The organism is Flavobacterium circumlabens, assembly GCF_004345565.1.
GTDB lineage: Bacteria > Bacteroidota > Bacteroidia > Flavobacteriales > Flavobacteriaceae > Flavobacterium > Flavobacterium circumlabens.
This window is the reverse complement of record NZ_SLWA01000001.1, coordinates 268905-326575: the sequence shown is the minus strand read 5'-3', so window position 1 is coordinate 326575 and position 57671 is coordinate 268905. Positions and strand designations below refer to the sequence as shown.

Sequence of the window (57671 nt, the reverse complement as noted above, 5' to 3'; positions counted from 1 at the left end):
TCTGATTTTGCTCTGAATAAAAAAGAAAAATCAAAAGGAGTTTACGGTAAGCGAACGACACTGTTCAGAAATCATAAATTTAATATCCCGAAACCGGAAAAATTTTATAAAGAAGAAGTCAATTTTATTGATAACGCAGTCTATGACCGACCGCCTGAATTTTGGGAGGAGAACCGTTTCGAAAAACTAAACAAAGACGAAGCAGGCATTTACAAGATGCTTGATACGCTGCAAACGGTAAAAAAGTTTAAGCAGCTGTACAGTCTGGTTTCTATTTTGGGAAGTGGTTATGTCGAATTTAAAAACTTTGATTACGGGCCTATTTTTTCCACATTTGGTTATAATGAGGTAGAAGGTTTGCGTTTGCGCGTAGGCGGTCGTACGTATTTTGGTCCAAATGATCCGTGGCGTTTACAAGCCTACACCGCTTATGGGTTTGATGATCATAAATTCAAATACGGAGCATCCGGAAAATGGATGGTCGATAAGCAAAAACGCGTTATTATCTCCGGAGGAAACAGGCGTGACATTGAACAGATTGGCGCGAGTTTAACGACAACAAATGATATTTTAGGGCGAAGTTTTGCTTCTTCTGCCTTATTTACAACGGGAAGTAACGGAAAACTAACCAATATTAATCTGAGCAATGTTTCTGTAGAAATGGAGCCAATTAAAAACTTTGTTGTGCAGGCTGGTATTTCCTACCGTACACTGGCATCGGCATCGCCAACGTTTAGTTTAGATTATTATACAACGCTGCCAACTACAGCAAACCCTTCAGGAGTCGTAGCAAGTGAGGTAAAACAGTTTGAAGCCAATGTTCAGTTTGAACTTATGCCGAAACGAAAAACAATTGGTTTTGGAGTAGAACGCGATTTGGTAGACAGTCCGTTCAGTCATTTCTTCGTTAATTTCAGTTATGGTCTTAAAGGAGTTATGGACAGCGATTTTGCTTACGAAAAAATACAGTTGTTTTATAAACAGCCTATTGTTATCGGACCACTAGGAAGATCAAATATTATTCTTGAAACAGGAAAAACTTTTGGGACTATTCCGTTAGGGTTAATGAGCGTAATTCCGGGAAACCAGACTTATTTTACGATAGAAAATACCTTTAGTAACCTAAATTTCTACGAGTTCATTACAGATCAATATACTACCTTACAATGGAACCATGATTTTGGAGGAAGATTATTCGCCAGAATTCCATTTATGAGAAAACTAAACTGGAGAGAGTTTGTGGGGGTAAAAGGAGTTTATGGAACCATTTCTAATGCCAACAGAGCAATAAATGCATCAGACCAGCCTTATGTGGCACCGGAAAATGTATACTGGGAATATAACGCAGGAATCGGAAATATCTTCAAAGTATTCCGAATTGATTTCTCCTGGAGAGGCAGTTATTTAAATAATCCTGATGCGAATAAATTTGCAGTAAAAGGATCTTTCGGGTTCTATTTTTAATATTTAGATTAAAATAATCTCACAAAAAAACGCCAGGTTGCCAGGTTTTATTTCTTGCATCCTGGCGTTTTTTGTTTATTTCTAATTAACGATAGGAGTTTAGATTATTTTACAAGGATTTGGCGGATTACACGGATTAACGCAGGTTATATATTTTAAGATAGAATTCGTTAAATCTGCGTACAAAAAACTTGGCGTCTTTGCGTCCTTACGCGATTAATTTAAAAACAGATTAATTTCTCGCAGATTGGGCAGATCTTTTTTATTGCTGTTTCTAATTTTTTTTATTTTTATTTTAAGCATTAAGTAATTAAAAATCTGCGTCATCTGCCCAATCTGCGAGCAAAAAAACTTTCCGTTTCTGCGTGATTTTTATTTAATTTTGGAGAAGATTTACACAACTTATGCAGGAAGCCATCGATTTTCTTTCCGGTAAAAATCCAATATTTCAGGAAATCATAACGAAATACGGATTACCACAAATTCCAAAACGTCCACAGGGTTTTGAAACTTTGGTGTTGCTAATACTCGAGCAGCAGGTTTCCATTGATTCGGCGAAAGCCACATTCTTAAAAATAAAAGCTTACACAACCTGCAATCCGGAAAACATGGCAATTCTTTCAGACGAAGCATTTAGAAGCCTTGGTGTAAGCCGTCAAAAAACAAAATATATTAAAATCTTAGCTGATGCCGTTCTGAACAAAGAACTGGATATTGAAAGCTTAGCGACAAAATCAGCACAACAAGTCAGGGAAGAACTCATTAAATTAAAGGGAATAGGCAACTGGACGATTGATATTTACCTGATGTTTTGTCTTCAGGAGCCGGATTTGATTCCGCTTGGGGATATTGCAGTCATCAATACCATCAAAGAATTACTGGATATTCACGACAAAGCAGAAATGGAAATTCATGCAGAACAATGGAGTCCGTATCGCTCTTATGCAACCTATTTGCTTTGGCATTATTACTTAAATAAGCGAAATCGTAAAATTACCTATTAAATGCTTGTTTTTTAAAAGGTAATGCAGATAATTTAACCTGTTTTTTTATTGTAAAAATAGATTCTTTAGTTACTTTTGCAACCGAAATTAAAGATATAATAAAAAACAAAAATGACCGCAGACAAACTAACAACTTTCGATGTATTAATCGAAATACCAAGAGGAAGCAGAAATAAATACGAGTACGATTTTGAAATTAAAAGAATGCGTTTTGACAGAATGTTATTCTCCTCAATGATGTACCCGGCTGATTACGGATTTATTCCGGAAACTTTAGCTCTTGACGGTGACCCTCTTGATGTATTGGTTTTGGTAAATGAACCAACTTTTCCAGGATGTGTTATGGAAGTAAAACCAATTGGTGTTTTCCACATGGCAGATGATAAAGGACCGGACGAAAAAATTATTTGTGTACCAGTTTCAGATCCAATCTGGAATTCATTGACTGATTTGTCAGATATGAATCCACACTTGGTAAAAGAAATCGAGCACTTCTTTCAGGTTTACAAAGATCTTGAAAACAAAAAAGTTGATGTTGAAGGTTGGGGAGACGTAAACGAAGCATTTGCGATTATTGCTGAATGTACAAAGCGTTTTAACGATATTGAAAACAAACCAGAGGGATTATTTAGTATTAAATAATTTTAAGCCTCTTATTTTATAAAAAAAGCAATACTCCGTCAGGAGTATTGCTTTTTTGTTTAAATTCGTTTTAGTTAGTTTATTGACTATTAACCAAAACCATTAAAATATTATGAATGCATTTATGATTTACTTGCCAATTGTTATGGCAATTATAGGATTACTTTTCATGGGAATAAAAAGGACTTGGGTTTTAAAACAAGATGCCGGAGACGGCAAAATGAAGGAGATTTCAGATCACATTTACGAAGGGGCTCTCGCCTTTCTAAAAGCAGAATATCGATTGTTGACTTTTTTCGTAATTGCGGCCAGTGTAGTTTTAGCAGGAATTTCCTTTATTGTTCCCACCACACATATTTTAATAGTAGTAGCGTTCATCTTTGGCGCTTTTTTTTCGGCGTTAGCGGGAAATATGGGAATGAAAATTGCGACAAAAACGAATGTCAGAACAACGCAGGCAGCCCGCACCAGTTTACCACAAGCTTTAAAAGTTTCTTTTGGAGGCGGAACAGTTATGGGTCTTGGTGTTGCAGGTTTAGCTGTTTTAGGATTGACGGGTTTCTTTATTGTTTTCTATCAAATCTTCATGAATGGTGTCTGGACTTCATCTGAAGATATGACTAAAGTTCTGGAAACATTAGCCGGATTTTCTCTTGGCGCGGAATCAATCGCTTTGTTTGCGAGAGTTGGCGGTGGGATTTATACGAAAGCTGCCGATGTTGGAGCTGATTTAGTGGGTAAAGTTGAAGCCGGAATTCCTGAAGATGATCCCCGTAATCCGGCAACAATTGCAGATAACGTTGGAGATAATGTTGGAGACGTTGCAGGTATGGGAGCCGATTTGTTTGGGTCGTATGTAGCAACAGTTTTAGCTGCGATGGTTTTAGGAAACTATGTCATTAAAGATATGGGAGGAAATATCCAGGATGCTTTTGGAGGAATTGGTCCCATTTTATTGCCAATGGCAATTGCCGGTTTCGGAATTTTATTTTCGATTATCGGAACTACACTGGTAAAAATATCAGATGACAATGCCAAAGAAGCACAAGTGCAAAAAGCATTAAATATAGGAAACTGGGTTTCGATTGTTTTAACAGCAATTGCCTGTTTCTTTTTGGTCAGACATATGCTGCCTGAAGTAATGACAATGGAATTTTTTGGAGAAGGAGCACAACAAATTTCTTCAATGCGTGTTTTTTACGCGACATTGGTAGGTTTGGTAGTGGGCGGAGCAATTTCATCAGTTACGGAATATTATACAGGATTGGGGACAAAACCGGTTATGGCTATTGTTCAGAAATCCTCAACAGGAGCAGGGACCAATGTTATTGCAGGTTTAGCGACCGGAATGATTTCCACTTTTCCAACCGTATTACTATTCGCAGCGGCAATCTGGATTTCTTATGCTTTAGCAGGTTTTTATGGTGTGGCTTTAGCAGCTTCGGCAATGATGGCCACTACGGCAATGCAGTTAGCGATTGATGCTTTCGGACCAATTTCAGATAATGCGGGAGGAATTGCAGAAATGAGCGAATTACCAAAAGAAGTTCGTACCAGAACAGATATTTTAGATTCAGTAGGAAATACAACAGCAGCAACCGGAAAAGGATTTGCGATTGCCTCTGCAGCGTTAACTTCCCTGGCCTTATTTGCTGCGTATGTAACCTTTACAGGAATTGACGGAATCAATATTTTCAAAGCGCCTGTTTTAGCCATGTTATTTGTCGGTGGAATGATTCCTGTAGTTTTCTCCGCTTTGGCGATGAATTCTGTAGGGAAAGCAGCGATGGATATGGTGTACGAAGTTCGTCGTCAGTTTAAGGAGATTCCGGGAATTATGGAAGGAACCGGCAAACCGGAATACGGAAAATGTGTTGAAATTTCAACAAAAGCAGCTTTACGCGAAATGATGCTGCCGGGAATTCTGACAATTGGTTTTCCGATTGCAATTGTATTGTTAGGAAAATTGGTTTACGCAGACAATAATCAGTTAATCGCTGAAATGTTAGGAGGATATATGGCCGGAGTTACCGTTTCCGGTGTACTTTGGGCCGTTTTTCAGAACAATGCCGGAGGTGCCTGGGACAATGCTAAAAAATCTTTTGAAGCAGGTGTCCTGATCAATGGTGAAATGACGTACAAAGGTTCAGATGCACACAAAGCAGCTGTAACGGGTGATACTGTTGGAGATCCGTTTAAAGATACATCAGGACCGTCAATGAACATTTTGATCAAATTGACGTGTTTGATTGGTTTGGTAATTGCACCTATTTTAGGGGAAGGTCATTCTGCTTCGGCTATGACTGAAAAAGCTTCCTGCTGTGCCAAAACCGAAATGCATGCAGGTGGTGTTTCCAAATGTGGAGATTTGTCCGGAATGACAAAGGAAGAGTGTATTAAAATGTGCAAAGAAAAAGGCTGTACCGCTGAAGAAACGGCAAAATGCCTGGCGCATTACAATGCAAACGGGAAATACATACACCAAAAAACAGATTGTTTCGACACCACGAAATATGAAAAAAACCGTCTTGAGGTTAATCTATCTACGGTAAATGGCGTTACGGTCGGAACCGTAACCAAAACGGAAAACGGTAAAACAACAACTGAAGTGTTTGAAGGTACTGAAGCTGAAGTAAAAGCAAAAATAGAAGCTGCAAAATAAATTGCTGCTAATTTTCAATAAAAAAATGCCTCTAAGTTTTAGAGGCATTTTTTTATTGATCTTGATTGGGTTCTGGAATTGGATAATGAATTTCCTCATATTTTTCGATGAGAGTTACTAATTCTTCTAATTCCTTTGATTCATTAGTGTCAGGCTTAGCATCAAAAATAGCATTCACTCTTTCTAATGCCAGATCATACTCTTTTTCTGTTCTAATGGCGTTGATCTTCATTTTACCAATTTTTAAAATTAGGCATAAATATAAGAAATTCGTTACAATTTAAGAACTTTGTCAAAATTAAAATTTTTAGATAATGTCCTTAAAAACAAGAATGCCCCTTAAAATTTTTAAGGGGCATTCTTTATTTCGTATAAACTGGTGTTTCTAAAACAATCCGTTCAATTCGGCATCAATTCTGTTAATGATGTTTCCTAAGTCTTCCGGATTATCCACAAAATTGATATTGTCAACATCAATAATCAGGAGTTTTCCTTTGGCATACGTCTGAATCCAGGCTTCGTATCTTTCGTTCAGTCGGCTCAGATATTCGATTGAAATGGAATTTTCGTACTCACGTCCGCGTTTATGAATCTGACCCACCAGATTCGGAATGGAGCTTCTTAAATAAATTAATAAATCCGGAGCTTTCACCAAAGATTCCATCAATTCGAATAAAGAAGTATAATTTTCGAAATCACGACTTGTCATCAATCCCATCGAATATAAGTTGGGAGCAAAAATATGGGCGTCTTCGTAAATGGTTCTGTCCTGAACGATTTTCTTTCCGCTTTCACGAATCTGCAGCACCTGACGGAAACGACTATTCAGGAAATAAATCTGTAAATTAAAGGACCAACGCTCCATTTGATGATAGAAATCGTCCAGATATGGGTTATCAACTACATCTTCATAATGAGGTTCCCATTTAAAATGCTTCGCTAATAATTTAGTTAAAGTTGTTTTTCCTGCGCCTATATTTCCTGCTATTGCTATGTGCATTACGGTGTTACGATTTTATAATTTGTGATTTCTTTAGATGTAAAAATAGATAAAATTTGGTCTTTGTAACAGAATTTATCAAAGGTTTTTTCTAAAATTTCTATTTGAGAAATTGTATTTGAATTTGTATCAGAAATGTCTTTAAAAAACAAAAAATCACCTTTGCTGAAAATATATTGATGGGTGTTCATAATTTCTATTGTGTCAAAATCAGGTATTTTCCCTAAAGCGGTTGTTTTTCCAAAAATGTCACACGCGAACCAGTTGTTTTTCCTGTCAATCCAATAAAAAGTATTAAAATCGGTTTGATAATATTTAATGGTTTCTGTGAGAGGAGTAGATACTGTTTTGTATTCATTTTTCAGATAATCAAAAAGCCCAATCTGCTGGTTTAAGGAATTATAAATCCACAGTTGATTTTGTGTCGACATACCAATAAACGTAACGACGATTGGGATATTGTTTTGAGAAAAATTAATCTCTGTAATTTTATTCAATTGATTGTCTAGTAAGACAACGCTATTAAAGTCTTCATAAAATAATACGATTTTAAGCGGGTTTTGCAAATCGACTTTAGTGATATTTCCGAGGGAAACACTTTTATATTCAAATGTTTCATTTTCTTTGACTTTACTGAAAACATTGTTTTTGATCAGATAGCAATATCCAAAAGAATCATATCCCAAAAAAACATCTGCATCAGTCTTAAGATGAGAAATAATGTCAGTTTTTGTTTTTTGATTTTGTGCAAAAGCAACCAGGGAGCAACAGGCAATAAAAAGAATAAATAAAAAATGTCGCACCGTTCTGCTCATGATATTTGGATTTGTAAACAGCCAAATTACAAAAACTATAATAGAAATCGTTAAAGCAGACAGGATTTTGCCTTTAAACCTTTATGATTTCTAACGGTCTAATTAATAGTTCATTCTGTAGACAGCTTACAGGTGTTTATATATTTAATTTTCACCTTTTTAAAATTAATGATACATTTGAATGTACGTTTGTAATATTATCTAACTTTATATAAAAACCAATGAAAAATATATCCTATTATTTATTTTTGATGCTTGCTTTTACCCAATTGCACGCACAGAAAGATTTTCAGGGAATGGCTGTTTACGAGTCAAAAACCCAGGCACCTAAAATTGAAGGAATGAGAGGAGGAAACCGGGATATTACACCCGAAATGCAAAAAAACATAGAAGAGCGAATGAAAAAAATGCTCGAAAAAACCTTTATCTTAAACTTTGATAAATCAGCTTCTGTTTATAAAGAAGAAGAAAAGCTGGAAGCTCCCGGACAGCAAGGCGGCGGAATGCGTGTCATGATGAATTCTTTCATGGGAGGCGGAGGAACTTTTTATAAGGATGTAAAAACAAAATCCTATACAGTTGATAAAGAGTTTATGGGGAAAGAATTCCTGGTAATAGATTCTTTACCCAAGTTAAACTGGAAACTGGAACCTGAAACCAAACAAATTGGCGGTTATACCTGTTATAGAGCAACGGCTGTGAAAGAAGCCAGTAAAACGGATTTTAGAAATTTCAGGCCTAAAAATAACGACGAAAAAAAGCCTGAAGATAAAAAGGACGACGTAAAAAAGACTTCCGGAGAAACGAAAACCAATTTCGAAGATAATTTCGAAATGCCAAAAGAAATTATAGTAACAGCCTGGTATTCGCCGGAAATTCCCGTAAACCAGGGGCCGGAAAATTACTGGGGATTACCAGGTCTGATTTTGGAAGTAAATGATGGAAGAACAACCATTTTATGTTCTAAAATTGTTTTGAACGCTAAAGACAAAGTAACCATAAAAGCATCCACAAAAGGTAAAGTAGTTTCTCAAAAAGAATATGATGAAACAGTAATTAAAAAAATGGAGGAATTCAGGGAGATGAACCGCGGACGCGCCGGAGGACCTCCAATGATGGGAGGAAGATAAAAATATTCTTTCCGTAAATTACTTATTCTAATTTTATCTTAATGAACAAAATACTTTGTTTCTGCGCCTTTTTATTTACCAGTATTTCATTTTCTCAAAGCGTTCGTCTTGATGGTTTTATTCAGGACGAGCAGAAAAATCCGTTGGAAATGGCCAATATTATGGCTGTCAATTCGGTAACAAAAGCAATGGATTCCTACGGGATTACCAACGATAAAGGCAAGTTTCAGTTAACGCTGAAACCCAATAGTTCTTATGTTATTAAGGTAAGTTACCTTGGAATGAAATCGAAGGAAATTGCCATTGCGACACAAACCGTAAATATGGTGCAGAATATTGTAATGGATGGCTCCGGAATTGAACTCGAAGGCGTTGAAATTGTGCGCGAAATGCCCGTTTCCATAAAAGGAGATACCATTGTATACAATGCCGATTCTTTTAAATCCGGAACAGAAAAGAAACTGGAAGATATTCTTAAAAAACTGCCGGGTGTTGAGGTAAATGCCGACGGAGAAATAGAAGTAGAAGGCAAGAAAGTCACGAAATTAATGGTGGAAGGCAAAGATTTTTTTGACGGAGATACCAAATTGGGCGTCAAAAATATTCCTGCGGATGCCATTGATAAAGTGCAGGTTTTACGAAATTATAACGAAGTCGGAGCTTTGAAAGGCCTGGAAAATGATCAGGACAATGTTGCGATGAATATTAAACTGAAAGAAGGTAAAAAGAACTTTTGGTTTGGTGATATGACAGCAGGAACCGGCGTTGGAGAACTGGACAGCCGGTATATTATTAATCCGAAATTGTTTTATTACAGTCCGAAATACAGCATTAACGTAATCACCAATTTTAATAATATCGGAGAATTACCACTTACGGCCCAGGACTATTTTAAGTTCAGCGGAGGGTTTAAGAATATGATGAAAAAAGGCGGCAGTAATTTTAATGTTTCATCAAATGATTTGGGTATTTCGATTTTAAGAAACAATCGCGCTAAAGAAATTGAAACGAAATTTGGTGCTACCAATTTTGCCTATTCCGTTACCAAAGAATGGAATATCAGCGGCTTTGGAATACTTTCTTCCTCAAAAACAGATCTGGAAACGAAATCACAGACTACGATTTTAGACTCCAGAGATCAGCAAAAGCGAGACGAAGTAACCCATCAGAAAAATGATTTGGGACTTTTTAAATTAACTTCCAGTTATAAACCCAATACAAAACTCCAGTTTGATTATGATATCCTGACTAAATTATCTAAACAGGATGAAGATACTGACCTGCTGCGCGAATCGGTTGTAAATACTATTGCTGCGACAGAAACAATTTTAACCCGTAAAAAACAGGATCCAACTTCAGTCAATCAGAATTTGAGTTTGTATTATACGCAAAGCGATAAAAATATTTTTGCCTTTGAAATGCAGCATTTGTATCAGGAAGAAAATCCATTCTATAACGCGAACCTGCAATCCCGCCCCTTTGTTTTGTCAGGTTATGATCCAAATCAGACCAGAAATGATCTGAATCAGGATCGTTTTGTGAAAACCAACAAAATAGATGCTAAGCTGGATTATTACTATATGGTTACGCCCAAAAGTAATGTCAATATTACTTTCGGGAATACCTATTCGTATCAGGATTTTAACTCCCATATTTTTCAAATGTTAGATAACGGAGCTAAAAATGACCTGAACAATGCCGAAAATAACAATCAGGTAAACTACAATTTTAATGATGTATTCCTTGGATTCCACTATAAAATTTTAGCCGGAAAATTCACCCTGACACCCGGTGTTAGTGTGCATTCGTACGGAATGAAAAATACGCAGTCAGGGACCGGTTATTCGCAAAATTTCACAAAAGTACTGCCGGACTTTTTTGCTTTATACCAAATCAAAAAATCAGAATCGTTAACGTACAATTTTTCATTATCCAATGATTTTACCGATATTAACCAATTGGCTGCGGGTTATGTAATATCCGACTACAGCAGTTTGTTTCGCGGAGATCGTTCCTTGGAAAATGCGACTTCGCAGGTACATTCCCTGCGGTATTTTAAATACAATATGTTCAATTTTGAAAATATTTTTGCAAACGCCACCTACACTAAAAAAATAGATGCCATAAAAACGAAAGCAGATTTTACAGGAATCAATCAGTCTTCTACGCCTTATAATTCTAACCTTGCCGATGAAACTTTTTCAGGGATGGGAAATTACGGGCGATCCTTTTTAAAGAATTATAAAGCTTCTGTAAATGCCAGTTTAAATTGGTCTAAATTCAATAATATCCAAAATAATCAATCGGCTACGACGGAGAGTTTTAGTCAAAGTTATACCATAAAAGCTTCAACAAATTATAAGAACCTGCCGAACATCGAATTTGGATATAATGCCTTAATCAATCAATACAGCGGTTCGACATTCTATACAGACAAACCTTTTGCACGATTAGATTATTACTTTTTGGAAAGCTTTTCATTTGTTTCCGAATATGAGTTTTATCATTATTATAATTCAGGCAAAACGGTCGATAATGAATATGATTTTTTAAGTGCCAGTTTAATTTATCAGAAAAAAGACAGCAAGTGGGAATATAAAATTGCGGCGACAAATCTCTTAAATACAAGGTATCTTAACGATGACAGCTTTTCTCAGTTTTCTACAAGAGTGTCACAATACACTGTACAGCCACGTTACATCATTTTTTCGATGAAATACAACTTATAGTATTTTGATTACTAAAAATTAAAAATTAGTTGCTTCATTTGTGATCAGAATCAAATATCTTTGTGCTTAGTATTAACAACCAAAAAAGGTAAGCATGCGCAATTTTATATGGAGTTTCTTCGCGTTTTTTTGTTTAATATCTGTTTCTTTTTCTCAAACAAATAGTATTGAAAAAGGGACTTATATCTCAACAAACAAAGGACAAAAAATCAAGTTAAATTTATTGGACAATAATAAGTACGAGCTGGTGTTTTATTCCGGTGAATACAAGATCAAAGGAGATTCGTTATTGTTTTCTCAGGAGGTAAAAACAGATGATTCTTTTAACCTTGAGTTTAAGAATGATAAAAAAGCAAAAAAAATTAAGATTAAATTTTTAGAACCGTCTTATTATTCATTTTATATAGGTACCCAAAAAGGTTCTGAGCCAGTTCAGTATCAGAAAGTTTCAGACATTAAAACAAAAGTAGATCCCGATTGGATAAATCCGGATTTAGAATTCGAAATTGACCGAACTGATTATTTGTATTTGGTTTATGAAGGATATGATACAGAATCTAAGCTTTATAAATATGCTTTGCCAAAAGATGTTTCAGAGGTGACTATTAAATATGAGCTTGATGTTTTAGGGGATTTAAACATTACAGGGATCTTTGATAAGAAAACCAATGAACTTAAAATTTCAGAACAGAAAGGAAAAAATCCATTGGTGTTTTTAAATGAAAAAGAAACTCCGGCGGTTACAGCTTCAAAAGTTGCAGCAATTGAAAAACAAACTATTTCAAACTGGACTTATCCAGGGAAAGAAGTTGTAGTAGCAGATGATTACGGTGTAGCAGTTGACAGCTCAGTAGTTACTGTTGACAGTGCTTATGCTTCTCCTAAAATTAATTTTAAATTTAAAATTGAGAACAGCTTAAAAGAAGCAATTGCTGCAACTAAAAATGCAAAGACAAAATTTCTTGTGGTTTATACGGATAGTAAAAATCCATCTGCAAAAGCTGATTTTGATGCTTTTGTAAAAGAGCAGGAAGTACAGGTGGGTTACAATATGTTTGATGTTTATGATCCTCAGTATGATATCTTTAATTATTATCTGGCTACTGCCGATGATAAAAAATGGCTTAAGGCAAATAAAATTAATGACAACCCGAGTGTCATTGTTTTAAATGGAGAAGGAGATGTACTGACAAGTGCAAAATCTACTTTAAACGATCAAAAAGCCAAATTCAATTACTATGATGATTTTTGTAAAAAAGTACAGCGTGTGAATGCTTTTAATACTTTTAATAAAGTAGTGAAAAATAAAAAAGCAACAGATGCAGATCTGATTGCTGCATTTAACAGGGCTGCAGTCCTTGAATTGCCATATGATTACGAAGCCGATTATGAGGTGGCTGTTGCGGCAGAAAATAATACAGCCGATTTTAAACTGCCAAAAGCGGCTTTAGATAAAAAGGAAGTTTTGCAGACCTGGAAAAAATTGATAGAAGCCCATCAGAAAGATACAAAACCTAACATGCTTCTGGTAGAAACAATTTTGAAAGAAATTAAAAACCAGGGCTTTTCTAAACAGTTTTTCAAAGAAGACAGAGTGTTAAATGATACCGATTTTCTTTCTATAGATTATTTGATCAAACATTATGATGCTATTGAAAAAGCCAGATCAGAAGTTGTTGATGCAGCTGCACCGGCTGTAAGCGTTACGAACTTAAGCGGTGATATTTCATCTGCCTTGCAAATAAACAGTTATGTTTCGCAGGAAGGTGTTGAAGGAACGGCAAATCAGGATAAGATAATTTCAATCTATAAAAAGTTAATTGCAATCGGAAAAGGCGGGTTTGAATGTTATAAAAATTATTTTGCTTACCTGAGTCAGGATAGTGATGAAAGTGCAGATAATACTGCTTTCTTAAAAGAATTCAATACTTATTTTAATACCTATTTATCTACGGAGAAAGGAAATGTAATCGAGACCTTAGATCAGTTGTTTGCAACAATCGATGCTAATTCCGAGTATTCTTATAACGGATGGAATTCATTTAAAGAATACCATTCTAATTTAGCCAATACAGCAGCCTGGTCTGTGGTAGAGAAACCTGCAAATGCAGCTTTTATGAAATCGGCCATTGTATGGTCAGAATACAGCCTGGCTGTGACGAAAAACAATCCGTATTATTTAGATACGCTGGCACAGCTGTATTACAAAGACGGACAAAAAGAGAAAGCAATCGAATTACAGAAAAAAGCATTGCAATATTCCGCTACGGTTTATGAGCCGGAAACATTAAACGACATGAAAGCAGTACTGGAAAAAATGCAAAACGGAACGTATTAAAAACAGAACCGATTAAAAATAAAAGCCCGATTTCTAATTTCTAGAAATCGGGCTTTTTTATGTTTAAAAGTAAAAAAATGTCAAACAATCTAACAATCCAATAATCTAAGACAGTCTAAAAATCTAAGACAGCCTTATTTATTCTGACTTATTAGCTCTTTTACTTCTGTAGAGTTGTTATTTTTAATTTCGCTTTATTTATTTAATCGTAACTTCGAATAACTTCCTGGACACTTTCTGGTAAGGAATTAATGCTTGGAAAGTCTCCCCAATGATTGTGTTTCCTTAAGATTTTTGCTGCCATTTCTGCCGATATAAATTTTGTGGGAATGTATTTCAAATCATAAGGATTATTTTTAAAAACAGCATCTGCAATGGCCTGAGTGTATTTTTTTTCAGGAATATCGTCACCAGAAATTTCGCTAAATTTTTTCGAAAGTTCGTTCAATATTAATTTTTCATCCCAGAATATTTCCCAACAATCCTCTTTTAATGTTGGGCGATCGAAATGTTCCCTAAAATTCACACCATGTTTATGGGCTAATGGAGCAAATACATCAGAATCAATATTTTTATTAGCATGATTAAATACAATTTCATCAATGTATTTACCAGGAAGAGTATCGATAGCCATAGGATTAATATCGATAGCTTTGCATATCATTTCGGGACCGTAATATAGTGATGGAATATTATAGTTTCTATCACGAGAATAGGCCACTGCTGTAAGGTACATTTGTTCATCACGATAGCAGTCCGGAACATGACGTATAGCAAAGGAATTATATTTAACGGCTCTGAGGCATAAATCATAATCCAGTAAACCTTGTGGCAATTCGTTCAAACTGCCGGTAGCAGAGACCGCCCAATTACACAATTCATAATCCCATAGTTTTTTCGGAATGTATTGAGGGTTAGAAAACCTGCCTTTTGATTTTAATAAAACTTCTTTGGTGATGCAATTTTTGGGAATATAACCAATGTTATGAATACCCTGTTCCAGCAATGCTTCGATAATCTCGGTTGTTCTAAGTAAGTCTTTAGGGAAATATTTGGCATCTCCAACATAGCTTTGAGGGGAAGTCTCTTTTATTACCTTAAGACAAATATCCAGAGTTCTAAACTCTTCAGGTACTTTGTTAAGTTGGCCATAACCTGTTTCTTCTAAAAAATGTGCCCAATAGTCGGCATCTTTAATAACCTCTCCTGTTTCAATCTCCTCATCAAGCCAGTCTAGTTTAGTAGCTGTCGGGTAATAAAAATCGATGTTACGGTGTGTTTGATAATTTGCTTCTAAAGTTTTGTTTGCTTTTTTAGCCAATTCATGGTATTTGTGTTCATTTTGGGTATCTCCAAAATGGTGGTATACCAGGCCCATGAGCCAATTAGAAGTAGGGTGATCATGTTTTAATTTCAATGCAATATCAAGATCAGCTTTTGCTTTATCCCAATCTTCTTTCAGAATATAAGCTTCTGCACGTACACGATGAGAAAAGTGTAGCATATCATTTCCATTGTTTATAGAATAATCAGCCCATTTTAAGGCTTCGTCTACTTGGCGGAGACGTACTCTTGCAAGAGCAGTAAAATCTGCCGCGTCATTTTTGAAAATTCCAAATTCTTCCGGAAAGAGATTGGCTGCTTTGTCATAATAAGGGATGGCTTGCTCATAAGCTCCAAGATTAAAAAGTAATCTTCCTGCGTCATACCAGAAAGTATAGTAGGCTGGCGATAATTTTAACTGTTGTTTGAGTATCGCAAAAGCTTCTTTGTAGCGCTCTAAGCGTTCATATTCTACGGCTTGTTGTTCAAGAAGTAAGGAATTAGCATCAAAGCCCTCTATAAATATGCTTTCGCCTTTTTGCAGGGTTTCATCCAGGCGATCAAAATTAAATATTTCACTGTCATCGTCACTGTCATAAATTGGATTTAATAATTCAGGTTTTACGGCAAAAATTACACTAAAGCTGAAAAAACAAAAGTTTTTTAAAGTCATCTCTTCATAATCGTCTTCGTCACATACAATAAAAACAATGGCGTCACGATTTAATGTAATATTAGATAAATCATAATACCAGGAAAAGATATAGGGGGTTTCAATCTTTAATTTAGAGGTGCTCCTTAATGCTTCATCATCATCGGCTGAAAAAGTAACATAATAACGGGCGATAATTTTTCCTTTCACTCTAAAAGATTCAGCACTAGAGAGCGAGTCGCAATAAAGGTTACCGCTCACCCATAATTTATTATAGCCGGTGTAAAAATGTCCTTCAAGAGTAAGATTGCCTTTTACTGCAATGTTAAAATTATAGTTTTCTTTTTTTAAGGCTTTAAGCTGACTTTCAGAAAGAGTGATATCCCCTTCAAAATACAGCATATCAGGATCTTCTGTATCATCTTCATCTTCGTCATCTTCATCGTCATAAAGATAATATCGGGATTCTGGCGGAAGTTTAGGCATTTTTTTTTCTATCTCACTTGCAGAGAGAATTTGGTGCAGAGGTAATTCTATATCACTCATTTTAAATCAATTACATTGGTTTTTTCTTTTGCGAATGTAATTCTACAGTACAAGAGAATTTGTAACGTTGAAATAAGCGGCACAACGCTGAAATAATTGGTGTAGTGGTGAGATAATTGGTCGTTGGCAGTGAAGCTAAAAGGGTACTGTTTATAGCGATTCGACCTTTCTTTTTAGGCAAAATAAAAGCCCGATTTCTAATTTCCAGAAATCGGGCCTTTTTATGTTTAAGAGTAAAGATTGTCAAAAAATTGTCAAAAAATCCAACAATCTAAAATCTAAAAATCTAAGACAGTCTAAGAATATAAGACAGTCTAATAATCTAAATTTACAATCCAAATTCAGCTTTTACTTTATCTACGAAATCAAGTTTTTCCCAGGTAAATAATTCAACAGTAACTGTTTTTACATGTCCTCCCGGAGCAGAAAAAGTTTTAGTTACCACTTCCGGTTGACGTCCCATGTGTCCGTAAGCAGCAGTTTCGCTATAAATAGGGTTTCTTAATTTCAAACGCTGCTCAATAAAGTAAGGGCGCATATCAAAGATAGCCTCTACTTTTTTAGCGATTTCACCGTTTGTTAGGTTTACTTTAGAAGTTCCGTAAGTATCAATAAAGATTCCCATTGGTTCAGCCACACCAATTGCATAAGAAACCTGTACTAAGATTTCGTCAGCAACACCTGCAGCCACTAAGTTTTTAGCGATATGACGTGTAGCATAAGCAGCACTTCTGTCTACTTTACTCGGGTCTTTTCCGGAGAAAGCACCACCACCGTGAGCACCTTTTCCACCGTATGTATCAACAATGATTTTTCTTCCTGTTAAACCAGTATCTCCGTGAGGTCCTCCAATTACGAATTTTCCTGTCGGGTTAATGTGATACTGAATTTTATCATTGAATAAATGAGCGTGAGCCGGATTTTTGGCAATGATTCTCGGAATCAAAATCTCGATAATATCTTTTTTGATTTTAGCCAGCATGGTAGCTTCTTCCTCAAAATCATCGTGTTGAGTTGAAATTACAATCGCATCAATACGAGTTGGTTTATTGTCATCACTATATTCTAGAGTAACCTGAGATTTTGCATCAGGACGTAAATAAGTGATTTCTTTGTTTTCGCGTCTTAAGATCGCAAGTTCCTGTAATAGTTTATGAGATAAATCAAGTGCCAGTGGCATGTAATTTTCTGTTTCGTTAGTTGCGTAACCAAACATCATTCCCTGATCTCCTGCACCTTGTTCTTCTGGCTTCGCTCTGTCAACACCCTGATTAATATCGGCAGATTGTTCGTGAATGGCCGAAAGAATTCCACAAGAATTCGCTTCAAACATGTATTCACTTTTAGTGTAACCGATTTTACGGATTACATCACGAGCAATTTGCTGAACATCAAGATAGGTATTCGATTTTACCTCACCGGCCAAAATTACCTGACCCGTTGTCACTAAAGTTTCACATGCTACTTTTGAATTAGCATCAAATGCCAGAAAGTTGTCAATTAATGCATCCGAAATTTGATCTGCAACTTTGTCTGGATGCCCTTCACTAACAGATTCTGACGTAAATAAATAAGCCATAATAATTTATTAAATTAAAATTAAGCGAGGTAAAATTGCTAAAAAAGGCTAAAGGAGAGTTTCTGCTTTAGCATTTTTTACTACTGAAATAAAAACATTTCAGTATTCATAACGAACCATTTCATTATGAAGAGGTTGCAATCAGTTCAAATTTTTCCTCTGTATTCGAGTGCAAAGTTATAAAACCATTTTGATTTGCAAATTAAAGTTATGTTTTTTTTATTTTATTAAATATAAATTTAACATATCATACTAATTTGATAGGGTAATAGAAATATTTTTGATTTTTCTTTGGCGGTTCCAAAAAAAGTTATCAAATTTGCCCAATCAAAAGAAAAGAAAATATGAAATCAATCTCTAAAAACATGTCTTGTATGATGCCGGAAGCTTCCGCAGAGATACTATTGTAGATTATTTTTAAGATATAAAACAAGAACCTCTGCCAGCTGCAGAGGTTTTTTTTGCTCTAAACTGAAATAAATTAACAATTAAATCCAATTATAAATCAGAATAATTATATCCAAATTAAATAAGATGAAAAATAAATTACTAGTACTTTTTGGCTTAGCTACCTTCTCCGGATTGTACGCTCAGGACAGTAAAACAGAAACGGATAGTTTGCAGAACAACGAATTGTCTGAAGTGACAATCGTAGGTTCCAGAAGTAAAAACAGGGTAAAAACAGATGTGCCTGTTCCTGTTGATATATTCAACATTTCAGAAATAACCAAAGGTGCCCCGCAAACAAGCGTGACGCAAATATTAAATTATGTAGCACCCTCTTTCACCAGTAATCCAACTTCTACTGCAGATGGAACAGATCACGTTGATCCGGCACAATTAAGAGGTTTGGGACCGGATCAGGTTTTAATTCTGGTCAACGGGAAAAGAAGGCATACCAGTGCTTTGGTAAATATAAACGGATCTCCGGGAAGAGGTTCCGTGGGTACGGATTTAAATGAAATTCCATCGTATGCGATCGAGCGAATTGAAGTTTTAAGAGACGGGGCTGCCGCACAATATGGTTCAGATGCCATTGCCGGAGTCATCAATATTGTACTGAAAAAGAATGCAAAATATGTTTCAGGCGATATCCAGTACGGAGCTAATCTGTCCTCCGGTTCCAACAATTTTGAAGGCGGAAGTGACGGGCAATCTTTGCAATTGGATTTAAATTACGGAACCTCTTTGGGTAAAGCAGGAAGTTACCTGAATTTTACGGGAAGTGCCGTTACCAGACAGGCAACAAGCCGCGCCGGAATCAGGAATAATGCTATTTTTAATGCGTACAATGCTGTTGAAAACAGAGCGGCTCAGAACGGAGTTCAGGTGAATTCCTTGTTCAGCAATATTAATACGACGCCCAATTCGGCTCAGATTATAAGTACTTTGCAGCAATATGCCCCACAGGTTAGCTATTTTACACCGGCACAGCAAACGGCTATTGCTTCTGCATCTACAATTGCTCAGATTCAGACGGCTTTAAATTTTGATGTTACCAATAACGAACTTAATTACAGAGGTCAGCAAAGAAGCGATTATAATATGAGCGTTGGTCAGTCAGAACTGGCTACAGGACAATTGTATTATAATGGAAAATATCCTTTAACAGATCTGACATCCCTTTATTCTTTTGGGGGAGTTTCCTATAGAAACGGAAAATCGTATGCTTTCAACAGGCTTCCAAACGGTTCCGGAACTTTCACGCAAGTGTATTCCAACGGATTTTTGCCGGAAATAGAATCAGACATTTTAGACGCTTCTGCGGCAGTAGGAATCACTACTCAGTTATTCGGATTTGATACGGATATCAGTTCAAACCTTGGAACAAACTCTTTTAAATATGGTGTAAACAATACCATAAATGCAACGTTAGGAACGGCATCACCCACTAGTTTTGATGCCGGTAAGGTTTCGTTTTTGCAAAGTACCACTAACCTGGATTTTACCAAAAAACTGGATGTACTGAAGGGTTTAAATGTTGCTTTTGGAGGCGAATTCAGATACGAAAATTATCAGATAAAAGCCGGAGAACAAGCCTCTTACGGATTGTACGACGTAAACGGAAATTTTGTTTCCGGAGCATTGCCAACGACTTCACCCTTAATTGTGACCGATTTTTTTGGAAACAAGCGTGGCGCAGGAGCACAGGGATTTTCAGGTTTTCAGCCCGCGGATGCTAAAGAAAAAGACAGGAAAAGTGTTGCCGCTTATGTCGATTTAGAACTAAACCCGACAGAAAACTGGCTTTTAAACGGAGCAGTACGTTTTGAGAACTATTCAGATTTTGGAAATACGGTGATTTTTAAATTAGCGTCTCTTTTAAAATTAAATGATTTTATCAATTGGAGAGTTTCAGGCCAAACCGGATTCAGAGCGCCATCGCTGCAGCAAAAATATTTCGAAACCAGTTCTACTCAGTTTATTAATGGTTCCCCTTATCAGGTAGGTTATTTTACAAATGACTCTGATGCGGCAAAAAGTATCGGTGTGGAAAATTTAAAACCGGAAAAATCCAAAAGCGTCAGTACAGGATTTACATTCAAAATTCCATCGGCCAATATTACGATTGCTACTGATGCTTATTTCACAAGAATCGACGACAGAGTAGTTTTAACGGGTCAGTATTCAAGACCAACAGACGCACAAATCGGAGGGGCAACATCACCAGAGCAGGCAGAAGCCTTAACATTATTTCAGGAAGCCTTTGATTTAAAAGGTGTGGAAAGAGCTTCTTTCTGGACCAACGGAATCAACTCTGAAACAAAGGGAGTAGATGTCGTGATTTCTCAGAAATATGATGTAATTCAGGATTTCACTATTAGAAACGATTTTGCAATCAGTTATAATGAAACCAAAAGAGTAGGCGATTTAAATGTTCCGCAATCTATCATTAATGCCGGCGGAGAACCTTTTAAATATTCCTTTTTTCCGGAGTCCAGCAGAGTGTATCTGGAAGAAGCAATTCCGAAATTGAAAGCCAATTTAACAACGACTTTCAATATTAAAAAACTGGATATTTATTTAAGAAACAGTTATTTCGGAAAAGTAACAGATCCGGGAGCGACAGATGCGAACTTAGATGGGTTTTCTTCCGTGTACGAGCATCCGGAATACAGCGCAAAAATTGTAACTGATTTATCTTTCGGATATCAGATCAGTGAAAAATTCAGAGTGACGCTTGGTGTTAATAATATAGGTGATGTTTATCCGGACAGAAATAATCCGTCAACACCGGCCTTTACAAACACAACCCCAACATTGTCACCGGCTCCGAGTACAGATTTAACGAATGCCAATCAGTTTGCATACTCCAGAGCGGTCTCACAATTCGGATTAAATGGAAGATTTGGTTTCGCGCGTTTGAGTTTTAAATTTTAAATGAAAAAAAACCTTTCAGATCAAAATCAGCGAAAGCCTGATCTGAAAAGGGTTTGCAAAGAATTTCAGAAGAATTTTCAACGCTGATTTCTTTTTTAAATGTTAAATTATATATTTCTGCTTGGTAGTTACAAAATAGTTATTATATTTACTCTATCAAATTAGTAGAACTAAAAAAATTAAGTGTTTTTAAATTAATACAATTTTACAAGATGAAAACAATTGCAGACAAAAGAATGATATGTTGTATGATGCGTAAATGCGCCCCGATCTGCTGTTGCCAAAAGTGAAAGATAAATCTTTGTTATAGTTAAAACTATAAACCCTTTTGGTCAGCCAGCCAAAAGGGTTTTTTATTTCAACATTTTTTAAAAAAAAATATAATCATGAAAACAACAAATAAATATTCAGGAACTATACAGTGGTTGTCTGATGCAGAGTCTCAAAGCAGCATCATTTCGATAGCAGGTACACAAACAGAAAAAAAGCCACGCAGGCAAGATTCTTCTTTAAGAAGCCCGAAGTCAGTACTGTTTCAAATTTATGAACTTGGAGAAAAAAAACTTTCCAATTAAAATAAGCCAATCACAATTCAACATACTATTTAACAATATAAAAAATAAGAAATCATGAGCACACCAAAATTTGCAACAAACGCACTACACGCAGGACACGATGTTACTAAAAACGGGGGAACAAGAGCAGTGCCCATTTATCAGACATCTTCTTATGTCTTTAACAATTCAGATCATGCAGCCAATTTATTTGGTCTTGCCGAAGCCGGATTTATCTACACCCGATTAAACAATCCGACAAATGATATTCTGGAACAACGACTGGCAGCGCTAGAAGGTGGAATTGCAGCTGTTGTTACCGCTTCCGGCGCATCGGCAATTGCAACCACTTTCCTGACTTTGCTGAAAGCAGGCGATCATATTGTAGCATCAAATAGCTTGTATGGCGGAACATATAACTTATTGAAAGTGACTTTGCCGAGATTAGGAATCACAACAACTTTTGTGGATCCGTCTGATGCAAAAAACTTCACCAGAGCAGCAAAAGAAAACACAAGAGCTTTCTTTGTAGAATCCTTAGGGAATCCAAAATTAGATGTATTGGATCTTAAATCGATTTCGGCAGAAGCCAAAGCCTTCAAAGTGCCTTTTATTGTAGACAATACAGTTGCTACTCCTTATTTATTGAAACCAATCGAATACGGAGCAAATATCGTAATTCACTCCTTAACCAAATATATTTCAGGAAACGGAACTTCATTAGGAGGTGCTATCATTGATGCCGGAACTTTTGACTGGTCCAACGGAAAATTTCCTGAATTTACGGAACCTTCAGCAGGATATCATGGTTTGGTGTACCATGAAGCTCTGGGAAATGCAGCTTTCATTGCAAAAGCAAGAATAGAAGGTTTACGTGATTTTGGTTCTGCTTTGAGTCCGTTCAATGCCTTTCAGATCATTCAGGGATTAGAAACATTGCCAATCCGAATTAAGAAACACAGCGAAAATGCTTTGGCTCTGGCCGAATGGCTAGAGAAACAGGAAGAAGTAGTCTGGGTAAATTATCCGGGTCTGAAATCAAACAAATATTTTGATCTGGCCCAGAAATATCTTCCTGAGGGACAAAGCGGAATTATCACTTTCGGATTAAAAGGCGGTTTTGATGCCGCTAAAAAAGTGGTGGACGAAACTAAATTATTCTCTCTTCTGGCGAATATCGGCGATACCAAATCACTGATTATTCATCCGGCAAGCACCACACATCAGCAATTGACAGATGCGGAACAACTGGAAACAGGAGTTTATAAAGATTTGGTTCGTCTTTCTGTCGGAATCGAGGATATCGAGGATTTAATTGCCGATCTGCAAACTGTTTTCGCAAGCGTTACGCAATCGCAATACAGCATTAAAAATTAGGTTTTTTTGTTTTTTGTTTGAAAAATTGCCTTTAGCAATGTGAGTTTTGCTAGAGGTGATTTTTTATGAAAAACGTTCATTATAAAGGTTTTAAAAATAAAATTTTAAACCATAAGTATTATAAGTTCATTTAAAATTGGGCTTGCTTTACTTAACTGAACTTATAATAGTTATGTAGTTTACTTAACCTAAAAATGGTTTTTAAAAATTAAAATTATGTCAAAGCTTAGAATAAATATTATCCTTTTTGGAATTGGTAATATCGGGAGCACTTTAATCAATCAGATTATCGAAAGTCAGGAGTTTTTTCTTCAGAACAGAAACATTGATTTTCATTTTCCGATTATCACCAATTCAACCGTTGCTTTTTTCGAGAAAGAAGGCGTAGGATATGCATGGGAAACCAATTTTGTTCAACTGGCAGTGCCTTTTAGAGTCGAGGATATTGTTGAATTTGCCAAAGAAAATGAATTCGAAAACTTAATTGCCGTTGATGCCACAGCGAGTGATGAATTGATCAGTCATTATAACACCTTAATTCAGAACGGTTTTAATATTGTTGCGGTAAATAAAAAAGCCAATACTTTACCAATCGAACTTTATAAAGAAATAAGGCAGAATCTGAAAAAGTACGATAAAGAGTTTTTGTATGAAACTTCGGTTGATACCGGATTTCCGGTTTTACAGACGCTAAGGGACTTGTATTCTTCAGGAGAAAAAATCACTAAGATAAGAGGCGTTTTTTCAGACAACCTGAGTTATGTCTTTAATCGGTTTTCGTCAGATGAAACATCTTTTTCTTCAATCTTAAAAGATGCCACTCTTTTAGGTTTCATGCGTTCTACTTTCAAGGAAGATTTATCGGGAAATGATACGGCAAGAAAATTATTGATCTTAACGAGGGAAATTGGAAAAGATTTTGAGCTTTCTGACATTAAAATCAATTCATTGATAAAAGAAGAATACCTGGAGAAAAACGGTACGCTGAATAAAGAAGCGATTGACAGATCCTTCAAGATTGCCAAAATTACCCAGGCTGATAATCATGTGCTTCGATATGTGGGGGAATTTGATGTTCAGAAAAACACGCTTGAAGTGAAATTGGTCTCCGAACCGGTCACATCGGCCATAGGACAATTAAAAGGTTCTGACACGATTTTTGAAATCTTCACACAGTCTTACGCGGACGTCCCGATTGTAATCAAAAGTGCATCAGCTTGTAAGCAGGCAATCTCCCGCGGAATTATTAGTGACATTTTGAAAGTAGCAGAGAAGATTAAAAATAAAGAAGCAGTTTGGCTGTAAAGTATTCTTAATGAGTAAATAAGAAAAAAAAGTTCTTTGATAAACTGATTTGAGAAGATAAATTAGAAAGACAAAAGTGTTTAATTGTAGGTTTTAACTTAGTTATATTAAAATTATTTTTTTGTAAGATGTTTTTTAACGTTAAAAGAGTGTTTTTTAACGTTTTTTGTAATTAAATTCTTCATTTTTATTTGTGTAGTCAAAATAATATTTGCATATTTGTTAAACCCAAAAGCTACTAAATCAAATGAATTTAAATGTCTACAAAATGTTTTGTGCCATTTCGGTTAAAACCGTTGGGAAGTCTATTGCTTAAAATTGTAAAACAATAAAAATATAGCAAAGCCTCCCGAAATTTTTGAGAGGCTTTTTAAATTTATACAGATGCAGAAATTTTTTAAAATAACAAATAATTCACAGATGAATAAGTCCCTACAGATGAACAAGATGTTTAGCGTCGCACGTATTTGTGCATGCGTCTGTTGATACTAAAAGAATATACAAGTTGTAAAAAACTTAAACCCTTTTGGTATTGTGACCCAAAAGGGTTTTTTTATTCCTTTTGGCGGGGTAACAATTAAATAAACAAATAATAAAGATAAAACGATAACTTACTTAAACTTAAATACTATGAGCACATTAAACTACCTGACAAAGAAATTTTCTGCATTGAAAAACCTGAGAGAAAAAAGAAACAATCCGCCGCCGCCGGTAAATGAATTGGCTCATCCAAGCTTCGGAATTACGGAAACAGATAAAAACGCAGAAAAAAAAGCACCAAATTCATTATTGTTTTTGATGTATTCTAAAGAAAATGAAACACTTTTCATTTAAATCGAAAAGCATCATCAGATAGGGGTAATCCTGCTTAATTTTACTGGGCGCAACGTTCGGTGATTTTTTGCGTACCATAATTTTAGATTGAATTATATTCAGGAATTTGAAGAATCAATTCAGATAAATTTGCTTGTTTAAGAAAATAGTAGTTAATTTGCACCGTTAAGTTCAGACACGTATTGAAATGTTATAAAGAAAGGACGAGGGATTAGACCCGATGAATCCTTAGCAACCCTTCGTTAATTCGAAGAAGGTGCTGCATTCTACCACGCCCAAACGTGGAAAGATAACAACAAGAATTTGTCTGGTTCCGTCCAGACTTTCTTTCTAATATTTCCTCATACAAATCAATAATACAACAGATTTGAAATTGGAAAATATACCAAACCCTATAGACATTCAAAATTTCACCACAGAAAATGGTGCGGTTTACCATTCGTTACCCTTAAGTTTTACCATTGCCGGCTTGTCTTTACACAGCGCACCCGTTGTTTTGGTTAATCATGCCCTGACAGGAAATGCTGAGGTTACCGGTGAAAATGGATGGTGGAATGACTTAATCGGACCTGATAAAACCATAGATACTAATCTTTACACGGTATTAGCATTTAATGTTCCGGGTAATGGAGCTGATTCCTTTATCGTTGAAAAGTATCAGGATTTTACCACCAGGGATGTTGCCGCAATTTTTATAAAAGGACTTGAATTTCTAAAAATAGAGCAGGTGCATACCATCATCGGAGGTTCCGTGGGAGGTGGAATTGCCTGGGAAATGCTGGCACTTGAACCTGACATTACTCAAAATTTAATACCGATTGCAACAGACTGGAAATCGACAGACTGGATGATTGCGAATTGTTATTTACAGGAACAAATCCTGAACAATTCCTCAAGACCCATAGAAGATGCCCGAATTCATGCGATGCTGTGTTACAGGTCTCCGGAATCCTTCAAAGAAAAATTTCAACGCACTGTCAATACCAGCCTTTCAATCTTTAATATAGAAAGCTGGCTGGCACATCACGGAGAAAAATTGCAAAAGAGATACCAATTATCATCCTATAAACTGATGAATCAATTGCTCAAAACCATAGATATTACCAGAAACAGTGCCGATTTTGAGACATTGTTGTCTAAAACAAATGCTGATATTCATATTATCGGAATCAATTCAGATTTGTTTTTTACGGCAAAAGAAAATCGGGAAACGTATCAGGAATTAAAAAAAATCAAAGACAATGTTTATTACAGCGAAATAGATTCCGTACACGGACATGACGCTTTCTTAATCGAGTACAAACAATTAGACCATTTACTTGCCGATATTTTTAAGGCAGAAACAATAAAAAGATAAAATGAAAATATTAAAATTTGGCGGCAAATCACTATCAAACGGAGAAGGACTTAACAAAGTTGTTTCGATTATTACAGATAAAATAAATCAGGGCGAGAAAATTGCCGTTGTGGTTTCTGCCCGCGGAAATGCTACTGATGAATTAGAAGATATTTTAACAATTGCCTCTAAAAACGGAAATTACAAGCCGTTATTAGAAAGTTTTAAAACCTATCAGATTTCAGATTATCCACAGGTTGATTTTTCGGAAGAATTTAATGTGCTGGATAAACTTTTTGAAGGAGTCAGCCTAATTGGTGATTACAGTAACAAAATCAAAGATCAGATTTTATCTAAAGGTGAATTGCTTTCGGCTAAATTACTGACTGCAATTCTGATTGAAAAAGGGATTCCTGCCAATTTTGTAGACACCAGGGAATTGCTGAAAACAGATTCCAAATTTGGTGATGCACAGCCTTTAGAACAGCTTTCCAAGAAAAATGTGGTCAATTATTTCAAACAGCATAACGGAGAAACCGTAAATATTGTAACTGGATTTATTGGTTCAAACAACAATAACGATACCACCACTTTAGGAAGAAACGGAAGTAATTATACGGCTTCGTTAATTGCTAATTATTTAAATGCCGAAGAGCTTCAGAACTTCACACACGTTGACGGAATTTACACCGCAAACCCGGATTTGGTTGCCGATGCAAAAAAAATCGAATATTTGTCTTTCAACGAAGCAAACGAGCTCGCTAATTTCGGAGCAACAATTCTTCATGCAAAAACGATAATTCCGTTACTGGAGAAAAATATTCCGCTACGAATTTTAAATACGTTTAATCACGAAAACAGAGGTACATTAATCACTTCTGATGCTACGAAAGAAGGAATTAAAACACTTTCTGTTCTTGAAAATGTTTCGCTGGTAAATCTTGAAGGCCGCGGATTATTGGGGAAAGCAGGTGTTGATGCCCGAATTTTTAAAGTAATGGGCGATCATAATATCAGTGTAAGTATCATTTCTCAGGGTTCTTCAGAAAGAGGAATCGGTCTGGTTGTGGCCACTGATAAAGCTACATTGGCAATGGTTGAATTAGAAAAAGAGTTCGAAAATGACTTTTATTCCAAAGACGTAAATCAAATTACGGTAACTGACAACGTTTCGGTTATTTCGATTATCGGACAGGATTTAAGTACTTTTCATAAACCGTATACCGCTTTAATCAAAAATAAAATTGTTCCAATCCTCTTCAACAACACCGTTACCGGTAAAAACGTGAGTTTGGTGGTTAAGAAATCAGAATTGAACAGAGCGCTAAGTGTAATTCACGGAGAAATTTTCGGAGTTTCCAAAAAAATAAATATTGCGATTTTTGGTCATGGATTAGTGGGTGGAACTTTAATCAATCAGATATTAGAATCAACCACAGCGATTGAAAAACGAAAAGGAATTAAACTTAATGTTTTCGCCATTGCCAATTCCAAAAAAGTAATTTTAAACAAAAAAGGCGTAACTTCAGATTGGAAAAATGAGATTCAGAATAACGGAATTGCTTACACTATAAAAGATGTGATTGCCTTTGCAGATGAGCACCATTTAGAAAACTTAATTGCAATTGATAATACGGCAAGTGCCACTTTTGTAGAAAATTATATTTCACTGATTGAAAGCAGTTTTGACCTGATTTCATCCAATAAAGTGGCGAATACACTAAGCTATGGTTTCTATAAGGAACTGAGAAAATCTTTGTCGGAAAATCAAAAAAATTATCTCTATGAAACCAATGTTGGCGCAGGATTGCCTTTAATTGATACCATAAAACTATTACACCTTTCCGGTGAAAATATTACGAAAATAAAAGGAGTTTTCTCCGGAACCCTGAGTTACTTATTCAATAATTTCTCTGCAAAAGACGCTTCGTTTAGCCAGATTTTACAGGAAGCAATTGATAATGGTTATACAGAACCGGATCCGCGTGAAGATTTATGCGGAAATGACGTAGGAAGAAAATTATTGATTTTGGCAAGGGAACTGGATTTACAAAATGAGTTTGAAGAAATCTCAATTCAGAACCTGATTCCGGAACATTTAAGAGACGGAAATGTTTCCGATTTCCTGACTAAACTAAAAGAATTCGATCCAATTTACGAAAAGATAAAAGCGGATCAAAAACCAAATCACGTATTACGATATATCGGAGAATTGTCAGGTGATTTACAAAATGACAAAGGAATTCTGGAGGTAAAATTAGTTTCAGTTCCTTCAGATACCGCTTTAGGCGGATTGAAAGGTTCTGATTCGTTTTTCGAAATCTACACAGAATCGTACGGAGACCGACCAATCGTAATTCAGGGAGCCGGTGCAGGTTCTGCGGTTACAGCGAGAGGTGTTTTCGGAGATATTTTGAGATTATCGGACAAGGAGTAGTGATTTTAGATTTCTACAGTTGAGAAGTTAAAGTAAATTTTAAAAATTAAAAAAATAAAGAATTTGAAATTTTCAAATTCTCCATGCCCCAAATAAATAAACCTAAAAAAATAATGAAAAAAATCTATCTCCTTTTATGTCTGATATCTTTTACGATGCAGGCAAAATATTATGAAGCTGTTTTAACTTTTGAAAACGGAACGGTTAAAAAAGGATTTGCAGAGCTCGTTGAAATAAATAGTTCTAAAGTTAAATTCAGGCTTACTGAAAAGGGAGATACAGAGAAAATTTTGAGTGAAGAGCTTAAAAAAGTCGAGTATGTGGATAAGGATGGGAATAAATATCAGGCAGAAAGATTATTTGTTCTTCAGGACAAAGGAGAGAAAGGCGTTAAGAAAAGCAGTGATAAATCCTGGTTGTACGTAATTTATGCTAATGGCATTAAACTTACGGTAGACGCACTTCAATCCACTTTCAGGTATAATGCCGTTAACGGTACTTCAACGGGATCCGGAGGAGGTACAATGCTTTATATGGGAAAGGAAAAAGAGGATGGTGTTTATTTTGTCTATATGTTGTCGGCAATGATGTCTGTAAATGTAGGAATGGATAAAGCGGTAAGAAATATTTCAAGCCTTCAGTTTAAAGATTGTCCGGCTTTTTTAGAAGCTGTAAATGCTGAAAATTTCAAAAAAAATACTTTAGCCAATCGTATTATTGAGCTTTATGAAAAAAGCAATTGTAATAAAAAAGAAGTAGTTAAAGCTAAACCGCAGGAAACAAAAGTAAAAGCTAAAACAAAAGCTAAAACAAAAGCTAAAAAGAAATAGCACATTTCCAAAGTTAAAATATTCCTGAGTTCCCATTTTGGAATTCAAAAAACAAAAACACAACAAAAAACAAAAAAATGAAAGTAACCTTAAACAGAGTAAATGATGCATTTCATTTTAAATTAAAAAATGAACGGGGTCATGTAGTTGATGTGGACAGCAGAGCCGAATTTGGAGGAAGCGATTTAGGCGCAAGTCCTATGGAGCTTGTTTTAATGGGCGTTGCAGGATGCAGTGCTATCGATATGATTTCGATTTTAAAAAAACAACGTCAGGAAATAACTTCTTTTAATGCTGAGGTAGAAGGACTTCGTGTTCAGATCGACGAAGCAAAACCTTTTAAGGAAATCAATGTGGTTTTCTACTTAGAAGGTGACATCAATCCGGAAAAGGCACATCGTGCTGCACAGCTTTCTTTTGAGAGATACTGTTCGGTAGCCAAAACGGTTGAACCTACAGCTACAATAAAATACAAAGTTGTACTGAATGATACAGAATTAGGGAATTAGTCAATTAGAGAATTAGATAATTCTCAAATAATGAAAATTCGCATCAAATTCCTTAGTGAATCTTTGTGAAATTTAAAAAGTGATGATTTGTGCTGCTTAGTGCAATTCGTGTTAAACAAAAAAAAAATGAACGAACAAGAATTTGGTTTTGAAACACAGGCCATAAGAACACAATTAGAAAGATCTCAGTATCTGGAGCATTCGGTGCCCTTATACTTATCGTCAAGCTTTGTATTTGAAGATGCAGAAGATATGAGAGCTTCTTTTACAGAAGAAAAAGAAAGAAATATTTACAGCCGTTTCAGCAACCCGAATACGACTGAATTTGTAGATAAAATATGCAAAATGGAAGGTGCCGAAGCCGGATATGCCTTTGCTACCGGAATGGCAGCCGTTTATTCCACTTTTGCAGCCTTGCTAAATGCAGGCGATCATATTGTATCTGCGAGCAGTGTTTTTGGTTCGACTCATGCGTTGTTTATGACGTATTTCCCAAAATGGAATATCGAAACTTCGTATTTTGAGATCAACAAACCGGAAACGATAGAGAGTTTCATTAAGCCTAATACTAAAATATTATACGCGGAGTCCCCTACAAATCCCGGTGTAGATATAATTGATCTGCAATTGTTGGGAGACATTGCCAAAAAACACAATCTGATTTTAATTATTGATAACTGTTTTGCAACACCTTATCTGCAGCAGCCAATTAAGTTTGGAGCGCATTTGGTAGTGCATTCAGCAACCAAATTAATTGACGGTCAGGGTCGTGTTTTAGGCGGAGTGACAGTAGGAAGCGAAGATTTGATCCGACAGATTTATTTATTTTCAAGAAATACAGGTCCGGCTTTGTCTCCGTTTAATGCGTGGATTTTATCTAAAAGTTTGGAAACGCTCGCCATTCGCGTAGAAAAACACTGCGAGAACGCCTTAAAAGTCGCTGAATTTTTAGAAGCACATCCGAATGTGAACAGCGTAAAATATCCGTTTTTGAAATCGCATCCCCAATATGAAATCGCCAAAAAACAGATGCTTTTAGGTGGAAATATCATTGCGTTTGAAATCAAAGGCGGCATAGAAGCAGGACGAAAGTTTTTAGATAAAATAAAACTCTGCTCGCTTTCTGCTAATATTGGAGATACCCGATCAATTGTTACGCACCCGGCTTCAACAACACACAGTAAGTTGTCAGAAGAAGATCAGCTGGCAGTTGGGATTACACAAGGTCTGGTGCGTGTTTCCGTAGGTTTGGAAACCGTAAAAGATGTAATTGCCGATTTAAAACAGGCGCTTTCTTAAATAAATTTTAGACTTTAGATTTCTGATTTTAGATTGTTGGAAACCCATAAAGCAAATTATAAATAACGATTTTTGACTGTAATTTTATTACTGTTAAAAATCGTTATTCTATTTTGTAATTGTTTGGCTAAAAAGTATATTTTTGTTTGGACTAAAATTTAAATACTATTAATAATCATAAACTTAAAACCAAACATGAGTAACTCTACCTACATTCTTGATGACAAATTATTAGTTTCAGGCGGGCAAAGATTTCTTAATTATCTCTTGGATAATATTTTTATTTTAGCGTTAATCTTTCTTCTAGCTGCTTTTTTAGGATTTTTCGGAAGTCTTTTAGGGTTGAACGGATTAGTTGACTGGATGGGTAATATTGGTGATTTAGAAGGAAGAATACTTTTTATTCTTTTCACGATTATTTATTACACCGTTACCGAAGGTTTGTTTGGAAGATCTTTGGCTAAACTAATCACAGGTACAATTGTAGTTGATGAAAATGGTGAAAAACCTGATTTTGGGACTATTCTTAAAAGAAGTTTATGCAGAATAATTCCTTTTGACGGGCTTTCGTTTTTAGGAAGTTCAGGAAGAGGATGGCATGATTCAATGTCTGATACTTATGTAGTGAATAAAAAAGCTTTAGATGAAGAAGTGAAAATATTTCATGAATTTAACTTAATTGGAGTTCAGGAAATAGAATCATAAATCAAAAATAAAGAAGTAATTTGATAGGTAAAGTAGAATTTAAATTCATTTTGTTAGTATTCTCATATAAAAAGCATATTTTTGTTATTTAAAAATATATCGTGTGATTGATTTAGATAAAATCTAAAATCAACACTCTAAAATCTAAAATATTTAAAAGTGCTTTCAAAGAAAACAAAATACGGAATCAAAGCTTTAACTTATTTGGCAAGACGCGAGAATAACGAACCTGTGCAAATTGCTGAAATTGCAAAAAGCGAACATATTTCAATTAAATTCCTGGAAAGTATTTTGTTATTGCTTAGAAACTCTGGTTTTCTGGGTGCTAAAAAAGGAAAAGGCGGTGGTTATTACTTAATCAAAGATCCGAAAGAGATCAGTATGGCCAAAGTGTACCGTATTCTGGAAGGTCCGATTGCATTGCTTCCGTGTGCAAGCCACAATTTTTATGAAAAATGCGATGATTGCGATGATGAGTCAACCTGCGCAGCAAGACGTTTAATGACTGAGGTTAGGGATAATACACTTAAAATACTGGAAAGTAATTCGTTGGCAGATATTGCTTTCTAAGATTCATAAAGCTTTTCTAAGAAATAAAAATAAAAAGATTTAAAAAATCAATTTATAGCCTACCATAAACAACATTACTGCAATAGCGTTTCTGAGGAATAAATCAGGAACTTTTCCACTTAGCATGCTTCCGATGTAAATTCCGGGCAGAGAACCCAATAATAATTGTCCAAGTAAAAGTAAATCCAGATTTCCCATTGAGGCATGCCCTATTCCTGCCACAAGTGTTAAGGGTACAGCGTGCGCGATTTCAGTTCCTACTAATTTAGGAGTAGGCAGCAGCGGATACAGGAAAAATAAAGTCACTGTTCCTAATGCACCCGCACCAATCGAAGTCAGCGTTACCGTAGCGCCTAATAGTACACCAATGGCAACAGTCAGTACATTCTGAGTAGTACTCTCTTTGTGAAATCTGTCGCCGGCATGTTTTTTAGAAAACTTCATAATTCTATTCTTAAACAAAATCGCCACAGAAGTAAAAAGCAATGCCCAGCCTAAACTGTATTTAATCAAAGCATTTAGGGTTGTAATATCAGTCTTGATACTTTCTAATATCCATAAAGTAATTAAGGCAGCCGGAACACTTCCGAGAGAAAGCCAGCCTGTGATCTTCCAGTTAATATTGCTTTTTTTATTATGGACATATACACCGCCCATTTTGGTAAAAGCGGCATACAATAAATCAGTGCCAACTGCGGTCGTAGGAGGAATGTTGAACCACAATAAAATCGGAGTCATCAGAGAACCGCCGCCCACACCAGTCAATCCTACTATAAAACCCACGAATAAACCCGCGATTACAAGTCCTATTTGAAAATCCATAAATAAAAATTTTGCCAAAAATAACAACTAATTCACTATAATCCTATCGATTTTATAGACATTATATGAAGTATTACGTAAATATTTTGCTAAGCCTGTGTTTTTTAGTTCGTTAATAGGCTATGTGATTCTGAATGGTTATCAAATTTATAAAGAAAAGTAAGTTTTATTTTAAATGTTTGAGATTCAGCTCTTTTTTGAATTAAAAAATCCAAATATTATTTTGTTATTTACAAATAAATACTATTTTTGCATAGTAATCTACTAAGCCGATAGGGTAATAGATTAAAAAAAGACATTTCAAAAAAAATATGGAGAAAGGATTGGAAATAAACGCAGTTGAAGTAAAGTCTGAAGTTTCTTTAAAAGAGAGATTATGGATTATCATTCCGGTTGTATTATTAATTGGTTTATTGATAACACTGGGTTATAATCATTATTCGGAATTTACCTGGAATGGATTTGTAGCAGGATTTAATCAGGAGCTTTTGGTTTTTTTCTTAATTGGTGTTTTTGCCCAATTGGTAGACGGTACTTTAGGAATGGGTTACGGAGCAACTTCCACTTCATTTTTACTGGCTTACGGAGTTCCGCCGGTTGTGAGCAGCACTGCGGTTCACGTGTCTGAAATGTTTACAACGGGAGCATCAGCACTTTCACATCACCGATTTGGGAACATCAATAAAAAGCTGGTAAAACATTTGTTGATTCCGGGAGTTTTAGGTTCCATAACAGGAGCGTATTTATTGGCAGATGTCATTAATGGTGATGTTATCAAGCCTTTTATTGCCGTTTACATGATTATTTTGGCTGTTATCATTATCAAAAAGGCCCTGAAAAAAAACATTATAAAAAAGAAAACTAAAAAATTAAGTGTTTTAGCTGTTTTTGGAGGTTTTATGGATTCGGTTGGCGGTGGTGGCTGGGGGCCAATTGTGACTTCAACATTATTAGGAAGAGGAAGAAATCCGAGATACACCATTGGTTCGGTAAATGCAGCAGAGTTTGCGATTTCATTTGCAAGTGGTATCACTTTCATGCTCTTTGGCGGAATCCACGGATGGCAGGTGATTATCGGTTTGATTTTGGGAGGCGTAATTTCGGCACCATTAGCCGCATTTTTAGTAAATAAAATCAAAAGAAAACCAATGATGATTGCGGTTGGAATACTAATCATTTTATTGAGTTTAAAAACATTATCTAAATTATTATAAAATAAGTTTAGAAGGGAAAGAAAATATGAGTGCGACAGTTACAGAATCATTATTAGAAAAAACAAAAGACTTTACACTGGAAGAAACATTGGCTTTTTTGGCTGATGAATATCCGGGGAAAGTAATTTTTTCAACTTCATTTGGACAGGAAGATCAGGTAATTACTGATTTTATCTTTAAAAATGATTTGGCAATCACGGTTTTTACCTTGGATACCGGAAGATTATTTCAGGAAACATATGATGTTTTTCACAGAACATTAAAAAAGTATAAAAAACAGATTGAGGTTTATTTTCCGGAAGCAGCAGCGGTAGAAAATTTACTTCAGACCAAAGGCCCGAACAGTTTTTATGATTCGGTTGAAAACAGAAAAGAATGCTGCTTTATCCGAAAAGTCGTTCCGCTAAGAAAAGCTTTATCCGGAAATGCAGTCTGGATTACGGGTTTAAGAGCCGAGCAATCCGAAAACAGACATGATTTAAATCTGTTTGAATATGACGGAGGTTTTGAAATCATAAAATTCAATCCGCTATTAAAATGGAGTTTAGAAGAAGTAGAAAATCATCTGAAAGAATTTAATGTTCCGCAGAATGCTTTGCACAAAGAAGGTTTTGTAAGCATTGGATGTGCGCCTTGTACAAGAGCAATTTTTCCCGGAGAAGATATCAGAGCCGGAAGATGGTGGTGGGAATCCAGTCATAAGGAATGTGGTTTGCATGGGGCTAAGAAAGACTAGGTAGAAGCAAGAAGCTAGAGGTAAGACTTGGTTCTGGAGAATAGAACAAAGAGTAAAGAATCAAGAATTAAGATTGGAGCAACGGATTTTTAACCTGTTGAACAAAAAGAAACAAAAAAACAGAATAACGAGAGTTTAAGATTTTAGACAAGGTAAAATAACCTGAAACCTGAAACCTGAAACCTGAAACAAAAAAACACAATGAGTTCAGTATTAAAAACAAACGCTTTAGAGAGTGAAGCCATATACATTTTCAGAGAAGTAATTTCACAGTTTGACAAACCGGTTTTACTTTTTTCGGGAGGAAAAGATTCTATAACATTAGTTCGTTTGGCGCAAAAAGCTTTTTTTCCTGCAAAGATTCCGTTTCCTCTTTTACACGTTGATACGGGACACAATTTTCCTGAAACTATTGCTTTCAGAGATAAATTGGTAGAAGAATTAGGGCTAGAGCTGATCGTTCGTAATGTTCAGGATGCTATTGATGAAGGAAAAGTAGTGGAAGAAACCGGAAAATATTCCAGTAGAAACAGCTTACAGACGATCACACTTTTAGATGCCATCGAAGAATTTAAGTTTGATGCCTGTATCGGTGGTGCGCGTCGTGATGAAGAAAAAGCAAGAGCAAAAGAGCGTATTTTTTCAGTTCGTGATGATTTCGGTCAGTGGGACGAAAAAAATCAACGTCCGGAGTTATTTGATATTTTGAATGGAAAAATAGAAAATGGTCAGAACGTTCGTGTTTTTCCAATTTCAAACTGGACAGAGTTAGACGTCTGGAGCTATATTGAGAAAGAGCACATCGAAATTCCATCCATCTATTTTTCACATAAAAGAAAGGTTTTTTTGAGAGACGGTTTAATCTGGTCACATTCTCCTTTTGTGTACCAGGAAGAAGACGAACAAATCGAAGAACGAATTGTTCGCTTCAGAACCGTTGGAGATATGACTTGTACTGCCGCAGTAGATTCTTATGCCGCAACCATTCAGGAAGTAGTAGGGGAAATCAGAACTTCAACCATTTCTGAAAGAGGTGCCAGAATTGATGATAAGCGTTCTGAAGCCGCAATGGAAAAGAGAAAACAACAAGGATACTTTTAATTCAATTAAAAATTTAGAATTAAAAATTAAAATCAAAAACATACAGCTTTAAAATTTGTTAGAGTATTTCAAAAACTTGAAACATTAAACTTGAAACATATTTTTTAAACCTGAAACAAAATACAAGAATGGAAGTTTTAAAAATAGCAACAGCAGGAAGTGTAGATGACGGAAAAAGTACTTTGATCGGAAGATTATTGTACGATACAAAATCATTGACTACGGATAAGATTGAAGCAATCGAAAAAAGCAGCAAACAAAAAGGATACGATTATCTTGATTTCTCATTGGCAACAGATGGTTTGGTAGCCGAAAGGGAACAGGGAATCACGATTGATGTAGCGCATATTTATTTTTCGACTGCAAAGAAAAGTTACATCATTGCCGATACTCCGGGTCATGTGGAATATACCAGAAACATGGTTACGGGAGCTTCAACTTCTCAGGTTTCTATTATTTTGATCGATGCCAGAAAAGGGGTAATTGAGCAAACTTACCGTCACTTTTTTATCAATAATTTATTGAGAGTAAAAGAGGTGATTGTAGCGATCAACAAAATGGATTTAGTGGATTATTCGGAAGAAGTTTTCAATAAAATCAAAGCCGATTTCCAGGCATTAAACGCTAAAAGTACTTTCAAAGAACAAAACGTAAGTTACATTCCGTTAAGTGCGATTAACGGTGGAAATGTAGTCGATAAATCAGAAAACATGACCTGGTACGACGGTCAGACGGTTCTGGAACATTTAGAAGGATTGCATTCTTCGGATGTTTTTGAAGCCGGAAAAGCCCGTTTCCCGGTTCAGACTGTAATTCGTCCTAAAACACAGGAATATCATGATTTTAGAGGATATGCCGGAAAACTGTACGGTAATTCAATAAAAGTAGGAGATGCGGTTACAGTTTTACCTTCTTTAACAGAATCGAAAGTATCTAAAATTCACTTTTTCGATAAAACATTTGATGAAGCCGTTGCAGGTTCTTCCATCACCATCGAATTAGAAAATGATATCAATGTGACAAGAGGCGATATGATTGTAAAGTCATCAGAGCTTCCAAAAATTGACAAAGAAATCAGCACAACCGTCTGTTGGATGGACAGTAAAAAACTGGTTGCCGGTACCAAATATATTGTACAGCACAATACCAACTCCGTTTTGGCGAAAGTGGAAAGTATCAAGAATACGATCTCAACGGACTATTCCGGAACCAAAGAAGCAACACAATTAGCGATCAACGAAATTGGAGAAGTAACGATCAAATTAAGCAAGCCTTTATATTTTGATGCCTACAACGACAATAAATCAAACGGAGCGTTTATCTTAATTGACACCGCAACAAACACCACAGCAGGAGTGGGATTTATTAGATAGTTTCACTGCTGTAAGCAATAAGCTTTAGGCGGTAAGCTTTTAGCAAAAAATGTATAACACGGTACGCAAGAAAGCCTACAGCTTATTGCTTAAAGCCTAAAGCATTAAAAAGAAATGGAAAGTTTTAGAACAGAAATAGAAAATCCGATAGTTCAGAAAGAGATTATCGATCTTGAAAAAAAGATTCACTTATTCCGTGGAGGAAAAATTGATGATGAGCGTTTTCGTAGTCTTCGTTTAGCGCGAGGCATTTACGGTCAGCGTCAGGAAGGTGTACAAATGATTCGTATTAAATTGCCATACGGTAAAGTGACGAGCGAACAATTGGTGCGTATTACCAAAGTTTCTGATGAATATTCAACAGGACGTTTGCACATTACAACCCGTCAGGACATTCAGATTCACTACGTAAGTTTAGACAGAACTCCGGAACTTTGGGCAAATCTGGCTAAAGACGATATTACGTTACGTGAAGCATGCGGAAACACCGTTAGAAATATTACAGGAAGCGAACTGGCAGGTGTAGACGTAAACGAACCGTTTGACGTTTCGCCTTATGCACACGGACTTTTTCAATACCTATTGAGAAATCCAATTTGTCAGGAAATGGGACGTAAGTTTAAAATTTCGTTCTCATCATCAGAAGAAGATACCGCTTTGAGTTATTTACACGATTTAGGATTTATTCCTAAAATTGTAAATGGTGAAAAAGGTTTTAAAATCATGTTCGGGGGAGGTTTAGGTTCACAGCCGGCCCATGCGGAATTACTTTCAGAGTTTGTTCCCGTAAACCAGATTATTCCAACAGCAGAAGGAATCATCCGTATTTTCGACCGATATGGCGAGCGTGCCAAAAGAATGAAAGCTCGTATGAAGTTCCTGATCAAAGAAATGGGAAGAGATGTTTTCCTTGATTTGGTTGAAAAAGAGAAAAAAGCAATTGCTTTTGAAACGTACGAAATTGATACAACTGCTTTTGATGGCCCGATTCCGGAACCATTATTAGAAGTGCCGCAAGTTACAATCGAAGATACAGCAGCTTATGAAGCATGGAAAGAATCGAATGTAATCGCACAGAAACAAGCAGGTTATTACGCGATCGGAATTAAAGTTTTATTAGGGGATTTCTATACCGATAAAGCGAGATTATTAGCCGATTTAATTAAAAATTACGCGGCAAACGAATTGCGTTTTTCATTGCGTCAAAATATTGTAATCCGTCACGTAAAAGAAGAGAATCTTCCTTTCTTTTATCAGGAATTAGCCAAATTGGACTTTGTTCATTTAGGGTATAATTCGACAGCGGATATTACAGCTTGTCCGGGTACTGATACTTGTAATTTGGGGATTGCAAGTAGTACCGGTATAGCTGAAGAATTAGAAAGAGTAATCAATGCAGAATATCCTCAGTACAAAAACAACCGTGAAATTGAAATCAAGATCAGTGGTTGTATGAATGCCTGCGGACAACACAATATGTCGGCAATTGGTTTTCAGGGAATGTCTATCAACTCAGGAAAGCTGGTAGCGCCGGCATTACAGGTTTTATTAGGCGGAGGGAAATTAGGAAACGGAGCAGGACGTTTTGCCGACAAAGTGATTAAAATTCCAAGCCGAAGAGGACCGGATGCATTGCGTACCATTTTAAATGATTTTGATGCGAATGCAAACGGAGAAAAATTCCTGAATTATTACGATCTTAAAGGGGAGAAATATTTCTATGAAATTTTAAAACCTTTTGCAGATATAACCAATTTAACCGAAGCTGATTTTATTGATTGGGGAAATGCTGATAACTATGTAAAAGCAGTTGGCGTAGGAGAATGTGCCGGAGTTGTCATAGATTTGGTTGCTACTTTATTGTTAGAAGCCAAAGATAAACTGACTTTCGCTCATGAATCATTCGACGAAGGAAAATGGTCAGATGCTATTTATCATGCTTACGCCGGATTTGTAAATGGTGCAAAAGCATTATTACTTTCAGAAAATGAAAAAACAAACCATCACGCCGGAATTGTTGATTTGTTTGATACTGTTTTTATTACAAGTTCAAAAATAAAATTGCCAACAACATTTGTAGAGGTATCAGATAAAAGTAATGGAGCGGTTACTTCTAAAGATTTGTCGCCTGCATCATTTAGAGAATTAGTATATCAAATCAATCAAAATGAACCTTCAGAAGTATTTGCAAAACAATACATTCAACAGGGAATTTCATTTTTTGATACCATAGAAAAATACAGAGCCCAGGAATTAGCAAATGCTTAACATTAAACCAAAAGTAACTTTAGTTGGCGCAGGTCCCGGCGATCCGGATTTGCTTACGCTCAAAGCGGTAAAAGCGCTGGCTGAGGCAAATGTGGTTTTGTACGATGCCCTGGCCAATAACGAAATATTAGCACACGCTCCCAAAAATGCCATCAAAATTTTTGTAGGAAAAAAAATAGGAAACCACGCGTACACGCAGGATCAAATCAATCAGCTGATTGTTGATAATGCTTTAACGTACGGAAATGTAGTGCGTTTAAAAGGCGGAGATCCGTTTATTTTCGGACGTGGAAGCGAAGAAATAGAATTTGTTGAAAGTTTTGGAATCCCGACAGTTGTCGTTCCCGGAATTTCTTCTGTAGTTGCCGTTCCGGCGAGTCAGGGAATTTCGATTACAAAAAGAGGTGTTTCAGAAAGTTTCTGGGCCATTACAGGCACCACTTCCGACAGGAAATTATCCTCAGATGTAGCTTTGGCAGCACAATCCTCTGCGACAGTGGTCATTTTGATGGGAATGCACAAATTGCCTCAAATTGTCGATTTGTTTCAAAAGGAAGGCAAAGGAAATTTACCCGTAGCGATTATTCAAAACGGAACCACAACGGAAGAAAAAGTTGGTATTGGAAGAGTAGATTCGATTTTGGATATAGTAAAAAAACAGCAATTAAGTTCCCCGGCGATTATTGTTTTGGGAGAAGTGGTACGGGAAAGCAATAAATTAAAAGGGTTTTACGAAGAATTTCTATCACAGGAAATCGTTCGGTAAAATAAAAATCATCTAATTTTGATTGGATGAAAATAAATTAAAATGGAACAAAACGAATTATATCCCATATTCCTAAAACTTCACCATCTGAACGTGTTGATTGTGGGCGGAGGAAACGTTGGATTAGAAAAACTTTCTTTTTTGTTGAAGTCGAGTCCAAATGCCAATGTTGAGGTTGTAGCGCCTGACTTTCATTTAGAAATTAAAGTTTTAGCCGAAAAGCACCCGTCAATTAGGTTAACGGAAGCTAAGTTTAAGAAAAGAATGCTCAAAAAGCGTCACATGGTAATCGCTTGTACCGATGATTTAAAAGTCAATAAAAGAGTATACGACCTATCGCGAAAGCGTTATTTGATTTGTAATATTGCCGACACGCCGGATTTATGTGATTATTATTTAGGCGGAATCGTCACCAAAGGAAATGTAAAAATCGCAATTTCAACCAACGGAAAATCACCTACAACCGCCAAAAGATTGCGGGAGTTTTTCGAAGAAGTGATTCCGGAAGATATCAATCAAATGGTTGAAAACCTCAATGAATACAGAAAAACACTGAAAGGTGATTTTGAAGAAAAGGTGAAAAGAATGAACGAAATCACGGCTTCATTAAAAAATAAAGAGTAAAAAATTGCACAAAGAAATCAATGACTTAAATCATTGTCAGAAGAATAAATTATTCGTTTCTTTGTATTATTAAGAATGATTATAAACAACAAGCATAATGATTAAAACAGATATACTTATAATTGGAGCAGGACCAACAGGTTTATTTGCCGTTTTTGAGGCAGGATTATTAAAATTAAAATGTCATATTTTGGATGCTTTACCACAAGCAGGCGGACAACTTTCAGAATTGTACCCGAAAAAACCGATTTATGATATTCCCGGATTCCCGGAAGTTTTAGCAGGAGATTTAATTGATAACCTTCAGGAACAAATTAAACAGTTTGAGCCAGGTTATACTTTAGGAGAGCGTGCTGAAACGATCGAAAAACAAGAAGACGGAAGTTTTATTGTAACCTCAAATAAAGGAACTAAATTTCATGCACCGGTTATTGCTATCGCCGGAGGTTTGGGAAGTTTTGAGCCCCGTAAGCCACTTATTGAAGATATCGAATTTTATGAAGATAAAGGAGTAAAATACTTCATCAAAAATCCGGAGAAATTCAGGGACAAAAGAGTAGTAATTGCCGGAGGAGGAGATTCAGCTTTAGACTGGAGTATTTTCCTTTCTAACGTAGCTTCAGAGGTAACCTTAATTCATAGAAGAAATGAATTCAGAGGAGCTTTAGATTCTGTAGAAAAAGTACAGGAACTAAAAACAGCCGGAAAAATTAAATTGATCACTCCTGCAGAAGTAATCGGAATCAATGGTGCTGAGCATGTTGAGTCTTTAGATATCGAAGAAAACGGAGCACACCGTAAAATCGAAACGGATTTCTTTATTCCGCTTTTCGGATTAACGCCTAAATTAGGTCCAATCGCAGACTGGGGATTAGATATCGAGAAAAATGCCATTAAAGTAAACAACGCATTAGATTACCAGACTAACATTCCTGGAATCTTCGCTATTGGAGACGTGAATACGTATCCCGGAAAATTAAAATTGATTCTTTGCGGATTCCACGAAGCCACTTTAATGTGTCAGGCGGCCTACCAAATCATCAATCCCGGAAAAAAATATGTATTGAAATATACCACAGTTTCAGGTGTCGACGGTTTCGACGGAACTCGTAAAGAAGCGCCAAAAGCGGTTGTTAAGGCGATTGTTTAAGACGCTAAGATACTAAGGATCTAAGATTTTTATATAGAAAGCTCAAACTTATGGTTTGGGCTTTTCGTTTTTTTAAACATTGATGCTTTTGGGAAAGAGCATAAACATGGCCAGTGGTTTCAACCACTGGAGCGTAATGCATATCAAAATGCCTTGTCACGTTGCATAATCACGATCCGTCTTCCACGGTTGAAACCGTGCGCTATATTTAAAAAAACATACCCCAAATTTTAACCTTAGACACTTAGTACCCCAGCCCCTGAGAGTCTGAAAAAAAAACTTGCAAGTAGCAATGCTATTTCATACCTTTGCACTGTTCTTAAAATTATTGAAAGTTATCACGAAAGGCGGAGGGAAAGACCCAATGAAACCTTAGCAACCCTTTATCATAAAGAAGGTGCTACATTCTACTTTATACTATTCTTAGTATTAAAGATAGATAACACAAATACATAAACGTATTTCTCAAAACTCTTCCTGACAACCATACAATATTATTTTACTGAATTCAGTATCATGAGCGAAGCATTGGCGCATTTTTGCCGTCAATTGTTTACTCTTTTAAACCTGACGGTTTTTAAAAACCCTTCAGGTTTAATTTCGGAATTATAATTTAAAAAAAAACTTAGCCTCTAAGCACCTTAGCGTCTTAGCAGCTAAAAGATAAAAAATATGTCAATAAAAATTCAGGAAGCAATTAAAAAAAATATCCTAATCCTTGACGGGGCAATGGGAACCATGTTGCAGCGCTATAACTTCTCCGAAGAAGATTTTCGTGGCGAGCGTTTCAAAGATTTCCCGCATCCGTTAAAAGGAAATAACGATTTACTATCCATAACACAACCACAGGCAATTCGCGATGTTCACGCCGCTTATTACGAAGCCGGCGCAGACATTGTAGAAACCAATACTTTTTCAGGAACGACGATTGGTATGGCCGATTACTTCCTGGAAGGCCTGGTTTATGAATTAAACTATGAATCAGCTAAGCTTGCCCGTGAAGTAGCCGACGAATTCACCGCTAAAAACCCGGACAAACCCCGTTTCGTAGCCGGTTCAATCGGACCAACGAACAGAACGGCAAGTATGTCGCCCGATGTAAACGACCCGGGTTACAGGGCCGTAACGTTCGATGATCTGCGAATTGCCTACAAACAACAAGTAGAAGCCTTAATGGATGGTGGCTGCGATTTACTTTTAGTAGAAACCATCTTTGACACTTTAAATGCCAAAGCAGCACTTTTCGCGATCGAAGAAGTAAAAGACGAACGTAATATGGATATCCCAATCATGGTTTCGGGAACCATTACCGATGCTTCCGGAAGAACGCTTTCCGGGCAAACGGTAGAAGCTTTTTTGATTTCAGTATCGCATATTCCGTTATTAAGTGTGGGATTCAATTGCGCTCTTGGAGCCGATTTATTGAAGCCCTATTTAAAAACATTATCGCAACATACACAGTTTAATGTTTCGGCACATCCAAACGCAGGTTTACCCAACGCATTCGGACAATACGATGAAACACCGGAACAAACTCAGGCTTTCATCAAAGAATATTTAGACGATAATTTAATCAATATCATTGGGGGTTGTTGCGGAACAACTCCGGATCATATTCGATTGATCGCTGAGGTTGCGAAAGATTATAAACCGAGAGTAGCGCCAATATTGGTATAAAATAAACCGTTAAGTTTTTGCCACAGATTTCACGAATTAAACGGATTTTATCGGAAACGCATAAAAAAAATCTGCAATAATCCTTTAATCTGTGGCAAGAAAGAAATAGCTGAAATTAGAGGAATTCGTGGCAAACATTTTATCATAAGTTAATAAAACAAACTGTTAAATTTTTACCACAGATTAAACGGATTTTTACCGGACATGCACACGAAAAAGACCTACAACGTTTTGAAAACCTTGCAGGAATAAAAATAAAAAACTCAGAACCTAAGCAACTTAGGACCTTAGTAACTTTAAAAAAAATGGCAGAAAAAAGAAGAGACCTTGTATTAGCAGGATTAGAACCCTTAATTATTACACCCGAAAGTGTTTTTGTAAACATTGGCGAGCGTACGAATGTAACAGGTTCAAGAAAATTCCTTCGCCTAATCAAGGAAGAGAAATATGACGAGGCACTTGATATTGCAAGACAGCAGGTAGAAGGAGGAGCGCAGATTATCGATATTAATATGGATGAGGGAATGCTTGATGGTGTTCAGGCAATGACAAAATTCCTGAATTTAATTGCATCAGAACCCGACATTTCGAGAGTGCCGATTATGATCGACAGCTCGAAATGGGAAATCATCGAAGCAGGTCTAAAAGTAGTACAGGGAAAAAGTGTTGTCAACTCGATCTCTTTGAAAGAAGGCGAAGAAGCCTTTATTCACCACGCCAAATTAATCAAACGTTATGGAGCGGCGGCTATTATCATGGCTTTCGACGAAGTAGGTCAGGCCGATAATTTTGATCGTAGGGTTGAAATCTGTCAGCGATCGTATGATATTCTGGTTGATAAAGTTGGTTTCCCTCCACAGGATATTATTTTCGATTTGAATATTTTCCCCGTTGCCACCGGAATGGAAGAACATCGCCTGAATGCGCTGGACTTTTTCAGAGGGACAAAATGGGTTCGTGATAACTTGCCACATGCACACATTAGTGGTGGCGTAAGTAACGTTTCGTTTTCTTTCAGAGGAAATGATACCGTTCGTGAAGCAATGCATTCCGTATTTTTATACCACGCGATTCAGAACGGAATGACAATGGGAATTGTAAATCCGGAAATGCTTTCGATTTATGATGATATTCCAAAAGACTTATTAGAGCACGTTGAAGATGTGATCCTGAACAGACGCGACGATGCGACGGAACGACTTCTGGATTTTGCTGAAAACGTAAAAGGCGAAGTAAAATCAGATGAAAAAGCGATTCAGGAATGGCGTTTAGGAACCGTTCAGGAGCGTATCACGCATTCCCTGGTAAAAGGAGTTGATGCTTTTATAGAAATTGATGTAGAAGAAGCACGTTTAGCCGCAACAAAACCAATTGAAGTGATCGAAATCAATTTGATGACGGGAATGAATGTTGTAGGAGATTTATTCGGAAGCGGAAAAATGTTCCTGCCTCAGGTAGTGAAATCCGCACGTGTAATGAAAAAAGCCGTAGCGTATTTGTTACCGTATATTGAAGCCAGCAAACAAGCAGGCGATAAACAAGGAAACGGAAAAATCCTGATGGCAACCGTAAAAGGTGACGTTCATGATATTGGAAAAAATATTGTTTCGGTAGTTTTGGCCTGTAACAATTACGAGATTGTAGATCTGGGTGTAATGGTACCTCCCGAAAAAATTATTGCTGCGGCGATTGAACACAACGTAGACATAATCGGTTTAAGCGGATTGATTACACCTTCGCTTGACGAAATGGTCTATCTGGCCAAAGAACTGGACAAACAAGGAATTAAAATCCCGATTATGATTGGTGGAGCAACCACTTCGCGCGCGCACACCGCCGTGAAAATTGCACCGCAATACAGCGAAACGGTAATTCACGTCAACGATGCTTCCAGAGCTGTTACTGTGGCAGGAAATCTGTTAGATCATAACCGTAAAATATATGCAAGCGATATTCGGGCAGATTACGATGCGTTTAGAGAAACGTTTTTAAACCGTTCGAGAGATAAAAACTTCCTGACGATTGAACAAGCGCGTAAAAATAAATTACAATTGGACTGGGATGAATACACGCCAACCAAACCAAAAGTAATTGGAAAACAAATTGTTGAAGTAGAACTGGACGTTTTGGTTCCGTATATCGACTGGACGCCATTTTTCAGAACCTGGGAATTGTTTGGTAAATATCCGGCCATTTTAACGGATGAGGTTGTCGGTAAAGAAGCAACATCCCTTTTTGCTGATGCTCAGGCAATGCTGAAAGTGATTCTGGCAGAGAAAAAATTATCCGCAAAAGGAATTTACGGTATTTTCCCGGCAAACCAGATTGATGATGACGATATCGAATTGCGTGATGAAAACGGAAAAGTACTGGAGAAATTTTTAACACTTCGTCAGCAGTCACAAAAAACAAAAGGGGCGCCAAACATCGCTTTGTCCGATTTTATTTTACCAAAAGATTCAGGAATTACAGATTACATAGGCGCTTTTTGTGTGACAACCGGTTTTGGTGTAGACGAATGGGCAGCCGAATTTGAAAAAGACCTTGATGATTACAATTCGATTATGGTAAAAGCATTAGCCGATCGTTTTGCGGAGGCTTTCGCCGAATATTTACATGAAAAAGTACGTCAGGATTTCTGGGGTTATGATGCTGAAGAATCGCTTTCGACAGAAGATCTGATTGAAGAAAATTACAAAGGAATCCGTCCGGCGCCAGGATATCCCGCCTGTCCGGATCACTTAGAGAAACCAACAATCTGGAAACTCTTAAATGTAGACAAAGAAATTGGAGTAACCTTAACCGAAAGTATGGCGATGTGGCCCGCTTCATCAGTTTCGGGATATTATTTCGGAAATCCAAAAAGCAAGTACTTCGGACTCGGAAAAATAAAAGAAGATCAGGTGGTCGATTACGCCAAACGACGCAATGTTCCCACAGATTACGCGATGAAATGGTTAAATCCTAATATAGCAGATTAAAATAGTTTCACGTTTATTTAGTTTCAGGTTTCAGGTTATTCAAATCAACCTGAAACCTGAAACGTGAAACAAAAAAGAATATTTGATTTACGTTTTTTGATTCAGATTTTTTACACAAACAACTCAAAACTCATAATTCATAACTCATAACTTAAAGAATGAAAGTAACAGAACATATAGAAAATGCCAAAGGAAATACATTATTCTCATTTGAAATTATTCCGCCTCAAAAGGGGAAAAGCATTCAGGAATTATACGACAATATCGATCCGTTAATGGAGTTTAAACCACCATTTATTGATGTAACCACTTCACGCGAAGAATATATCTACATCGACAAAGGCAACGGATTATTAGATAAAAAACTGACTCGTATGCGTCCGGGAACGCTTGGAATTTGCGCTTCTATAAAACATAAATACAATGTAGATACCGTACCTCACGTGCTTTGTGGAGGTTTCACCAAAGAAGAAACGGAATATCTTCTGGTAGACTGTAATTACTTAGGAATTGATAATATCATGGCTTTGCGTGGTGATGCCATGAAAGACGAACAATATTTTATCCCAAAAGCAGGAGGGAATGATTATGCAATCGATTTGGTAAAACAAATCAGCTTACTGAATCAGGGAAAATACCTGCATGAAGTAATGGATATCGATAATAAAGCTGATTTCTGTATTGGGGTTGCGGGTTATCCGGAGAAACATTTAGAATCGCCATCGCTTCAGTCGGATTTAAAAAGACTGAAAGAAAAAGTAGATGCCGGAGCTGATTATGTGGTAACGCAAATGTTTTTCGACAATACAAAGTATTTTGAATTTGTAGCAAAAGCGAGAGAAATGGGAATTACGGTGCCGATCATTCCGGGAATTAAACCCATCGCTGTTAAAAGGCATTTACAGATTTTACCACAGATTTTCCGAATAGATTTACCTGAAGATTTAATTCATGAAGTCGATAAATGCAAAGATAATGCAGCGATAAAACAAGTCGGGATTGAGTGGGCAATTCAGCAGTCCTTAGAATTAAAAGCGGCCGGAGTTCCGGTATTGCATTATTATTCAATGGGGAAATCAGAGAATATTCGCCAGATTGCGAGTCGTATTTTTTAAGGTCATTGCGAGGAACGAAGCAATCTCATAAAGCATATCTTTAGTGCTTATTTTAGTGTGGTTGCTTCGTTCTTCGGAATGACTTCAAGATTGGAATTTGGAATTTTTTATTTGGAATTTAAAATTAAGTTTATGAAAAAAGAAGAATTACAAGCAATCGCGGCACAACTAAAACATCCCACAGGAGAAAAGGGAATTGAAATGGCCAACATGATGCATGAAACCAACATCAATATGACACGTCATTCGATTCAGAATCTCAATATTGCCGCAGAAAATAAAATTCTGGAACTAGGTCATGGAAACGCGTCCCATCTGGAATTTGTAATGCAGCAAGCCGAAAAATTAACCTATTACGGACTCGAAATGTCTGAGTTAATGTTTCAGGAAGCAAGACAGATCAACCGGGATTATGTTTCCCAAAAACAGGCTTTCTTTTCGCTTTATGATGGTAATGCCATTCCTTTTCAGGATTCATTTTTTGATAAGATTTTCACCGTAAATACCATTTATTTTTGGCAGGAGCCTGAAAAATTTCTTTTGGAAATTTACCGGATTTTAAAACCGGATGGCAATTTCTGCTTAACATTTGCAGAGGAAAATTTCATGAAGCAGCTTCCGTTTACAGCATACGAATTTACCCTTTACAGCACCGAAAAAGTACAGCTGTTAATCGAAAAAACAGCTTTCAAAATTGTTTATACGGAAACCTTAACCGAAAAAGTAAAAAGCAAAATGGGCGAATTGGTGGACAGGGCTTTTACAACTATTGTATTAGAAAAATAACAAAAAAACAGCGTCTTCGTTTTAGTGCTCTTTTTTTAAGTAATTTAATTGATTTTTTATTTCACATTTCTATTTCTGAATCCTAATACTTTTTTAAAATTATGGAAGTTAAAAAAATCAATTTTCTAAAAAGCTACAGCAGCATTTTACTGCTTTTAGGCGGTATCATTACAGGAAGTATCTTAGGGTTATTATTTGGTAAAGGCGTTGAGGTAATCAAACCGCTTGGAGATATTTTTTTGAATTTACTTTTTACGGCAATTATTCCACTTATTTTCTTTACAATTTCTTCCTCCATTGCCAATCTGGAGAAAACCGAAAAATTAGGAAAATTGTTTGCCATTATGATGCTTGTTTTTCTCGGAACTGTTCTGATATCAGCAATCATTATGATTTTGGCGGTTTATCTCTTTCCGATTCATCAAAGTATTATAATTTCTAAAATTCCTCTGGAGAACGTTCAATCCGGAAGTATTGGAGAACAAATAGCACAATTACTGACCGTAAATGATTTCTTCGAATTATTGTCCCGAAAAAGTATGCTGGCGCTTATTATTTTTTCTTTCTTAATCGGCTTCGCCAGTTTGCAGTCCGGAGAAAAAGGCAGCAGTTTCAGAAGTTTTCTGGATTCCGGAAATGAAGTTATGAAACAATTGCTGAATATGATTATGAAGCTGGCACCAATAGGTCTTGGGGCGTATTTTGCCTATCAGGTAGGCGTTTTTGGCCCGCAGTTGTTTGGGGTTTATGCAAAACCCTTAGGTATTTATTACGGGGCATGTATCTTTTACTTTTTTACTTTTTTCAGCATATACGCTCTTATAGCGGGAGGGAAACGCGCATTTGTTGTGTTTTGGAGTAATAATATCACTCCGGCTTTAACGGCTGTCGGAACCTGCAGCAGCATTGCCACAATCCCGGCAAATCTCGAAGCAGCAGAAAAAATGAACATCCCGAATCATGTCCGGAATTTAGTGATTCCGCTTGGTGCGCCATTGCACAAAGATGGTTCAAGTATGTCCTCCATTCTGAAAATTACGGTTCTTTTCGCCATGTTCGGAAAAGATTTTACAGAGCCGAGTACCATTCTGTTGGCATTAGGAATTACGGTTATTGTTTCTATTGTAGAAGGCGGAATACCAAATGGAGGTTATATCGGCGAGGTTCTGGCCATTACAGTTTACGGCCTGCCCATGGAACAGGCGCTTCCGGTAGCAATGATTCTGGGAACTCTGGTAGATCCGATTGCAACCTTATTAAACGTAAACGGCGATTTAATCTGCTCCATGATGATTTCCAGGTTTTCCGAGAAAACCAAGTGGTAATAAATAGTCTTCAATTTCTATCTTTTTTATAATTAAAAATCAGTGTTAATCCGCTTAATCTGCACTATGCGCCCGCTAATTTCTTTAGCGATTGATTAAGCACATAAAATAATATATAATGAATTCGGTACTTCAGCAAGATCTTAATGATTTAGAAAATATACTTGAAAAAACAAAACAACAGGGATTAGGTTTTCTTAATAATCTTGAAAATAGTCCAACATCGAACAAAGAAACGATTGATCCGACGCGTGCCTTAAATGAATTAGGCTTAGGATCTCTGGCAGCTTTAAAAGAATTTAACGAGAGAATGGCGCCATTGTTGGTTGCTTCACCGGGACCACGATACTGGGGATTTGTAACCGGAGGATCGACTCCGGCATCGATTGTCGGAGACTGGCTGGCTTCTGTTTATGACCAGAACACGCAGGCGATCAAAGCACAAGGCGGAGTTTCAGCATTAATTGAATTTGAAACGATCAATCTGTTGTTACAATTGTTTGATCTGCCCAAAACATTTTTAGGTGGATTTGTAACAGGAGCCACGATGTCTAATTTTACCTGTCTGGGAGTTGCAAGACAATGGTTCGGAGCGCAATTTGGAAAAGATTTTGCTAAGAACGGAATTTCTGAAACCCTAAATATTTTAACAGCAACACCGCATTCTTCGGCTGTAAAATCATTAGCGATGCTGGGAATTGGAAGCCAGAATTATACTGTTATTAAAACTATAGAAGGAAATAGGGAAGCTATTGATATTGTTGATTTAGAAGAAAAAATAAAAGCATTAAACGGGAAGCCTTTTATTTTAATTTCAAGTGCAGGAACAGTAAATACAGCAGATTTTGATGATTTTAAAGCGATTTCAAAACTAAAGGGGAAATACAATTTCTGGTGGCATATTGATGCAGCTTTTGGAGGTTTTGCAGCCGTTTCAGATAAATTTAAACATTTGGTGGATGGCTGGGAAAACGCAGACAGTATCACAATTGATTGTCATAAATGGCTCAACGTACCTTATGAAAGTGCTTTTTATCTGGTAAAAAACGATCATGTGAATTTGCAGATTGAAACTTTCCAGAACTCGAATGCACCCTATTTGGGAAATCCGCTGGAGAATTTCAATTATTTGAATGTATTACCGGAAAATTCAAGACGTCTGAGGGCTTTGCCGGTTTGGTTTTCTTTATTGGCGTACGGGAAAGAAGGTTTTTGTGATATTGTAGAAAACAGCGTGCATCTGGCATTACATTTCGGAAATGCGCTTATTGAAGACGGTCATTTTGAACTTTTAGCACCGATTCGTCTTAATAATGTTTGTTTTACCTTGAAAGGCAATCACAATCAAGAAAAAGTTGCTTCGTTTCTGACACATTTAAATGATAGCGGAAAAGTGTTTATGACCCCAACAGTTTATCAAAACAAAAAAGGAATCAGAGCTTCGTTTGTCAATTGGAGAACCTCTGAAAAAGATATTAAAATGGTAATAGAAGAAATGAAAGCAATTATTTCGGAGTTAAATTTATAATTAAAACAAAAAATAATTTTAAAAAGAAGGCCAGTTTATTTTAAACTAGCCTTCTTTTTATGAGTACTCAAAACTGCTCCCTGAGACTGAGACTGTAAACTAATCCTGCGACTGCAAACTTATTTAGTAATCTCCCTAAACACCGCTTCCAGGTTTTTATTTTTCTGATTTAACTGAAGTGTTTTTAAACCATTTTCGTTAGCAAAATCAAAAATAGCCGGACGCATGTCTTTTTCAGTAACAAAAGTAAGTTCCCAGGTCATATCGTGCGTATTTTTATAAGAACTTATGTTTTCCAGTTTGGCCAGTAACTGTTCTTCTACCTGATAATCGAATTCTACTTCTATAATTTGTTCTTTGTTTTCGGAAATTAACTTATCCAGTTTTTTATCGGCCACAATTTGTCCTTTGTCAATAATTATGACACGATCACAGATGGCTTCCACTTCCTGCATGATGTGAGTTGACAGAAAAACGGTCTTATCTTTTCCAACATTTTTAATTACATTTCGGATTTCCATTAACTGATTCGGATCCAGACCGGTAGTCGGTTCGTCCAAAATCAAAACATCGGGATTGTGCAGTAAAGCATTGGCCAATCCAACACGTTGACGGTATCCTTTAGACAGTTGACCTATCTTTTTATGACTTTCAGCTGACAGGCCTGTCAGTTGAATTACTTCTTCGATTCTTGCTTTTTCAACATGGTAAACATCGGCATTAAAAGCCAAATACTCACGAACATACAAATCCAGATACAAGGGATTATGCTCCGGTAAATACCCGATAGAAAGTTGTACCGCTTTAGTGTCTGTCATGACATCATGACCATTTACAAGGGCTGAGCCGCCATCGGCAAGTAAATAAGTAGTCAAAATTTTCATCAAAGTTGATTTTCCGGCACCGTTCGGACCAAGAAATCCAACGATTTCACCTTTCTCAATTTTAAATGAAATTTCATTAAGGGCTTTTTGTGCTCCGTAACTTTTTGATATACTGTTTACTTCTATCGACATAACTTTTTATTTACTGCAAAAGTAAACAGAAATATGCTCGATTGCTAGAAATTGTGTTTCAAAGAACTCTTAAAAAAAATATAAATTCCCAGGTACGACGGCATTGTTATTGTTAAACCAATGCTAAAATTAAAATAAATTCAAAATGAAAAAAATTCTAGTGATGGCTGCATTGGCTATCTGCAGTTTTGCAAATGCTCAAAAAGGAACAATCTTAGTTGGTGGTAATATCGGATATACTTCTGATAAAACAGAATACCAATTTGGGGAAGAAAAAACAAGCACATTCAGTTTTTCTCCAAAAGTAGGTTACCAATTTCATGACAACTGGACTGTTGGAGGTGAATTTACAGTAGCTTCATCGAATGATGACAACGGTACAAGAGAAATAAAAAATAATGGTTTCAAAGCAGGTGCATTTGTTCGTTACTCAGTGCCATTGAGCCAGACTTTTTCTGTTTTTGCAGATATGGGAGCTGGTTTCCAAAATTTAAAATCTAAAGTATACGGTCCTGGAAATGCTTTCTCAAAATCTAAAGCAGATGGTATGTATGTTGGTGTAACTCCGGCTCTTTTCATTAATATGAAAGATGGTTTCGGATTAAACTTCAGTATTGGTGGTTTAGGATACGAAACTTTAAGCTACGATAATAACGGTGCTGATGTTAGTAGTTTTTACTTCAACTTTGGACAAACATTTAATATTGGAGTTTCAAAAAACTTCTAATCTTAAATTAAGTTAATAGTAATGAAAGCACTCCAATGGAGTGCTTTTTTTGTGTTTTAACATTTTTAACGCATCCTCTTTTTAACAAATTGTTAATTAATTGCAGAACTTAAATCGTGGTATTTTTGTTGTTTAGTGTATGTGAAATCTTAATAAATATCACATATGAAAAAAATGCTACTTATTCTTGCATTAGCTACTACTAGCTTTGCAAATGCTCAAAAGGGAACAATTTTAGTTGGAGGAAACATTGGATATTCTTCTGAAAATGCTAATCACGAACTCAGTGAGAGAAAGTCGAATTCGTTTAGTTTTTCTCCAAAAGTGGGTTATCAGTTTCATGATAACTGGACAGTTGGGGGCGAATTTGGATTGTATTCATCAAAATTTGTTGCAGACGAATCAGAATCGAAAGATGATAATTTCAAATTAGGAGCATTTGTGCGTTATTCGGTTCCGTTGAGCGAAACTTTTTCTGTATTCGCTGATTTAGGGGCGGGCTTCCAAAAGCAAAAGCAAAAAAATTATACTAATGGATTGGGTACTTCAACGAGTAAAGCAGATGGTATTTACGCAGGCATCACTCCGGCTCTTTTTATTAATATGAAAAAAGGTTTTGGGTTAAACTTTAGTATTGGAGGTTTAGGATATGAAACATTAACTTTTGATACAAGTGATACTGATGTTAATAAATTCTACTTCAATTTTGGTAAAACAGTTAACATTGGAGTTTCTAAAAACTTCTAATCTTAAATTAAGTTAACAGTAATGAAAGCACTCCGATGGAGTGCTTTTTTGTTTCTGGTTAAAGTGTTTTGAAAATTAAGTTTTCCTATCCTGTAATTATTTATTTAACGTGAATGTTTATTAAATAATTTAGTAACAATACATATCAGGCATTATCTACTTTTGAAACTGTTGCAAAAAGTAAAAAAAAATAATTTTGTCACATTTTCTGTTGCAAAATAAAAATAAAATTTATTTGTAACAAAATCTGTGATACATTGAAAATTGAAATAAATTTTAGTAAAGTGCTCTGGAAAATGTTTAACGCTTGACAAATAATTTACTTAAAAAAATGCCAACATAAGTGAAGCCGAAACAAATCATAACTACAAGATTTTCGACTTCACCGTTGACACTAAAAAACAAAATTATCTAAATAAAAGGCATTACTTATACAGCACTTTCTACTGCAGCTCTCATTTCCTGGGCAGCAGCTACCATCTCGATAAGTGCTTTTTTGGTTTCATCCCAATGACGTGTTTTTAAACCACAATCCGGATTTACCCAAAGCTGGTCGGTTGGAATAACATTAGCCGCTTTTTCAAGCAGTTTTACCATTTCTTCACTTGACGGAACACGTGGGGAGTGAATATCATAAACTCCCGGTCCGATCTCGTTTGGATATTTAAAATCGGCAAAGGCATCTAAAAGTTCCATTTGCGAACGCGAACATTCGATCGTGATCACGTCGGCATCCATGTCGGCAATATTTTGAATAATATCATTGAATTCGCTATAGCACATATGGGTATGGATCTGCGTATCATCCTTTACACCGCTTGCCGAAATTCGGAACGCTTTTACAGCCCAATCCAGATAAGCAGCCCATTCTTCTTTTCGTAAAGGCAGGCCTTCGCGAATAGCAGGCTCATCAATCTGAATGATTTTGATTCCGGCTTTTTCTAAATCCACCACTTCATCACGAATCGCCAAAGCAATCTGCGTACAGGTTTCAGAACGCGGCTGATCGTTACGAACAAAGGACCACTGTAAGATGGTTACCGGTCCGGTAAGCATTCCTTTTACCCATTTTGGCGTCAGGGATTGCGCATATTGGGACCATTTTACCGTCATTGGGTTTGGTCTAGACACATCACCATAAATAACCGGAGGTTTCACGCAACGGCTGCCGTAACTTTGTACCCATCCGTTTTTTGTAAACGTAAAACCGGCAAGTTGTTCTCCGAAATATTCCACCATGTCATTGCGTTCAAACTCACCATGAACCAGGACATCAATACCGGTTTCTTCCTGGAAACGAATAGTTGCTTCGGTTTCTTTTTCGATTAAGTCGTTGTATTGCTCCGCTGTTAATTCTCCTTTTTTAAATTTGGCTCTCCAGCTTCGTACTTCTGCGGTCTGTGGGAAAGAACCAATCGTTGTGGTTGGGAACAAAGGAAGATTTAAAGCCTCAATCTGGCTTTTTCTTCGGGTTGCAAAAGTGCTTTTTCGTTTGTCGTCAGAAACGGAAATACCGGCAACACGATTTTTTACGTCGCTATTATGAATTAATTTTGAAGTCTTACGATTTTCATTGGCAACCGTATTTTCTTCAAATGCAGCGGAAGTTGTAGGATCAGTTTCCTTAGAAGCAAATTGTTTCAACGCTACAATTTCCTGGATTTTTTGTTTGGCAAAAGCCAGCCATTGCTTGATTTCGGATGTCAGGGTGGCATCATTGGTTTCCAGATCCAGATCACACGGACTGTGGATTAAAGAACAGGAAGGTCCCACCAATATTCTTTTTTCACCCAAGGCATCCGTTGCTTTTTGGATAAGGCTTAAGGAATTTTTGAAATCATTTTTCCATATATTTCTTCCGTCCACAACTCCAAGGGAAAGATTTACGTTTGGATTCAATTGTCCGGATTCTAAAATATCATCTAATTGCGATGGACAACGTACCAAATCCAGGTGTAAGGTGTCAACTGGTAAAGCCAGAGCCGTGGCCAGATTTTCTCCGAAACAATCGAAGTAATTGGCCAGAATGATTTTAATTTTTGGAAAACGGATATTAATTTCATGATACACCTCCGTGAAAGTCTTACGCTCTTTGTCGGTTAGGTTTAAAGCCAGAAAAGGTTCGTCTAACTGAATGTATTCGACATTTTCGGCTTGCAGTTTTTCGAAAATTTCAAAATAAACAGGAAGCAATTCGTCGATCAGATCAATTCGGTGAAAACCTTCTTCTTTTTCCTTTCCTAAAAGCAAATAAGAAACAGGTCCGATTAAAACCGGTTTTGTGGCAATTCCTAAAGTATTGGCTTCTTTGAATTCGGTAATTATTTTTTCTGAAAACAGCGTAAACTTTTGGTTTTTTGTAAATTCAGGAACAATATAATGATAGTTGGTGTCAAACCATTTGGTCATTTCCATCGCGACAACATCCTGTCCGTTTCTTTGTGCCCCTCTTGCCATGGCGAAATACAAATCTATGGCCGAATTTGATTTGGCAAAATCAGCGTAACGCTCCGGAATGGCTCCCACTGCCAAAGTTAAATCAAGCACCTGATCATAAAAAGAGAAATCATTAGACGGTATTAAATCTATTCCGGCTTCAGCCTGTAATTGCCAGTTGGTACGGCGAATGTCTTTTCCGGTTTGGAGGAGTTCGTCAATCGAAATTTTTCCTCCCCAGTACAATTCACTGGCTTT

Annotated in this window: 43 protein-coding genes and 2 riboswitches (2 of these 45 cut by a window edge); of the genes, 35 read left to right on the top strand and 8 right to left on the bottom strand. The window is 36.4% G+C overall.

What is annotated here, in order from left to right; all coding sequences use genetic code 11:
- The 4 genes from EV142_RS01335 to EV142_RS01320 all read left to right on the top strand — a co-directional run.
- On the top strand, positions 1–1464 hold the 3' portion of the coding sequence (locus tag EV142_RS01335; protein WP_132031977.1) for a DUF5686 family protein. 1038 nt of this gene lie to the left of the window's left edge; 1464 of the gene's 2502 nt are visible here — the last part of the coding sequence; the start codon falls outside the window, past its left edge; it ends in the stop codon at positions 1462–1464.
- Positions 1465–1868: 404 nt separating this feature from the next.
- Positions 1869–2468, top strand: a complete 600-nt coding sequence (locus EV142_RS01330) for a DNA-3-methyladenine glycosylase family protein (RefSeq protein WP_132031975.1) — start codon at positions 1869–1871, stop codon at positions 2466–2468.
- Between the two features lie 111 nt (positions 2469–2579).
- On the top strand, positions 2580–3110 hold the full coding sequence (locus EV142_RS01325) for an inorganic diphosphatase (RefSeq protein ID WP_055097158.1): 531 nt from the start codon (positions 2580–2582) through the stop codon (positions 3108–3110).
- Between the two features lie 112 nt (positions 3111–3222).
- The gene (locus EV142_RS01320) at positions 3223–5772 is read left to right on the top strand and encodes a sodium-translocating pyrophosphatase (protein WP_132031973.1); all 2550 of its coding nucleotides are present in this window, start codon (positions 3223–3225) and stop codon (positions 5770–5772) included.
- Between the two features lie 52 nt (positions 5773–5824).
- Here EV142_RS01320 and EV142_RS01315 read toward each other — a convergent pair whose 3' ends face one another.
- From EV142_RS01315 to EV142_RS01305, 3 genes are all read right to left on the bottom strand, one after another.
- A complete protein-coding gene (locus EV142_RS01315; RefSeq protein WP_132031971.1) occupies positions 5825–6004 on the bottom strand; it encodes a transcriptional regulator in 180 nt (59 codons plus the stop codon).
- A 153-nt stretch (positions 6005–6157) separates the two neighbouring features.
- Entirely contained in the window at positions 6158–6772 is a 615-nt protein-coding gene (locus EV142_RS01310) for a deoxynucleoside kinase (RefSeq protein ID WP_132031969.1), read from the bottom strand.
- Entirely contained in the window at positions 6772–7587 is an 816-nt protein-coding gene (locus EV142_RS01305) for a hypothetical protein (protein ID WP_132031967.1), read from the bottom strand. Before EV142_RS01305 ends, EV142_RS01310 begins: the two co-directional genes overlap by 1 nt.
- Positions 7588–7808: 221 nt before the next feature.
- On the opposite strand from EV142_RS01305, the gene EV142_RS01300 reads away from it, so the two are divergent.
- The 3 genes from EV142_RS01300 (at position 7809) to EV142_RS01290 (ending at position 13784) form a co-directional block, all read left to right on the top strand.
- Positions 7809–8717, top strand: a complete 909-nt coding sequence (locus tag EV142_RS01300) for a GLPGLI family protein (RefSeq protein WP_132031965.1) — start codon at positions 7809–7811, stop codon at positions 8715–8717.
- 41 nt (positions 8718–8758) lie between these two features.
- Positions 8759–11446, top strand: a complete 2688-nt coding sequence (locus tag EV142_RS01295; protein WP_132031963.1) for a carboxypeptidase-like regulatory domain-containing protein — start codon at positions 8759–8761, stop codon at positions 11444–11446.
- Positions 11447–11540: 94 nt separating this feature from the next.
- A complete protein-coding gene (locus EV142_RS01290; RefSeq protein WP_132031961.1) occupies positions 11541–13784 on the top strand; it encodes a hypothetical protein in 2244 nt (747 codons plus the stop codon).
- Positions 13785–13986: 202 nt separating this feature from the next.
- On the opposite strand, the gene EV142_RS01285 is transcribed toward EV142_RS01290, so the two are convergent.
- Together EV142_RS01285 and metK are read right to left on the bottom strand one after the other, a co-directional pair.
- Positions 13987–16245, bottom strand: a complete 2259-nt coding sequence (locus EV142_RS01285; protein ID WP_209443525.1) for a tetratricopeptide repeat protein — start codon at positions 16243–16245, stop codon at positions 13987–13989.
- 388 nt (positions 16246–16633) lie between these two features.
- On the bottom strand, positions 16634–17884 hold the full coding sequence (gene metK / locus EV142_RS01280; RefSeq protein WP_132031957.1) for a methionine adenosyltransferase: 1251 nt from the start codon (positions 17882–17884) through the stop codon (positions 16634–16636).
- A 534-nt stretch (positions 17885–18418) separates the two neighbouring features.
- On the opposite strand from metK, the gene EV142_RS01275 reads away from it, so the two are divergent.
- From EV142_RS01275 to EV142_RS01220, 12 genes are all read left to right on the top strand, one after another.
- Positions 18419–21265, top strand: a complete 2847-nt coding sequence (locus tag EV142_RS01275; RefSeq protein ID WP_132031955.1) for a TonB-dependent receptor plug domain-containing protein — start codon at positions 18419–18421, stop codon at positions 21263–21265.
- A 386-nt stretch (positions 21266–21651) separates the two neighbouring features.
- A complete protein-coding gene (locus EV142_RS01270; protein WP_132031953.1) occupies positions 21652–21840 on the top strand; it encodes a hypothetical protein in 189 nt (62 codons plus the stop codon).
- 54 nt (positions 21841–21894) lie between these two features.
- The gene (locus EV142_RS01265) at positions 21895–23196 is read left to right on the top strand and encodes an O-acetylhomoserine aminocarboxypropyltransferase/cysteine synthase family protein (protein ID WP_132031951.1); all 1302 of its coding nucleotides are present in this window, start codon (positions 21895–21897) and stop codon (positions 23194–23196) included.
- A gap of 216 nt (positions 23197–23412) precedes the next feature.
- Positions 23413–24501 carry a homoserine dehydrogenase family protein gene (locus EV142_RS01260; RefSeq protein WP_132031948.1) on the top strand — a complete coding sequence of 363 codons (1089 nt, stop codon included), beginning with the start codon at positions 23413–23415 and terminating at the stop codon, positions 24499–24501.
- 630 nt (positions 24502–25131) lie between these two features.
- Positions 25132–25335, top strand: a complete 204-nt coding sequence (locus tag EV142_RS01255; protein WP_132031946.1) for a hypothetical protein — start codon at positions 25132–25134, stop codon at positions 25333–25335.
- 187 nt (positions 25336–25522) lie between these two features.
- A riboswitch (SAM riboswitch) is annotated at positions 25523–25631 on the top strand.
- A 77-nt stretch (positions 25632–25708) separates the two neighbouring features.
- Positions 25709–26692, top strand: coding sequence for an alpha/beta fold hydrolase (locus EV142_RS01250; protein ID WP_238698627.1), 984 nt, complete (start codon positions 25709–25711; stop codon positions 26690–26692).
- A 1-nt stretch (position 26693) separates the two neighbouring features.
- On the top strand, positions 26694–29108 hold the full coding sequence (thrA, locus tag EV142_RS01245) for a bifunctional aspartate kinase/homoserine dehydrogenase I (protein WP_132031942.1): 2415 nt from the start codon (positions 26694–26696) through the stop codon (positions 29106–29108).
- A gap of 113 nt (positions 29109–29221) precedes the next feature.
- Positions 29222–29938: a hypothetical protein gene (locus tag EV142_RS01240; protein WP_132031940.1), complete on the top strand. Its 717-nt coding sequence runs from the start codon at positions 29222–29224 to the stop codon at positions 29936–29938.
- Between the two features lie 77 nt (positions 29939–30015).
- Positions 30016–30447 carry an OsmC family protein gene (locus EV142_RS01235; RefSeq protein ID WP_132031938.1) on the top strand — a complete coding sequence of 144 codons (432 nt, stop codon included), beginning with the start codon at positions 30016–30018 and terminating at the stop codon, positions 30445–30447.
- A 126-nt stretch (positions 30448–30573) separates the two neighbouring features.
- The gene (locus EV142_RS01230) at positions 30574–31746 is read left to right on the top strand and encodes a trans-sulfuration enzyme family protein (protein ID WP_132031936.1); all 1173 of its coding nucleotides are present in this window, start codon (positions 30574–30576) and stop codon (positions 31744–31746) included.
- Positions 31747–31941: 195 nt separating this feature from the next.
- On the top strand, positions 31942–32451 hold the full coding sequence (locus EV142_RS01225) for an RDD family protein (RefSeq protein ID WP_132031934.1): 510 nt from the start codon (positions 31942–31944) through the stop codon (positions 32449–32451).
- Positions 32452–32610: 159 nt separating this feature from the next.
- On the top strand, positions 32611–33021 hold the full coding sequence (locus EV142_RS01220; RefSeq protein WP_132031932.1) for an RrF2 family transcriptional regulator: 411 nt from the start codon (positions 32611–32613) through the stop codon (positions 33019–33021).
- Between the two features lie 39 nt (positions 33022–33060).
- Here EV142_RS01220 and EV142_RS01215 read toward each other — a convergent pair whose 3' ends face one another.
- Positions 33061–33843 (bottom strand): sulfite exporter TauE/SafE family protein, encoded by a 783-nt coding sequence (locus tag EV142_RS01215; RefSeq protein ID WP_132031930.1) that lies wholly within the window; start codon positions 33841–33843, stop codon positions 33061–33063.
- Positions 33844–34154: 311 nt separating this feature from the next.
- On the opposite strand from EV142_RS01215, the gene EV142_RS01210 reads away from it, so the two are divergent.
- The 14 genes from EV142_RS01210 (at position 34155) to EV142_RS01145 (ending at position 52487) form a co-directional block, all read left to right on the top strand.
- On the top strand, positions 34155–35057 hold the full coding sequence (locus EV142_RS01210; protein ID WP_132031928.1) for a sulfite exporter TauE/SafE family protein: 903 nt from the start codon (positions 34155–34157) through the stop codon (positions 35055–35057).
- Positions 35058–35082: 25 nt separating this feature from the next.
- Complete coding sequence (locus EV142_RS01205; RefSeq protein ID WP_132031926.1) at positions 35083–35793, top strand: phosphoadenylyl-sulfate reductase; 711 nt, start codon at positions 35083–35085, stop codon at positions 35791–35793.
- Between the two features lie 201 nt (positions 35794–35994).
- Entirely contained in the window at positions 35995–36894 is a 900-nt protein-coding gene (cysD, locus tag EV142_RS01200; RefSeq protein ID WP_127337837.1) for a sulfate adenylyltransferase subunit CysD, read from the top strand.
- A gap of 128 nt (positions 36895–37022) precedes the next feature.
- On the top strand, positions 37023–38267 hold the full coding sequence (locus EV142_RS01195; protein ID WP_132031924.1) for a sulfate adenylyltransferase subunit 1: 1245 nt from the start codon (positions 37023–37025) through the stop codon (positions 38265–38267).
- Positions 38268–38381: 114 nt separating this feature from the next.
- Complete coding sequence (locus tag EV142_RS01190) at positions 38382–40535, top strand: nitrite/sulfite reductase (protein ID WP_132031922.1); 2154 nt, start codon at positions 38382–38384, stop codon at positions 40533–40535.
- Entirely contained in the window at positions 40528–41301 is a 774-nt protein-coding gene (gene cobA, locus EV142_RS01185; protein ID WP_132031920.1) for a uroporphyrinogen-III C-methyltransferase, read from the top strand. Before EV142_RS01190 ends, cobA begins: the two co-directional genes overlap by 8 nt.
- A gap of 42 nt (positions 41302–41343) precedes the next feature.
- Entirely contained in the window at positions 41344–41925 is a 582-nt protein-coding gene (locus EV142_RS01180) for a precorrin-2 dehydrogenase/sirohydrochlorin ferrochelatase family protein (protein WP_132031918.1), read from the top strand.
- A 97-nt stretch (positions 41926–42022) separates the two neighbouring features.
- On the top strand, positions 42023–43075 hold the full coding sequence (locus tag EV142_RS01175; protein WP_132031916.1) for an NAD(P)/FAD-dependent oxidoreductase: 1053 nt from the start codon (positions 42023–42025) through the stop codon (positions 43073–43075).
- 332 nt (positions 43076–43407) lie between these two features.
- A riboswitch (SAM riboswitch) is annotated at positions 43408–43521 on the top strand.
- 226 nt (positions 43522–43747) lie between these two features.
- Positions 43748–44752, top strand: coding sequence for a homocysteine S-methyltransferase family protein (locus EV142_RS01170; RefSeq protein ID WP_132031914.1), 1005 nt, complete (start codon positions 43748–43750; stop codon positions 44750–44752).
- A gap of 305 nt (positions 44753–45057) precedes the next feature.
- Positions 45058–47733: a methionine synthase gene (gene metH / locus EV142_RS01165; RefSeq protein ID WP_132031912.1), complete on the top strand. Its 2676-nt coding sequence runs from the start codon at positions 45058–45060 to the stop codon at positions 47731–47733.
- Positions 47734–47891: 158 nt separating this feature from the next.
- Complete coding sequence (gene metF / locus EV142_RS01160) at positions 47892–48848, top strand: methylenetetrahydrofolate reductase [NAD(P)H] (RefSeq protein WP_132031910.1); 957 nt, start codon at positions 47892–47894, stop codon at positions 48846–48848.
- Positions 48849–48980: 132 nt separating this feature from the next.
- The gene (locus EV142_RS01155; protein ID WP_132031908.1) at positions 48981–49634 is read left to right on the top strand and encodes a class I SAM-dependent methyltransferase; all 654 of its coding nucleotides are present in this window, start codon (positions 48981–48983) and stop codon (positions 49632–49634) included.
- Between the two features lie 101 nt (positions 49635–49735).
- Positions 49736–50959, top strand: coding sequence for a dicarboxylate/amino acid:cation symporter (locus tag EV142_RS01150; RefSeq protein WP_132031906.1), 1224 nt, complete (start codon positions 49736–49738; stop codon positions 50957–50959).
- Positions 50960–51077: 118 nt separating this feature from the next.
- The gene (locus tag EV142_RS01145) at positions 51078–52487 is read left to right on the top strand and encodes a pyridoxal phosphate-dependent decarboxylase family protein (RefSeq protein WP_132031904.1); all 1410 of its coding nucleotides are present in this window, start codon (positions 51078–51080) and stop codon (positions 52485–52487) included.
- Positions 52488–52606: 119 nt separating this feature from the next.
- Here the strand turns inward: EV142_RS01145 and gldA are convergent, their stop codons facing one another.
- The gene (gene gldA, locus EV142_RS01140) at positions 52607–53503 is read right to left on the bottom strand and encodes a gliding motility-associated ABC transporter ATP-binding subunit GldA (protein WP_132031902.1); all 897 of its coding nucleotides are present in this window, start codon (positions 53501–53503) and stop codon (positions 52607–52609) included.
- A gap of 145 nt (positions 53504–53648) precedes the next feature.
- Between gldA and EV142_RS01135 the strand changes: the two genes are divergently transcribed.
- Both EV142_RS01135 and EV142_RS01130 read left to right on the top strand, forming a co-directional pair.
- Positions 53649–54230, top strand: coding sequence for an outer membrane beta-barrel protein (locus EV142_RS01135; RefSeq protein WP_132031900.1), 582 nt, complete (start codon positions 53649–53651; stop codon positions 54228–54230).
- Positions 54231–54395: 165 nt separating this feature from the next.
- Positions 54396–54977, top strand: coding sequence for an outer membrane beta-barrel protein (locus EV142_RS01130; protein ID WP_132031898.1), 582 nt, complete (start codon positions 54396–54398; stop codon positions 54975–54977).
- 429 nt (positions 54978–55406) lie between these two features.
- Here EV142_RS01130 and metE read toward each other — a convergent pair whose 3' ends face one another.
- A protein-coding gene (gene metE, locus EV142_RS01125; protein ID WP_132031896.1) for a 5-methyltetrahydropteroyltriglutamate--homocysteine S-methyltransferase crosses the window boundary here: on the bottom strand, positions 55407–57671 show its 3' portion. Its footprint extends 54 nt past the window's final position; the window shows 2265 of its 2319 coding nt (coding positions 55–2319); its start codon lies beyond the right edge, outside the window; it ends in the stop codon at positions 55407–55409.

Excerpts from the sequence above, each read along its gene's own strand:
- EV142_RS01330 (WP_132031975.1), top strand. The coding sequence starts at position 1,869 with ATGCAGGAAGCCATCGATTTTCTTTCCGGTAAAAATCCAATATTTCAG.
- EV142_RS01325 (WP_055097158.1), top strand. The coding sequence starts at position 2,580 with ATGACCGCAGACAAACTAACAACTTTCGATGTATTAATCGAAATACCA.
- EV142_RS01320 (WP_132031973.1), top strand. The coding sequence starts at position 3,223 with ATGAATGCATTTATGATTTACTTGCCAATTGTTATGGCAATTATAGGA.
- EV142_RS01315 (WP_132031971.1), bottom strand. The coding sequence starts at position 6,004 with ATGAAGATCAACGCCATTAGAACAGAAAAAGAGTATGATCTGGCATTA.
- EV142_RS01310 (WP_132031969.1), bottom strand. The coding sequence starts at position 6,772 with ATGCACATAGCAATAGCAGGAAATATAGGCGCAGGAAAAACAACTTTA.
- EV142_RS01305 (WP_132031967.1), bottom strand. The coding sequence starts at position 7,587 with ATGAGCAGAACGGTGCGACATTTTTTATTTATTCTTTTTATTGCCTGT.
- EV142_RS01300 (WP_132031965.1), top strand. The coding sequence starts at position 7,809 with ATGAAAAATATATCCTATTATTTATTTTTGATGCTTGCTTTTACCCAA.
- EV142_RS01295 (WP_132031963.1), top strand. The coding sequence starts at position 8,759 with ATGAACAAAATACTTTGTTTCTGCGCCTTTTTATTTACCAGTATTTCA.
- EV142_RS01290 (WP_132031961.1), top strand. The coding sequence starts at position 11,541 with ATGCGCAATTTTATATGGAGTTTCTTCGCGTTTTTTTGTTTAATATCT.
- EV142_RS01285 (WP_209443525.1), bottom strand. The coding sequence starts at position 16,245 with ATGCCTAAACTTCCGCCAGAATCCCGATATTATCTTTATGACGATGAA.
- metK (WP_132031957.1), bottom strand. The coding sequence starts at position 17,884 with ATGGCTTATTTATTTACGTCAGAATCTGTTAGTGAAGGGCATCCAGAC.
- EV142_RS01275 (WP_132031955.1), top strand. The coding sequence starts at position 18,419 with ATGAAAAATAAATTACTAGTACTTTTTGGCTTAGCTACCTTCTCCGGA.
- EV142_RS01270 (WP_132031953.1), top strand. The coding sequence starts at position 21,652 with ATGAAAACAACAAATAAATATTCAGGAACTATACAGTGGTTGTCTGAT.
- EV142_RS01265 (WP_132031951.1), top strand. The coding sequence starts at position 21,895 with ATGAGCACACCAAAATTTGCAACAAACGCACTACACGCAGGACACGAT.
- EV142_RS01260 (WP_132031948.1), top strand. The coding sequence starts at position 23,413 with ATGTCAAAGCTTAGAATAAATATTATCCTTTTTGGAATTGGTAATATC.
- EV142_RS01255 (WP_132031946.1), top strand. The coding sequence starts at position 25,132 with ATGAGCACATTAAACTACCTGACAAAGAAATTTTCTGCATTGAAAAAC.
- thrA (WP_132031942.1), top strand. The coding sequence starts at position 26,694 with ATGAAAATATTAAAATTTGGCGGCAAATCACTATCAAACGGAGAAGGA.
- EV142_RS01240 (WP_132031940.1), top strand. The coding sequence starts at position 29,222 with ATGAAAAAAATCTATCTCCTTTTATGTCTGATATCTTTTACGATGCAG.
- EV142_RS01235 (WP_132031938.1), top strand. The coding sequence starts at position 30,016 with ATGAAAGTAACCTTAAACAGAGTAAATGATGCATTTCATTTTAAATTA.
- EV142_RS01230 (WP_132031936.1), top strand. The coding sequence starts at position 30,574 with ATGAACGAACAAGAATTTGGTTTTGAAACACAGGCCATAAGAACACAA.
- EV142_RS01225 (WP_132031934.1), top strand. The coding sequence starts at position 31,942 with ATGAGTAACTCTACCTACATTCTTGATGACAAATTATTAGTTTCAGGC.
- EV142_RS01215 (WP_132031930.1), bottom strand. The coding sequence starts at position 33,843 with ATGGATTTTCAAATAGGACTTGTAATCGCGGGTTTATTCGTGGGTTTT.
- EV142_RS01210 (WP_132031928.1), top strand. The coding sequence starts at position 34,155 with ATGGAGAAAGGATTGGAAATAAACGCAGTTGAAGTAAAGTCTGAAGTT.
- EV142_RS01205 (WP_132031926.1), top strand. The coding sequence starts at position 35,083 with ATGAGTGCGACAGTTACAGAATCATTATTAGAAAAAACAAAAGACTTT.
- cysD (WP_127337837.1), top strand. The coding sequence starts at position 35,995 with ATGAGTTCAGTATTAAAAACAAACGCTTTAGAGAGTGAAGCCATATAC.
- EV142_RS01195 (WP_132031924.1), top strand. The coding sequence starts at position 37,023 with ATGGAAGTTTTAAAAATAGCAACAGCAGGAAGTGTAGATGACGGAAAA.
- EV142_RS01190 (WP_132031922.1), top strand. The coding sequence starts at position 38,382 with ATGGAAAGTTTTAGAACAGAAATAGAAAATCCGATAGTTCAGAAAGAG.
- cobA (WP_132031920.1), top strand. The coding sequence starts at position 40,528 with ATGCTTAACATTAAACCAAAAGTAACTTTAGTTGGCGCAGGTCCCGGC.
- EV142_RS01180 (WP_132031918.1), top strand. The coding sequence starts at position 41,344 with ATGGAACAAAACGAATTATATCCCATATTCCTAAAACTTCACCATCTG.
- EV142_RS01175 (WP_132031916.1), top strand. The coding sequence starts at position 42,023 with ATGATTAAAACAGATATACTTATAATTGGAGCAGGACCAACAGGTTTA.
- EV142_RS01170 (WP_132031914.1), top strand. The coding sequence starts at position 43,748 with ATGTCAATAAAAATTCAGGAAGCAATTAAAAAAAATATCCTAATCCTT.
- metH (WP_132031912.1), top strand. The coding sequence starts at position 45,058 with ATGGCAGAAAAAAGAAGAGACCTTGTATTAGCAGGATTAGAACCCTTA.
- metF (WP_132031910.1), top strand. The coding sequence starts at position 47,892 with ATGAAAGTAACAGAACATATAGAAAATGCCAAAGGAAATACATTATTC.
- EV142_RS01155 (WP_132031908.1), top strand. The coding sequence starts at position 48,981 with ATGAAAAAAGAAGAATTACAAGCAATCGCGGCACAACTAAAACATCCC.
- EV142_RS01150 (WP_132031906.1), top strand. The coding sequence starts at position 49,736 with ATGGAAGTTAAAAAAATCAATTTTCTAAAAAGCTACAGCAGCATTTTA.
- EV142_RS01145 (WP_132031904.1), top strand. The coding sequence starts at position 51,078 with ATGAATTCGGTACTTCAGCAAGATCTTAATGATTTAGAAAATATACTT.
- gldA (WP_132031902.1), bottom strand. The coding sequence starts at position 53,503 with ATGTCGATAGAAGTAAACAGTATATCAAAAAGTTACGGAGCACAAAAA.
- EV142_RS01135 (WP_132031900.1), top strand. The coding sequence starts at position 53,649 with ATGAAAAAAATTCTAGTGATGGCTGCATTGGCTATCTGCAGTTTTGCA.
- EV142_RS01130 (WP_132031898.1), top strand. The coding sequence starts at position 54,396 with ATGAAAAAAATGCTACTTATTCTTGCATTAGCTACTACTAGCTTTGCA.